This window comes from Priestia filamentosa (assembly GCF_900177535.1).
GTDB lineage: Bacteria > Bacillota > Bacilli > Bacillales > Bacillaceae_H > Bacillus_I > Bacillus_I filamentosa.
The window spans coordinates 1-54,608 of record NZ_FXAJ01000005.1 but is presented as its reverse complement, the minus strand read 5'-3'; the positions used below and the strand labels follow the sequence as shown (position 1 = coordinate 54,608).

The window sequence follows — 54,608 nt, the reverse complement described above, 5'->3', positions numbered from 1 at the left end:
CTTGCACATTACTAAAGAAAAAACTAACTATAAATAAACCAATAAATAAGGTTCGCAACGAAAAGTCCTCCTTTCTTCAAACTGCTATTCATTAGTGTGTGAAAAAGTTTTTTTTTCATAAACTTAAAATTATGGAAAAGCCTTTTCAGGGGGCACAGAACTCATGGAAGAATAAGCAAGCAAGCTTGTCTATTTAATGGTAAATATGATAAAGTGGCATAGGATTGACTTATTATTTACTTAAAAATTTTTAAAAAATAAAAACTTTTATATGATGGAGATGATGGGATATGGCAACGAAAGAAGATCATATTCGTAAACCAGATTGGTTAAAAATTAAGCTAAACACAAATGAGAACTATACAGGCTTAAAGAAGATGATGAGAGAAAACAATCTTCATACAGTTTGTGAGGAAGCAAAATGTCCGAATATTCATGAATGCTGGGCAGTACGTCGTACAGCTACGTTCATGATTCTAGGTGCTGTATGTACACGTGCCTGTCGTTTCTGTGCGGTAAAAACAGGTTTACCGACAGAGCTAGATTTACAAGAGCCGGAACGCGTAGCAGATTCCGTTCAACTTATGAACCTAAAACACGCAGTTATCACAGCTGTAGCTCGTGATGATTTAAAAGACGGCGGCGCCCAAGTATTTGCGGAAACAGTTCGCGCTGTACGTAGAAAAAACCCATTTACAACAATTGAAGTTCTTCCTTCAGATATGGGTGGAGTGGAAGAAAACTTAAAAATGTTAATGGACGCTCGTCCCGACATCTTAAATCACAACATTGAAACTGTTCGAAATCTTACTAAGAGAGTCCGTGCTCGTGCTACATATGACCGCTCATTAGAGTTTTTACGCCGTGCAAAAGAGATGCAGCCTGATATTCCAACGAAATCAAGTCTTATGGTTGGGCTTGGAGAAACGAAAGAAGAGATTATTGAAACAATGGATGATTTACGTGCAAACAACGTAGATATCATGACAATTGGTCAATATCTGCAACCATCTAAAAAACATCTTAAAGTACAGAAATATTATCATCCAGATGAGTTTGAAGAGTTAAAAAATATTGCTTTAACAAAAGGCTTCAGCCACGTTGAAGCAGGTCCTCTTGTTCGTTCTTCTTATCATGCTGATGAACAAGTAAATGCAGCTTCAAAAGCACGTCAAGAAAAAGCATAAACAAAAACAACACGCGTTAATAAAACGCGTGTTGTTTTTTATTCGCCATTTGCGTTTTCATTATTGTTAACTTCTTTACCTTGTGGTGAAGTTTTCATCTTTTCTATCGTCTTATTTAACGCGTCTCGAAACTCATCTGATGCTGTAGCAGAGTTTCCGTTGCTTAAACGTTCAATAAGGTCTAGATGTTCCTCATTATCAGAAACGTATACGTGGTAGTAACGAGGCACAACAGATAAAGCTGTTCGTTTAACGCTATCTGCTGTAGCAGAGCGATTTTGTGCACTGGTCTTGTATGAAATGAGCACTTCTTTATCTGTAACAAGCGTTGCCGTATCTTCTACATTTGGAAGCGATGAGGCCATTCGGCTAATAGAGTCAGCTAACGCTTCTCGGTCTAAGTATGGAACACCTTCTTGGCGTTTTTCTTGATTTTCTCCATCATTTCTTTGACGTCTAACATAGCCATAGTTAGAGTTTGTATCATTTTCAGTATCTCGATCTGAAACGGTAATGGGGGTTGTTCCTTCATCTGTTAAAGAATCATTTTCAGCAGCGTTTTGCTGGCATGCTGCTGTGAAGAAAAGCAAACAAGAAAAAGGGAAAATAAGACGTTTCATTTGAGCACCTCCTTTCCTATTAGAATGCGACAAATACGAGCGTTTTTTTCTGTCAAATGATGGTTTCATGGGTGTTGTTATGGTATGTTAAAATGAGAGAAATGAGGTGAAGTTTTTGGTACAAGTTCAAAATAATACGTATGAATTAATTGAAGATGTTAAAGAGGGATTTCAAGAGGAGGCTTTCAAAGCACGCTACAGTGAAATTTTAAATAAATATGATTATATTGTAGGTGACTGGGGTTATAATCAGCTTCGCCTAAAAGGATTTTTCGAAGATCAAAACAATCGTTCAACGTATGACACGAAAATTAGTACGCTGCAGGAGTATTTGTTTGAATACTGTAACTTTGGATGCGCTTATTTTGTGCTTCATAAGATAAAAAAATAAAAGCCAAGGCACTTTATTAAAGGCTTTGGCTTTTATTTTTTTGATGAAGTTTTACTGAGCTTTCTCCTAGGTTATTTAGTATAAGAGCTTGCCCTTGTATGGTAAACTATATAGGGAAAATACTAAAACAAAAATTAGCTTATGCAACATAAGGGGATGAGTAAGCATGTATTTTGTTGATCGAGGTCGTATTGAAAAGATATTGGTTCATTTTGAGGAGCAGTATTCGCTTTTTTTACATCATGAAAAATGGGAAAGCGAACTGGAGCTACGAGCTCTTGAGCGGATTGGTCACCTCCTCATCGAAGGCATTCTAGATGTTGGGAACGATATGATTGACGGCTTTATTATGAGAGATCCGGGAAGCTATGATGATATTGTGGATATTTTACATGATGAGAAAGTTATTACAAGCAAAGACGAAGGGTTACTAAAAGACTTTATTCGCTATCGTAAAGAGCTTGTACAGCAGTATATAGATATTAACCATGAAGAACTTATTGAGGCTTTAAAAAGAAATGCACCGGTGCTTGAAGCATTCCCAACACGAATCCGTACATATTTGGAAAATGAACTTGGTCCTGTTTCAGCATTTAAAAACTAACAACAACGAGTGACATAAGGAGGATTTAAGGTTTGAAAAAGTATAAAGGCTATTTATTTGATTTAGATGGAACAATGTATAAAGGAACAGAGCTTATCGCAGAAGCAAGAGACTTTGTTGTAAAGCTTAAAGAAAAGAATCTCCCGTATCTTTTTGTAACGAACAATTCTTCAAGAACACCTGAGCAAGTAGCTGCAAAATTAAGAGATTTTGGTATCCCAGCAGAGGGACCACAAGTTTTTACAACAAGCCAAGCGACAGCAAACTTTTTAGCGGAAAAAAAAGAGAATGCAACAGCCTATGTTATTGGTGAAGAAGGAATTCAACAAGCATTGATTGAAAAAGGATTTACGCTTCAAGACGAGAATCCAGACTTTGTTGTGGTTGGGATTGACAGAAGCATAAGTTATGAGAAACTTACGAAGGCTTGTTTAGGAGTAAGAAATGGAGCAACGTTCGTATCCACTAATGGTGACATTGCGATTCCAACCGAGAGAGGACTTTTACCTGGAAATGGTTCTCTTACATCTGTTGTTACAGTGTCAACAGAAACACAGCCGATTTTTATAGGAAAACCAGAAAAAATTATTATGGAACAAGCGCTTGAAGTAATTGGGACACCAAGGTCTGAAACGCTTATGATTGGCGATAATTATCACACGGATATTATGGCTGGGATGAATGCAGGAATTGACACACTTCTTGTTCATACAGGAGTTACAACTCCAGAACATTTAACAACATTTGAACAGCAGCCTACCCATGTTGCACACTCACTTTTAGAATGGATGGAATCTATTTAAGGAAGAGAGGAACTTTTGTTCCTCTCTTTTTTTGTCGGATAAAAGACTTTTCTTTAATAAAAACTAACAGTTCACTTATATTACAAAGATATAATTTGACAATTATATGAACACTGATATGCTTCTTCTACATATACTATTTATACACACTAAAAAAAGGGGATTGAACAGATGGAAAAACAAACATTGATTTTTGATTTAGATGACACACTTATTCATTGTAATAAATACTTTCGAGCAACAATTAATACTTTTGTATCAACAATGCAACAATGGTTTTCTACTCTTACTGCTGATGAAATTAAAGAAAAGCAGCTCCAGATTGATTTAGAAAGCATTGAACAACATGGACTTCATTCCTCAAGGTTCCCTGAATCTCTTGTTTCAACTTATAAATTTTTTTGTGAGAAGCAAAAGAAAGAGATAAAAGAAACAGAGATAGAAGAAATAAGAAAAATTGGTGTGAGTGTTTTTGAAATTGAAGTACAGCCTTTTCCATATATGTATGAAGTGTTGTCAACACTTCAAAATGAAGGACACGAGCTTTATCTTTTTACAGGTGGTGATGAAGAGAACCAGAGCAGGAAAGTCGTGCAGCTTGAGCTTGAAACATATTTTGGGAATCGTGTTTTTATTTTTGAACACAAGAATACAGAGGCTCTTCAAACGGTTTTACAAACTATCCGCTCTAACCCTAAACAAACGTGGATGATAGGTAATTCCTTAAAAACAGATATTAAGCCAGCTGTTGAGCTTGGAATTCACGCTATTCATATTCCTTCTGAACTTGAATGGAGTTATAACCAAATTAAGCTTGATATTGATCCAACAGGTGAGCTTATTACTTTAAACTCACTTACTCAAGTGCCAACTCTTATTAAACAATATGCTAAGGAAGATAAAGCGCTCTAAAGTTTACGGTATAATCATCATACTGTTAACATGTAGCGTCTGTTCTGTTATGTAGCATGAAGGATCAGATGCCAAATGAACGTATGTTACAGCAGGCTCCAAAGGCTGTGCTGACCGTTTAATTGGTGTATCTGAATTATGCATACTTACAGAATTAGATGAGAAACTAGCTGGAATGAGTGATGATTACACAGGGATAGGAGTGACAGTATTTACTCTTATTCCACTATCAATCATGCTATTTGTTAAAGCTCTCGTTGTATAGAAAGGAAAATAGATGTTTATTTTGAAGGTATCATCAAACTGTTTATCTGTGATATCTAACAAGCTTAGTTGTTGAGCCTGTACGCCTACGTGGTTGCGAGTGTTTTCAAGATGTCCGAATGTGTCTAGTGTAGCCTCTACTATGCCTTGAAAATGATGTTTGTCACGCAAGTCAATAAGAAGAAGTAAGCAGCGTCTTCTAAGTTCCTCAATGCATGTTTTCGTTCATTTGGCGTCTTCATGTTTGTCTTTATGTTTGGCAATGTAGGAGAGAGTAACGACCGCTCCAGTCCCGCTATCGTCATCAGTAATTAAGGCTCCCCTTCCAGTTAGTTTTCCACTTCCCACTTCTCAATAATTGGTCTTAGGTTCATAAGCTTTTCAAGACCCGGGTGTCTTGTTTCTCATTGAGATGGAAAGCTACTTGGGACACCCTCATATTTTGTGACCTTTTCATAGTAGGACATTAATGGATACCTTGGTTTCATTTTTCTTTCCTAAAAACGATCAAATTCTTTATACACTATGCAAATTAGTCTAGTGTAATGTCTGTAGAGTAAGCTACTTGATGAAATGCTGTATAAGAAGGTACTTATTTGAAGTAAGATAGAAAACAAAAAAGCATTGAGGGGGAATGTTATGCATTAAAACCTTAAATTACCTTTCTCTTCTCAGCATCCCTCTATATAGAAATAGAGCTAACTAAAAAGAATGAGATAACCCGTATCCTTTTAAAAACACAAAATACGGGCCAAGATTGCCATACTATTGTCATGCAAGTTATATGGAGTACTATACAATCATCAAAAAAGAGTAGCTAACAGCTGCTCTTTTTTGATGATAAGAAAAATAACCATTTTACAGGAATCTCTTCATATAATCATAAAGAGAAATGAATAGATAAGGAGCGATAGCATTGCAACAAGCAATTTATGAAATGTATGGAATTCAACCTACTTCTTTCTCGGATACATTTGGATATGACGGTTTTTCGCAAGGACATCTTTTATATACAATTATTCCTGCTTCCTCATTTAGTGAAGAAGAAGCAAGGGAACTTTTTGAAATGGGTCAGCATTTAATTGCTAAAGGAGACAAAGAAGCAGGCTTATTTCTTCAAAATAAAGAAGGAAAGCTTATTTCTGAATGGCAAGATGAAAAATTTATGCTTTGCCGTCATATGGCTCATTCAAACAAATCCTTTTCCACTTTAGGAGAAGAACTTGCTTTGTTTCATGAGCGAGGAAAGATGATGTATGGTGGTCAAGAAAAAATTCATCGCAGCAGGTTTGGAAATTGGAAAGAGCTCTGGGCAACAAGACACGATCAAATGGAGAAATTTTGGATTTTAAAGGTGCGCGATCATCCAAATGATGAAATGGATAAAAGATTAATTGAATCTTTTCCTTATTATTCAGGTCTTACTGAAAATGCAATTCAATATTTAGTAGATACAGAAATTGATGATCTTCCCCGAGCATTTGATACAGCAACTGTTTGTCATCATCGTTTTACAAAAGAGATATGGAGCGCAGAGAGATTTGTGAAATTCCCAATGGACTGGGTTTATGACCATCCAAGTAGAGATCTCAGTGAATACATTCGCACTATTCATTTTCAAGAACAAGAAACGTTCCAAGCCAGCATGTACGCCTTTTTAGAAAAGTATGAGCGTAAAACGCCTCTCTCGTCCTTTGCTTGGCGTCTTCTTTACGCAAGACTTCTATGTCCACTGCATTATTTTGAGGTAGTTGAAGGCTTTTATAGCACGAATAACGAAGATTTAAAAGAACAGTACAGAAAAGAACTGGAAGATATGCTCCATACATCAGGAAACTATGAATCTTTTTTAGGAGAATTTTATCGCTTACTAGGAATTTCTACAAAGCGCTATTATATCCCCGAAATTCCTTGGCTATCTTCTTAATATATAGAAGTAGGATATGATATAATAAAAGGAGTCGCAATATTCTTTAAAATAAAAGAACGTTGCGACTTTTTCTTTTTAATCATGAAAAGCTATTGTGAAAGCTCATTCTTTCCTTTAAAATAATTAGAAAATTTATATTTGTTAGCAAAATGGGTTGTAAAATCCTTAAAAAGGTTTATAATGTCTTTTATACGAATACATATGTATTTTCTAGATAAACATTCGAAGGAGCGTGGCACAGCTATGACAAAAAAAATATCGGTCGGTTTATTAGGACTTGGAACAGTTGGATCAGGTGTTGTGAAAATTGTTGAAGAACATCAGGATAAGCTGCAGCATCAAATTGGATGTCCCGTTGAGATAAAAAAGGCATTAGTACGTGACCTTGATAAAAGCCGTGATACGAATTTAACGAAGGAAAAATTCACAGAGAACGTAAGTGATATTTTACATGACCCAGAAATCGATGTTGTAATTGAAGTAATGGGCGGAGTCGAGGAAACGCGTGATTACCTACTAACAGCACTTCAAAATAAAAAGCATGTTGTAACAGCAAATAAAGATTTAATGGCTTTATACGGTTCAGAATTGCTGACAGTAGCAGCTGATAACAAATGTGATTTATTTTACGAAGCAAGTGTTGCAGGAGGAATCCCAATTTTAAGAGGATTAGTTGATGGTCTTTCTTCAGATAGAATAACGAAGATGATGGGAATTGTGAACGGTACAACAAACTTCATTCTAACGAAAATGAGCAATGAAGGAAAAGCATATGATGACGTTCTAGCTGAAGCTCAAAAGCTTGGCTATGCAGAAGCAGACCCAACTGCAGATGTAGAAGGACTAGATGCAGCCCGTAAAATGACTATTTTAGCAACGCTTGGTTTTTCTATGAAAGTCGATCTTGATGATGTAAAGGTAGAAGGAATTACTAGAGTTACAGAGGAAGATTTACAGTATAGTAAACAACTAGGTTATACAATGAAGCTCATTGGTTATGCTCATCGAGACGAAGAAGAAATTGAAGTTAGTGTTCAACCAACATTGATTGCGAACAATCATCCATTAGCAGGAGTAAATGATGAGTATAACGCTGTCTATGTGTATGGGGAAGCTGTCGGGGAAACAATGTTTTATGGACCTGGAGCAGGTAGTTTACCAACAGCAACAGCAGTTGTATCAGATCTTGTTGGAGTAATGAAGAACATGAGACTTGGTGTGAACGGAAGCAGTGCAGTTGCTCCACAATTCCCGAAACAGCTTAAAGCAGACGAAAAAGTGCTTTCGAAATATTTCCTTCGTCTTCATGTCCATGATCAAGTTGGAGCATTCTCAGAGCTGACAAACTTGTTTTCAGATCAAGGAGTAAGTCTTGAAAGAATTATTCAGCTTCCTGTTAAAGACAGTGATCTAGCTGAAATTGTTCTTGTTACGCATGAAGCATCACTAGGAAAATATGAAAAAGTATTACATGCTATTGAAGCACTACCAATTGTTCAAGAAATAAAAAGCAGCTATAGAGTTGAAGGAGATGGATCGCTATGACATGGAAAGGTTTGTTAAGTGAGTATAGAGAATTTCTACCCGTAAATGAGAATACGCCATTATTAACACTTCATGAAGGAAATACGCCACTTATTCATCTAGCTTCTCTTTCAGAAGAACTTGGCATTAATTTACATGTGAAATTTGACGGAGCTAATCCAACAGGTTCTTTTAAAGATCGTGGAATGGTTATGGCTGTTGCGAAGGCGAAAGAAGAAGGAAGTAAAACAGTTGTATGTGCTTCAACAGGGAACACATCAGCAGCTGCAGCTGCATATGCAGCACGCGCTGGACTTCGTTGTATTGTTGTTATTCCAAATGGCAAGATTGCTATGGGGAAACTTGCGCAAGCTGTAATGTATGGAGCTGAGATTATCGCAATTGATGGAAACTTTGACGAAGCGCTTAAAATGGTACGTAAACTTAGCGAAACAACTCCATTAACGCTCGTAAACTCTGTAAATCCATATCGTATTGAAGGACAAAAAACAGCTGCTTTTGAGGTTTGTGATGCTTTAGGAGTAGCGCCTGATGTATTAGCTATCCCAGTTGGGAATGCAGGCAATATTACAGCATATTGGAAAGGTTTCAATGAATATAACGATAAGAAAAATACAGGGTTACCTCGTATGCACGGTTTTGAAGCAGAGGGAGCAGCAGCTATTGTTCAGAATAAAGTAATTGAACAACCAGAAACAGTTGCAACAGCTATTCGAATTGGAAATCCAGCAAGCTGGAATTTTGCAGTGGAAGCGGCAGAAAACTCAAATGGAAAAATTGATTATGTAACAGATGAAGAGATTTTAGAAGCTTACCATCTTATTGCTAAAAGAGAAGGTGTGTTTGCAGAGCCAGCTTCAGCAGCTTCTGTAGCAGGGGTTATTAAAGATTTAAAAGCAGGTAAAATTAAAAAAGGTGAGACAGTTGTTGCAGTGCTGACAGGTAACGGTTTGAAAGATCCTAACGTTGCCATTGAGTCTAACAATTTTATACCAACTGTTCTTCCAAATGATGAAGAAGAGGTATTTCAATATATCCAAGGAGTTGTCGCTTCATGCTAGCAATGGAACGGTTTCATATTACCGTTCCAGCAAGCACGGCAAACCTTGGTCCAGGGTTTGATTCAGTTGGAATGGCCCTTGGAAAATATCTTGAGCTAACAGTTGAACCTGCTGAAAGATGGTCATTTGTCCCTCTTACTCAAGAGGTAGCGCTTATTCCTCAAGGAACAGATAACATGATGTATGAAGTAGCTAAGCATGTAGCAGACAAATTTGATGTCTCTCTTCCGAGTGCACGTGTTGAGGTGAAAAGTAATATCCCCCTTGCACGAGGCCTTGGGAGTAGTGCTTCCGCTATTATTGCAGGGATTGAACTTGCTAATCAGCTGTGCGAGCTGACTTTATCCAATGAAGAGAAAATCCGAATTGCAAGCCTTTTGGAAGGACATCCTGACAATGTGGCGCCAACTGTTAACGGAGGAATTGTCGTAGGCTGCCACACGGAAGCTAAGACATATACTGTTTCAATTGTGCCAAAAGATGTGGATGTTGTCGTTGTGATCCCGAATTATGAGCTTAAAACAGATGATGCTAGAAATGCGCTTCCTTCTCAATTTTCATTTAAGGGAGCTGTCGAAGCAAGTGCTGTAAGTAATGTATTAACAGGCGCATTACTTATTGAAGACTGGAAAACAGTTGGAGAGATGATGGAGCAAGATTCTTTTCATGAGCCATATCGAGAACAGTTTGTTCCCGAGCTCTCTTTTGTTCGTCGTAAAGCAAAAGACTTTGGAGCCTTTGGTACAGCTTTAAGTGGTGCAGGGCCAACAGTGCTTTGTTTAGTTGAAAAAGGTCGTGGAGAAGAGCTTGCGGCTGCTTTAGCTCCATCGCTCACTCACTGTCTTGTAGAATCAATTCAAATTGATGTAAACGGTGTTTCTGTAGAAACTGCCACAAATGAACATGCGTAAAAAAACAGCCCTTCTGCCTGAGGCAAAAGGGCTGTTATCATTAAAATACTTGTTCAACTTCTACAACGCCAGGTACTTCCTCAAGAAGTGCACGCTCGATACCAGCTTTTAAAGTGATTGTCGAACTTGGGCAGCTTCCACAAGCTCCAAGAAGACGAAGTTTTACAATACCATCTTCTACATCAACAAGCTCACAGTCTCCACCGTCACGTAGTAAAAACGGACGAAGTTTATCAAGAACCTCTTGTACTTGGCCTTTCATTTCTACAGTTTCCATTCCTGAAAACCCCTTTCTGTTTCAATATTAAAAAGAGTATATAGTCTTGTCTAAAAAAGACTTTGGAACTCATGAATACTTATAATTTTATATGTGAAGCTTAACAGTTTTGCTAACCTAACTACATTATAAAGGTTATAAAGAAAAAAATCTATCTGAGGAAAAGAACTTAAGAAAGGAAAATTTGTTTTTAGCTTCCAGAAGTGCCTAGTATCAAGTTTTTTTATTAGGAATAAAAAAGAAATAAAATCTTCAAACGAAGAGAATATATAAAGTAAAAGAGAAAAAGAGAGGGGAATTGAGAAATGTCTCAAAAAGCGGTCGTTAATATTTGTGTGTATGGAGCAGAAGTGATTTGTGCAAGTTGTGTAAATGCTCCCTCTTCAAAAGATACATTTGAATGGCTAAAAGCAGCTCTATCGCGTAAATATGGTCAGCATTGTTTTGATTTTATATATGTTGACATAAATGAGCAACAATCAGATAGAGAGCAAACGGATATGTGTAAGAGAATTCTAGAAGAAGAGTTTTTTTATCCGCTTGTTACAATAAACGGAGAAATTGCTGGAGAAGGACATATTCAGCTCTCGCATTTGCACCAAAAGCTTCAACAGTTAGTATAAGAGGCGGCTAGTATAAGCTAACCGCCTTTTTTTTATCCATTATGGTGTTTGTACATCCAAAGAAGACCAGACTTTAAGAGACGAGCAACACGACCTGTAATAGGACGCTCTGCAAGTAAGCCAAAGCCGTGTTTCTTTCCAAGAGAGCCAAGCACTCCTTTAAGCTTAATTGTTGAGAGTTCAGGAGGCTGTTCACCTTTCCAGCGAGAAAGAAGAACTTGAACAATCTGTTCGGCTTGGCCTTCCGCAAGCTGTGCACTTGGGGCATGCGGAAGGCTTGCACAGTCACCTAGTACATATACATGTTCATTGTTTGGAATATTATGATGAGGAGTGAGGATAACACGACCTTGAGGGTCTTTTTCTACATCCAAGTTACGAACAACTTTACTTGGCTGAATTCCTGCAGTCCAGACGATTGCATCACTATAAATCTCTTCATCATGATTGTAAAGTTTGTTTTCTTCTACTTTTGTAATATTTGCCTTACTTACAATTTCGACTCCGTTTTCTACAAACCATTTTTGTACATAGTTACTTAAACGCTCAGGAAATGCGGATAAAATAAGGGCACCACGGTCGAAAAGTTTAATTGTTAAATCTGGTCTGCTTTCACTTAGCTCACTTGCAAGCTCAACTCCGCTTAAACCAGCACCAACAATCGATACAACGCCATGTGGAGGAAGGTTGTTTAGTGTTTGATATGTTGCTCGAGATTGATCAATGGATTGGATACTATATGTATGTTCCGGTGCTCCAGGGACGTTATGATACTTGTCTTCACAGCCTAAGCCAATTACAAGATCATCATAAGAAAGGGTACTTTCATCTTCAAAATGGACGAGGTTGTTCTGAAGATCAATGTTTACAATTGTTCCATATTTAATGTTTAAACGAGGTTCATCAGGAAAGGAAACGCGAACATGCTGGTCTGAAATTGTCCCTGCTGCAAGCGCGTAAAACTCAGTTTTTAGAGAATGATAAGGCGCTCGATCAACAAGCGTAATTTCAACATCATTTGGCAATGCGTTTGGAAGAAGGCGCTGAAGCATGCGCATACCACCGTAACCGCCACCGAGAATAACAAACTTTTTCATAGAAATTTCCCCTTTAAAGTTTTATGTATATTAGAAATGGAGTAACATAATTCGGTGTAAAAAGGTTTCTTGATAACATTTTAAATCAAAAACACACTAAAAGTATAGCCAAATTGAAAAAAAATCACAAGCTTTGTTAATAGATTTGTATATTGATATGATTTAGTAGATAATATTTGACGTAAAAGAAAGAACAAACTAAAATGAGTGAACAATTAACACCTATTTAAAGAAGTGTTAGGATTTTAGGGTATAGATGAAATTTTGTTTTTTTACTATAGTATGAATGAGAAGTGGGTATAATGAGAAGAGGTGAAAAAATGATTAAACCAATTGTAGAATTTTGCATTAGTAATTTAGCAAACGGTTCTCAAAAGGCATTAGAGGAACTTGAAAAAGATCCAGACTTCGATGTTATTGAATATGGTTGTTTAGGGTACTGTGGACAATGTGCACATTCTTTATATGCGATGGTGAATGGAGAAGTAGTTGAAGCTGAATCTCCAGAAGAACTTGTGAAAAATGTGTATACGTTTATAGAAGAAAATCCAATGTTTTAAGGCAAAAGGCTTTTTAGGTCTTTTGCTTTTTTTCATAAAAAAAACTCCCTGATCAAATCCAAGGAGCTAAAAACGGGGGATATCCTTATTGTGCTCCGAACTGGTTTTTTTTATACTAGAAAAAACGAAAAACTTGGAGGAAATGATGAAAAAGTTTAACTTCACAAAAATGCATGCACTAGGAAATAACTATATTTATATTGATATGTTCAAAGAACAAATCGAAGAAGAGAGATTAGCATCACTTGCAGTAAGCGTATCTGATATTCATAAAGGCATTGGATCTGATGGAATGATTTTAATTTGTCCTTCAGAGGTAGCTCCTGTAAAAATGCGTATTTTTAATAACGATGGTTCAGAAGGAAGAAACTGTGGGAACGGTCTGCGCTGTGTTGCTAAATATGCCTATGAAAATGGAATTGTAGAGTCTGAACAATTTGCAATAGAGACGTTATCAGGAATTGTTCAAGCATATGTGCACATTGATAGAGGGATAGTTGAAGAAGTAACGATAAATATGGGAAAACCACGTTTATCAAGAGAACAAATCCCGATGAAAGGTGAAAGCGCAGAGAGCATTGTGAACGAAAAGGCTACCTTTGCCGGGCAAGAGTACAATATTACGGCTGTTTCAATGGGCAACCCTCACGTTATTTTCTATATCGATCATATTGAAAAAGCACCTCTTACAACACTTGGTCCTATCGTTGAAAAAGATGAACGTTTTCCAGAGGGAGTAAATGTAGAATTTGTAGAAGTTGTGAACGAGAAGGAAGTTCATTTCCGCGTATGGGAAAGAGGCTCAGGTATTACCCAAGCGTGTGGTACTGGAGCATGTGCCGCTGTTGTGTCATCTGTTTTAAATGATAAAGTAGAGCGGGATGCCCCTGTTGTTGTGCATCTAGCTGGGGGCGATTTAACAATTGAGTGGAAAAGTGATGGAGACGTGTTTATGAAAGGTGAAGCGAAAACCGTTTGCAAAGGTGAGTACTATTATTAAGAGATATCGTTTGTTCCACTATCGAAGGAATAGTATACTATAAAGAGAACACCTTTTATGTGTGAAAAGGAGGGCTAGAAATGAAAGACGTTGTAATCATTACCGAAGCAGCAAGTCATCAAATTAAAGATATGATGAAAGAGCATGGTGAAGAAGGCTCTTACTTGCGCGTTGGTGTAAAAGGCGGAGGTTGTAGCGGTTTGTCTTATGGAATGGGGTTTGAAGAAGCTCCAACAGAAGCAGATGAACAGCTAGAGCAACATGGAATTAAAGTGATTGTCGCAAAAGAAGATGCAGCTATCTTAAACGGCACAATAATAGATTTTAAAGAGTCCATGCTTGGTGGAGGATTTACGATTGAAAATCCAAATGCTATTGCTTCATGTGGCTGTGGTTCTTCATTCCGTACGGCAACAAATACGGGAACGCCTGAAGAATGCTAAAAAAGACGCTCATCTGAGCGTCTTTTTTATTGAGCGAAAAGGTACGTGCGCTTTTGGATCCATGTAAGCTTTAGCATTGTTTACAGCTGTTGGAGCTTCACCAAAACCTGAAGCAATAAGCTTAACTTTTCCTTCATATTTACAAACCTCTCTGCTGCATAAATGCCTTCAATATTTGTTTCTTGTTTTGTATTTACAACAATAGAGTTCTTTTCAATTTCTAATCTCCAGTCTTTAATTGGGCTAATAACCGTAATATCAAAGACTTGTTAATCTTCTTTCAAGATGAGTTTTCCTTTACTAAAAGTAAAAATATGTAGATACACATGCGAAAAAACGTGTATTAAATTTATAAAATTAGTTAAACCTTTCCTCACTGTAGCATAGGTTAGAAAGAAGTTTAGCAATCATAATAGAAATGATAATAATTGTCATACTATACAAGGATTTTTAAAAAAACATAAATTTTTTAAAGCTAGGTAAATTGAAAATGCTTACAGAATGAAAGCCTTATGCAACGGTAGTTCTATCCTAAGGTGGATAGCAAGAGAACAAGCATAGAGCAGTCTAAAATGCTCTGTCCATACTAAAATGTCCTTGAAAAAGTTTAAGAAACATCATATCATGTTTTACAAACATTATTATCTAATTTTTGAAAATATTTAATGGTAGCTCATTCTTTTATAGTTAGGTTCGTGAATAAATTCACAACAATTATTTACCTTAACGTTTTGACAGGGATAGGAATATATTCAAATGCTTACAATAAGGGAAAATACATGTGTGAAGCATAAATACATGAATAAAATTCTAACAAAAAGGTGGATGTGATTAAAATGAAGAAGCCTAAAGTTGTTGTTCTAGGTGCTGGATATGGCGGCATTATGACGACGATTCACTTACAAAAACAGCTAGGCGTCAATGAAGCTGAAATCACTTTAATTAATAAAAATGACTATCATTATGAAACAACATGGCTACATGAAGTTTCAGCTGGGACGCTTCATCACGATCGTGCTCGTGTTAGCGTGACAGACTTAATTAATAAAAACAAAGTAACATTTATGAAAAATACGGTTACAGATATTAATATCGAACAAAAGAAGGTTATACTCAAAAACAATCAAGAAATAGAGTATGACTATCTTGTAATCGCACTTGGATATGAGTCTGAAACATTTGGTATTAAAGGGTTAAAAGAACATGCCTTTTCTATTTCTAATATTAATACTGCTCGTCAAATCCGTGAACATCTTGACTATACTTTTGCAACATACAATAATTTGGAAGAAAGACCAGAAGGTATGATGACTATCATTGTAGGAGGAGCAGGATTCACAGGCATTGAGTTTGTAGCAGAGATAGCAAATAGAGTGCCGAAGCTCTGTAAGGAGTTTGACATTCCTCGTGATACAGTTCGTATTATCTGCGTAGAAGCAGCTCCAACGGCTCTTCCAGGTTTTGATCCACAGCTTATCGAATATGCTGTAACACAGCTTGAGCGTAAAGGTGTCGAGTTTAAGATTGGAACGATGATTAAAGAATGTACACCAGAGGGAATCATTGTTTCTAAAGATGATCAAACAGAAGAAATCAAATCGCAAACAGTTGTATGGGCAGCTGGGGTGCGTGGTAGCCATATTATTGAAAAAACAGGCATTGAAAATAATCGATGTCGTGTGAAAGTTGGTCCAGATTTACGTGCTCCAGGAGCTGAGGGTGTATTTATTGTTGGAGATTGCTCACTTGTTATTAATGATGAAACAGACAAACCTTACCCACCAACAGCACAAGTTGCTATGCAGCAAGGACCTGTTGCTGCGAAAAATATTACGACTCTTATCAAAGGGGGTACAGACCTTCAAACTTTTAAGCCAGACTTAAAAGGTACAGTATGCTCTTTAGGTCACGATGATGCTATTGGAGTTGTGTTTGGGCGTAAGTTATTTGGAACAAGTGCTTCAGCAATGAAAAAAGTCGTTGATAATAGAGCGCTATTCCTTGAAGGAGGACCAGGACTCTTGCTTAAAAAAGGAAAATTTAACTTCTTTTAAGAGTCATGAGAAAGGCAGAGGAAAATCCCTTTGCTTTTCTCTAATATAATAATTAGTTTGAATTTTCGGAAAGGTGGTTTGTAGATGATTTGCGATCATTGTAAAGGCCATGGTTTCTTAACTCTCCTTGTGGGCGGAACAGAACAATGTTTGTTTTGTGAAGGAGAAGGAATTGTAGAATTAATAGAGAAAAAGAAAAGTGAAGAAGAATAAAGAGATTGCACTAAAAGGCAAGGGGGGATATGGAAATGGAAATGAGTGTTCCAATTTTAATAATTTCCATACTTTTATTTTTTGTACTTTTTTTTGGAATTGGCTTCTTGCTTAATATGATTTTAAGAATGTCATGGGTTATGGCTTTCATCTATCCCATTATTTTTCTTCTTATTGTTGATAACCTTGAAATGACTCAATATATCTTTCAGCCACTTCATTCATTAACACATGTAGGAAATCAAGTGCTTGCGCTTAGGCTAGCAGATATCGTTATCTTATCTTCTGGTTTTATAGGAGCCCTTTGTTCAGGAATTGCTATTCGAACACTTCGATCAAAAGGATATCGAATGTTTTAAAAACGTCAAAAACCTCTCTCGGTTTTTGACGTTTTTTTATCTTGATTGCTGCGAATAATTCTCCTACAACATGGTAAAAACTATGTTGGTGGGAGGAATGATGAAAAAGATGGTAAAAAAAATATATATTAAGCGATTCATCATGGGGCTACTTCTATGTGGAGCTCTCTTAACAACGTTCGAAAGTATAACAGGAAGGCAGGTCTCCTCTTTATTTTCAAGTGAACAAGTAAGTGCTAATTCTAAAGAAGAGAAAAAGAATCATGTAAGAGAAAGCAGGGTTGTGAATCAACTTAATCAACAAATTCCAACTGACGTTGATGAACAAACACTTGAAGGAAGCTTTGATGGGTCTAAATATAGAAAAGTCAAGGTTACAGCAACAGGATACACAGCAGGCTATGAATCAACAGGAAAAGAGCCAACACATCCGTCGTATGGAATTACATATTCAGGTGTTAAAGTACAAAGAGATATGTTTTCTACAATTGCAGCAGATTTGACTGTATTTCCAATTGGTACCATATTATTTATTCCAGGATATGGTTATGGGGTTGTGGCAGACAAGGGTGGAGCTATAAAAGGAAAAAAACTTGATTTATATTATGAAACAGTCGAAGACGTATATGCTTCATGGGGAAAGAAATTACTTGATGTTTATGTTGTAAAAGAAGGAAAGGGAACATTAACAGAAAAACAGCTGAAAGTATGGAATGAAGATCAAACAATGAAAGTATTCAGGCAGCAATATATTGATGAAAAGTCGTAGCGTGAAGAAAGTTCTTCACGCTTTTTAATATCTTTATAAATTATAAATACCGTACATAATGATAGCGATAATAATTCCTGTTAAAGCCCCAAAGAAAACTTCAATTGGTTGATGACCTAACAATTCTTTTAGCTTTTGTTGTTTTTCTTGCTGTTCTTTTTTAGGCCATTTCTTAGCTTCAGACATAAATGTGTTCCAATCTTCCACAAGTCGGTTAATAGCAATAGCTTGCTCTCCTGCATGTCTGCGGACTCCTGTTGCATCAAACATAACGATTACAGCCAGTACAAAAGAGATAGCAAAAAAGGGAGAAGAAAAACCTTCGCTAATGCCAACAGCTGTTGCAAGGGATGTAACAGCTGCTGAATGTGAACTAGGCATGCCACCCGTACTAAAAGCAAGGCGTACATCAAATTTCCTTGTTGCAAGAAACTCTAATGGAACTTTAACGGCTTGAGCGAAGAAGATGGCAATAAGGGCACTAATGAGCGGATAATTCAATAATAAATCCATAAGAGGCATTGCTCCTTTATTAAGAAGGTAGGTGTATATGTCGTCTTATTTTATGATATTTACTCGTATCTTAGTTATAAAATGTAGAGATTTCGTTCACTTCCTTATATATCCGTCCTTTTTTATTTTTAAACATACGTTTGTTTAAAGAAGTTCTTATTTTTCGTCATGATTACAATAGTGATATGATAAAAATAAAGTAAAAAAGGAGATGGTAAGATATGTTTCACATTCAAAAGAGCACAAATCTAACAGAAGCAACAGAAGCCCTTGTTGTTGGCGTCTTTAAACAAACAAAACCATTCACTGGTATTTTGGCTGACCTTGATGAACAGTTGGATATTCGTACTCTTATTAAAAGCGGAGATATTGAAGTAAGAAATAAGGCTATTACAAAAATTCCAACGTTAGGGAAAGTGAATCCAAAACGAATTTTCTTCGTTGGATTAGGAAGACCAAAAGAGATGACAGCTTCTTCTCTAAAAGAAGGATTTGGTGAACTTTTTCAACACATTCAAAAAAGTGGCATAGCAGAAGTATCAATTGCATTGCCTTCTTTTGAAACTGATGCTGTAAATGAATATATGTGTGCTTATGCATTGAGCGAAGCATTCCCGCTTTCAACGTATAAATTTAATGATTATAAACGTCGGTCGAATGAGCCTGCCAAACGTATTAAAAAAGTCACTCTTTTGACAGATGAAGATAACCAAGAGATAGAGAATATGGTTCGGACAGGATACATATATGGTAAGGCTACAAACTCAGCGCGCACGCTTGTGAATCTTCCTGGAAATATGCTTACTGCTACAGACCTTGCTCAATACGCAAGAGAACTTGGCGAAAAGTATGAATTTGAAGTGGAGATTCTGGAAAAAGAGGATATGGAAAAGCTCGGTATGGGGGCACTCCTTGCTGTTAACAAAGGATCTGTTGAGCCACCAAAAATGATTGTTTTAAAATACCAAGGAAAAAAAGAGTGGAAAGACGTTATTGGTCTTGTAGGGAAAGGCATTACGTATGATACAGGAGGCTATTCTCTCAAGCCTCGCCAAAGCATGGTTGGCATGAAGACAGATATGGGGGGCGCAGCGTCTGTACTTGGAGCAATGGAAATTATCGGTGAGATCCGTCCAAATCAAAACGTAGTTGCTGTTATTCCTTCCACTGATAATATGGTGAGTGCAAGTGCGTTTAAGCCTGATGATGTAATTACAGCGATGAGTGGTAAAACCATTGAAGTATTGAATACAGATGCAGAAGGGCGCCTTGCTTTAGCAGACGGTATTACATATGCTAAGCATCATGGAGCAGAATATTTAATTGATGTTGCTACCCTTACTGGGGGAGTCATTGTTGCACTTGGAGAGGAAACAACAGGAGCGATGACAAACAATCAAAGGTGGTATGAAAAAGTAGCTGAAGCAAGTGTAGAAGCACAGGAAGATATGTGGCAGCTACCTATTTTTGAACGTGATAAGAAAAGAGTAAGAAATAGCGCGATAGCAGACTTGAATAACTCCCCTGGCCGTGAAGGTCATGCTATTATGGCAGGCGCCTTCATTGGAGAATTTGCTGAAGAAACACCTTGGGTTCATTTAGATATAGCAGGTACTTCTGTTACGAAGAAATCCGGGTCACTTGGTCCGAGTGGTGCAACAGGAGTTATGGTGCGCACGCTTGCTGCTGCTGTAGAACGATTTGATGTTGAAACAAAATAAAGAGATTTGAAGAGCCTTTTTACTTAAGGCTCTTTTTTTAAAAGTAAGCCCTGTAGAATAATGGAATATATTAAATTTGTAGCATCCCATTGACAACTTTATCTTTCGTATTATAATTAAGGATGTCTTTAGTGTTTTAGTAGTTTATCACGATAAAGGATTTTTGGAGGGTTTAACTATGAATGCAGTTGTTGCTGCAGTCCTCATCATGCTTATTTTAAGTGCATTACGAGTTAATGTAACAATTGCTCTTATTGTTGGTGCATTTGCAGGAGGCATCATTGGTGGATTGGGTGTAGAAGAAACGATAAATGTATTTTCATCAGGATTAGGTGACAACGCAACAGTTGCGTTGAGTTATGCAACACTTGGAGGATTTGCTCTCGCTTTAACAAAAACAGGTTTACCTGATGCAGTTGTAGATGGAACATTGAGAATTATCGGTAACTCGAATGATACTAAGAAGAAAGCATTCTCTAAAGTGCTAGTTGTCTTATTAATTCTAGTTATTTCTTGTTTTTCTCAAAATGTTATTCCTGTTCATATTGCTTTTATTCCAATTTTAATTCCAGCTCTTTTGAAAGTTTTCAATGAGCTTCAGCTTGATCGTCGTCTTATTGCTTGTGTTATGACTTTTGGATTAATCACTCCTTATATGTTTATACCAGCAGGTTTTGGTAAGATTTACCATGACATTCTTGCCAAAACAGTTACAGCTGGCGGACTAAAGGTAAATGTAGAAGACATTCCGGCTGCAATGGCGATTCCGGCTCTTGGTATGATTGTTGGTTTGCTGATTGCTATCTTCGTTAGCTATCGAAAACCAAGAGAATATGACACTATTGAATACGTAGAAACAAATGAAAAAGCTCAATATTCAAAACGTAGTTTAATTACGGCTGTTGTAGCTGTGTTAGCTGCACTTACTGTTCAGCTTTTAACACTAGATACAGAAGGTGCCATGATTTTTGGAGCTATTACGGGAATCATTATTTTACTTATAAGTGGAGCAATGAATTTTAAAGAAGCAGATGAGCTTCTTACAAATGGAATGCGCATGATGGCTTTTATTGGATTCGTTATCATTTCAGCAGCAGGTTTTGCCGCTGTAATGACAAAAACAGGAGATGTTGAATCTTTAGTTGCATATGCAGCAGATTTGATTGGCAATAACCAATCTCTTGGTGCACTCCTGATGCTAATTGTTGGTTTGTTAGTTACAATGGGAATTGGTTCTTCCTTTTCAACTCTTCCAATTATTGCAGCTATTTTTGTTCCTCTCTGTGTTCAGCTTGGTTTTAGTCCTCTTGCCACTCTTGCTATTATTGGCACAGCTGGTGCTCTTGGTGATGCTGGTTCTCCAGCGTCAGATAGTACACTTGGACCAACATCAGGTCTAAACGTGGATGGACAGCATAATCACATTTGGGAAACTGTTATCCCAACATTTATTCATTATAATATTCCTCTAATTATATTTGGTTGGATTGCCGCAATGGTTTTATAAATGAAAAGTACGGTTAGAATAAGTATATAATAAAAAGCGACATCTCGATGTCGCTTTTTATTATGGAATTAACTATGGAAGGAGAGAAGATACATGTATTTTGGTAAGCCTAAAAACACACACAACGCAAACATCCCTCCAGGTCAGCATGAAACAACCCGCTTTCCTGTTCTTCATCATGGCAATGTTCCCTACTATCGTGATTTAGAAGAGTGGACTTTAACGATTGATGGACTTGTCGATGAAAAGATAACGTATACATATCAACAGCTTCTTGATATGCCTCAAACGCGTTTGCAAAACGATATACACTGTGTGACTGGCTGGTCTAAGTTAAACAATATGTGGGAAGGTATTACACCAAAGGAATTGTTGTCTACTGTTAAAGTCAATGATTCTGCAAAATTTGTAATTTTACATGCTGAGGAAGAGTTCTCAACAAATTTGCCAATTCAAGACTTTCTACATGAGAAAACCCTTCTAGCTCATTCTTATGAAGGAAAACCTCTTACACCTGAACATGGTTTTCCACTCCGAGCGGTTGTTTCACATCTTTATTTCTGGAAGAGCGCAAAATGGCTGCGGAGAATTGAATTTGTAGCAGAAGAGCAACTAGGTTTTTGGGAGAAAAATGGCTATCATCACTATGGAGATCCATGGAAAGAAGAGCGATATAGCTGGTCATAGTTCTGCCCATAAAAAAGAAAGTTGAAGCTGACAGCATTTTCTAGATAAGTCTACTAGCAGGACAATTAGTCCATCAGGAGTAAAACGAAGGTCGAAATTAGAGTTTCTAATGTATGCTTGTAGCAGTCTTCTAACTCGCACTTTGTCTGACTTTTGAGCAGCTTGCATGATAGAGGAAGCTAGCTCATTTGAAGAGTGGATAGCTTCTGTCATCCTATCAGCATCTTTTAGCAATCTTTTCATTGTTTGAGCAGAATTTTTAAATTGATTAGGACGTACAGTAGGCAAGCTCTGAAATCGATAAAGGGGGGCATATGGGTCAGGCTGATATGTGTAAGGATAATAGTACACTAAAATTCCTCCTTTTAAATGAAACTGTTCTATAAACTACAATGTTCTAAGCAGAAATTGTCACAAAAAAATGAACTCTTGTTAGTGTATGAAGGAAAAAAGTAATTTAGGCAAGAACATCATAAAAAGAGGAGAGTCTACAAATAATAAAAAAGCTCCCTATCGTATAGATAGAGAGCTTGTCTAACTTAGTAAGCTAAGCTGAAAAGACCTTTAATGTGAGTTAAGTAACGAACGTTACTTGCTTCTTTCATTAGAGAAGCAGGAAGCCCTTTAAGTGGAGTTGAGTTTGCTCCAATAGTTGCTACTGCATCCTTGCGGCCTAAGCTTGCAAGTGTACCAGAGTTAACCGGAGAGAATGTTTCAAGATCTTTGTTTTCTAAGAAAGCATAAAGGTTGTAACCGATAAGCTCTCCCATTTGCCAAGCAATTTGAGCTGTTGGTGGGTATGGACGACCTTCTGGGCCGAATACAACCGCACTGTCTCCAGCAACAAATACATCTTTGTGTGATGTTGATTGAAGGAAGTCGTTCACTGTTGCACGACCACGGTTTACTTCAAGACCGCTTTCGCCAACAAGTGGGTTACCTTGAACTCCGCCTGTCCAAACAAAAGTGTTAGCAACAACTTTTTGACCATCTTTAAGGTCAATAGTGTTACCTTCAACGTTTGTTACAGGAAGACCTGTTAAGAACTCAACGCCGCGAGCTTCTAAACTAGAAGTTGCGCGTTCGATTAAGTGGTCTGGTAAAACAGGAAGGATTTTTGGACCTGCTTCAACAAGTTTAAGTTTTACTGCTTTAGGGTCAACGCCGTATTTACGAGTAAGTTTAGGCATAATGTCAGCTAATTCACCAACAAGTTCAACACCTGTTAAACCGCCACCGCCGATAAGGATTGTTGCGTCAGCTTCATTTTTAGTTTTTGCATATTCTGCAATACGCTCTTCAACATGCTTGTAGATTTTATTAGCATCTGCAGCAGATTTTAGTACCATGCTGTTTTCTTCAAGTCCAGGGATACCAAAGTATGCTGTAACACTTCCTAAACCAACAACAAGAGCATCGTAAGTTAGAGTAGAACCGTCGCCTAGTTTGATCTCTTTGTTGTCTACAGAGAAAGACTCAACTTCAGCGATTTTAAGATCGATATCAAGACCTTTAAAAAGCTTTGTTAGAGGCATAGCAACAGCTTGCTCAGATACGTTACCTGCTGCAAGTCTGTGTAACTCTGTAATAATTTGGTGTGTAGGATATTTATTAATAACTGTTACTTCTGCTTCTGATTTACTAAAGTGTTTGCGAACATTTAAAGCTGCTAAAACTCCGCCATAACCAGCGCCTAGAATGACAATTTTTTTTGACATGTTAGTTCCTCCGTTTTTACTAATTGAGTATAAAAAATACTATTTGTTTTCGCGTTCAGCTGAAACTTGTAGATAAGCATTTACAAAACGGAATAGTTTTTGTGCTTGAGGGTCTTTCAGCATTTTCATTAAGCCAAAGATACCAATTACTTCTTTGCTTTCGTCTGCGCGATCTTTTGCCTCAATAGCAGTTGCTGCAAGGTTTTTAGCTGTGTGCACTACAGGCTCAGCAAGCTCTTGGATTGCTCCAACTGTGTCACTTTTTAGGACATCATCAGTTGCAACTGATTGTGCAAAGTCATAAGACTTAGATAAGATGCTAACAAGCTCAGTTAACTTTGGAAGCTCCTCAACTAGTGTTGTTAGAGATTCTTGAACCTCAGGTTTTAATAGCTGATCGAGTACATCAAGTTGTTCTTGGCTAGCAGAAAATTTTGATCGTTCTTGATCAGTTTTTGCTTGAGTGATTGTTTCTGACATATCCAATTCTCCTTTACTTTTAAGCATTATGCTTGAGTTTTAGACACCTATAAAAAAGTTTGTAAAATAGTGCACAAACTTTTTCACAAGCATCTAGAGGTAGAAAGTGTAAAAAAAATACAGATTCAAACCTATCAAAAATTTTGAGATACATATAATAATGAACTTAAAACAAAAATAAAACAATTAATAGTGCTTCTAAACTTTTTAAATAAACTAGCCAAGAAATTCATGCAAGAAATACAGACCTTCACATTCCTGAGAAGGTCTAATACGTATAGTATACATTATATAGTATAACTTATATATTATAAAGTATTATTATGGAATAAACTTTTACCAAAGGTGGGAATCCCCTTGTAAGAGGATAGAACAATCTTTAAAACTTAGTTAGCTTTTCTTTCTCATATTCTAGAATTCTTAAACAAACAAGCCGCTTTTCTCGCAAAGATAGAATTAAGGGCGTTTAACTATTATCATTTTACAAAAGAATGAATAGATTAACTAGTAAGAAAGCTAGAAAAGACCAAATAATAAATTCTGAATATTTAGTTTCGTGTCAAAAAACTGACATATAAAAGCAGTTGAGATGGTATAATAAAAATATATTGTCTAAAGAAGAAAAATATTGAAGGGTGGGAGGAGTTATGGGAAAAGAAAGTCAGCATCTTTTTATTGATTTTGAGTTCACAATGCCTGAACAAAAAGGGCGCCCAAAAGGTTTTTTTCCTGAGATTATTGAAGTTGGCATTGTAGTAGCGAGAAATTACAAAGTTATTGACACATTTTCCTCTTATGTTCGCCCTCAGCATTTCCCCACATTAACTAACCGTTGTAAAACATTTTTAAGCATCGAACAGCAAAGCGTTGATAGTGGTATAACACTTCAAGAGCTTGCAGACCTATTCAAAAATTATTGTAAAAACTATGAGACTACTGTTGTCACATGGGGAAATATGGATATGAAAGTGTTGCGACAAAATTGTCAGAAAGCCCGCATTCCTTTCACATTCAAAGGTGAACAAGTTGATTTATCGATGGAATATAAGAAATTCTTTGGAGATCGTAATCAAACAGGTCTTTGGAAAGCAGTTGAAGCCTATGGAAAGAAAGGAACAGGGACGCATCATCGTGCGTTGGATGATGCGATGACAACCTATAACATTTTCAAGCTTGTTGAAAAAGATAAAAGTTATTTATCAAGCCCTGCTAAAACAACCATTGGAGATCGAATTGACCTTTCGAAAGTATTAAATAAGTTTGCATAAAGGCCAAGTCATTCAAAAAGTGATTTGGCTTTACGTTTGAGGAAAGTAGTCCTTTTCTAGGTTTTTGAGATGAACAAGACATTGTTGAGCAAATGCACTCTCATTACCTTTATATTTCTCAATCTGAGCAGAGAGCGCTTTTCTAAGTGAATCTTTATAATCAGGTACAGCTTCATCAAAGATATGAACCATTTTTTGGGGCACATTCGTTTGTTCACGGTAAGCAAGAGCTCTACGTTCATGAAAGAGCGCAACATCCGTTTGATTTGGATTATGAAGGTCCCCTTGAATAGGATGCTTTAAAACAGCTAAAACTCTTACAAGATAATGAGAAGGACGGATTTCAGTCACTTCTCCTACATACTTTCCTGTTTTATATAGGCCCGTCACAATAGAACCTACTTCAATCTTCTCTTCCATGCTATTTCCTCCTCTTAGATTTTCTTTATTTTTAGTATAAAGGAAAGGCTCACAAATTTCAGGTTAGAAGTAGAAAAACTGAGGAGTGTGAAAAAGATGTTTGGCTTTGGTTTCTTTTTATATTTTCCTGAAGATAAGACAGAGTATATTCCTGCATTCATTACGCTTATCTTATTTTTTTTAGCCGCTATTTGGACAATGAGCTTTATAAAGAAAATTTCTAAAAAGCAAGAAAGACAAGCAAAAGAGCTTGAGGAAAAAATTAAAAATACAACGAAAATGTGAAAAAGCAGGCATCAGCCTGCTTTTCTATTTGCTTAGTGCTATTTTCAAACGTTTCAGGCCTTCGAGTACTGTTTCTTTAGAACAACCAAGATTCATACGAACAAATCCTTCACCTTGTGTACCATATTTAGGCCCAGGCTCAAGTGCTAAATGGCCTTTATGAAGAAGTCTTTCTTTTAATTCTTCATCTGAAAAACCTGTTCTACGGCAGTCAATCCAAGCCAGATATGTACCTTCAGGATAAATTAGCTCAATATCTGGAATTTCTTTTTGAATGAATTCATGTACTGTATTAATGTTTTCTTTCAAATATGGAAGAAGTTCTTCAAGCCATTCCTCTCCATAATTATAGGCTGCTTGTAACGCAATGATTCCAAATGTATTAAGGCCGCCTGCTCCTTGCTTACGCTGTGTTTCCTGATATTTTAAGCGAAGACTTTTGTTTGGAATCACAATTGCTGAAGCTTGTAGTCCAGCCAAATTGAATGTTTTACTAGGAGCTACACAAGTAATAGTGAGGTTTGCTGTTTCTTCTGACAAACTTGCAATAGGAATATGCTTGTTTGGTTTATATACAAGATCTGAATGAATCTCATCAGAAAGCAAAATCACGTTATATTGCACACAAAGGTCTGCAACTTTTTGAAGCTCTTGTTTTGTCCATACACGGCCAGCTGGGTTATGAGGGCTGCAAAGAATCATCATTTTAGCACCTTGTGCAAACTTTTCTTCTAAATCTGCAAAATCCATTTTATATTGACCGTTCTCTAAGATAAGTGGGTTTTCAACAAGTTTACGATTATTTTGTTGAATCATATTAAAGAACGGAGTATAAACAGGGGGTTGGATGACGATTTGCTCTCCTTCATTTGTAAAGGCTTGTACTGCCATGCTGATTGCAAAAACAATGCCAGGACTATAAATAAGAGAAGATGCGTCAACACTAAAACCATGTCGTTTATGTAACCATCTGCACACAGATTTATATGTATCAGTTGTTGGAGATGTATATCCAAAGATACCGTGCTGAATTCGTTCTGATAAGACATCAAGAACTTTTTGAGGCGGTTTAAAATCCATATCCGCTACCCACATTGGTAAGACATCATCTGTTCCATATACGGCTTTATTAAAATCCCATTTTACAGATTGAGTATTTTTGCGATTTAAAACTTGATCAAAAGAATTTGTCATTTAACATCACTCCTTGAACATGATAAAGTAAAAAAAGAGGTGAAAAAGTGTGAACGAAACACAGCAAACAAATGTAAAGTTGTATGAAATTTTATATTACTGGGATCCGCTCGGATACGGTGAAGGATTTTATGAAACAGAAATTAGCGATGTCTTACAAACATTACATGTACACGATAATGCTGAAGAACTTGCTCGTAAAATCCAAAGTATCTATGAATTCTCATCTGAAGAAGTGATCCCACTTCCACAATGTAAACAAAAAGCAAGCGAGCTTCTTCTTGTTAAAGATCAAAGCAGTTGCTCCATTAATTAAGAAGGAGAGACTCTAGTAGATGGAGTCTCTCTTTTTAAATAAATTGTAGCATATGTCTCCAAATTGCTTTAGGGTTTTCTTCGGGAACTAAGTGTCCTGTCTTATTAAGGGAAATAAATGTAGAATTTAAAATGTCTCCATGAAGTCTTTTGCCAACGCTAATCGGTACTACTTTATCTTCCTCTCCCCAAATTAAAAGCGTTGGAATATCGATTTTTTTTAAGGCTTCAGACGATAAATCCCCTTCACGATCTCTAATCATCTTAGCTAGAGCCATAAAGATGTGATCGGTTCGAAATGGTTTCATATATCCATCAACCATTTCTTGATTCACAAGATCTAAGTTGTACACAACATTTTCTAAATTTCCTTGAATTCCTTTTCTCCCTAGCCAACGCTTAATCCAGAGATGAAAATAAGGCAAGTAAGAAGAAGCAACAAGTCCATAATGAGCTCTGCTTAAATAACCTGAGCTGCATAAAAGCACAAGGCTTGAAACATAGTTTGGCTTTTCTTTTGCGATATTTAATGCAATTTGTCCTCCCATTGAATGTCCCATCACAATTGCTTTACTAATTCCCCATAAATCTAAAAGTCCTGTCACAAGATTTGCAAGGTTTTGATATGAATATTTAAAAGAGAGGGATTTCTCGCTTTGACCAAAAGGAGGGAGGTCAACTGCGATAACTGTGAAGTCTTCTTTTAAAATAGGAATTAAACGTCTGAAGCTGAACGTAGAAGACAAAAACCCATGTATTAATAAGACTGTCGGTTTGTTTTTACGATAACCATGTACTTCGTAAAAAACTTTTACCCCATTTATAAAATCAATATAATGTCCAGACGAAAAGGCAACGTTCTGCATTTAGTTCAACTCCAACAATTTTTTTCATAGTTTTCCCGTTTTCTTTGTTCTTAAGCAAAGTTTTTAACTGGAAAAAGAGTGGATATCGCTTTCTCTGTAGAGGGTTGGGAATATGTGTGAAAAAAGAAGTTGAAAAAGAGGTAGGAGAACAAGAGCGGATTTGTTATAATCTTTGCTAGAACAAAAGTGTATAATGGTATACGACTTAATGTAAGTATAAGTACGAGTATCAGTAAAGGGACATGAGGAGGATTTTCCGTGCAATTATCTGAAAAAGAATTGGAAATTTTAGAAATATTAGAACACGATAGCCGATTACCTCTTGATAGTATCGCTAAAATGGTGGACTTATCAGAGAAAGAAACAAAAGAAGTTGTAGAAAAGCTTGAAGGCAAAAAAGTAATTGTTCAATATTCAACAGATATTAACTGGCGTCGTGTAGACGGCCATGAAGGTGTAACAGCTATGATTGATGTGAAAGTGACACCAAAGCGCGGTGTTGGATTTGATGAAATTGCAGAGCGAATTTATCGCTTCGAGGAGGTTAAAGCGGTTTATTTGATGTCAGGTACGTATGACTTATCTGTTACGATCGAAGGAAAATCAATGTCTCAAATTGCAAATTTCGTGTCTGAGAAATTATCAACACTTGATTCAGTAGTTTCCACAACAACCCATTTCATTATGAAGAAATATAAACATGATGGTACAATTTATGAATATGATGACGACGACAAAAGAATTGTGGTGTCACCATAATGAAACGACATTTATCAAAAACCGTAGATGAACTTCAGCCATCAGGCATTCGCCGTTTTTTTGATCTTGCGAATGGGATGGAAGACGTGATTTCACTTGGGGTTGGAGAACCAGATTTTGTTACTTCATGGTCTGTACGTGAGGCATCTATCTTATCTCTAGAGAAAGGGTACACGTCATATACGGCAAATGCAGGGTTATTGGAACTAAGAGAAGAAATTGCAAACTATATGGAGCGTAAATTTGATCTTCAATATGAAGCAAACTCTAATATTATTGTAACAGTAGGAGCGAGTCAAGCGCTTGATATCGCTATGAGATCCATTGTAAATCCTGGTGAAGAAGTTCTCATTATCGAACCGAGCTTTGTTGCTTATGGACCGTTAGTTGAGCTTGTTGGAGGCATTCCTAAGTTTGTTCAAACAAACGGGGAAGAAGACTTTAAACTTCATGCTTCTAAAATAAAAGAACAGCTTACAGATAAAACAAAAGCTATCTTAATCTGTTCGCCAAACAATCCAACGGGAAGCGTTCTTTCAAAAGGAGAGCTTGAAGAAATTGCTGCTATTGCAAAAGAGCAGGATCTTATTGTGTTAGCAGACGAAATTTATGCTGAGTTAACATATGATGAAGAGTATTGTTCAATCGCTTCATTAGAAGGGATGAAAGACCGTACAATCATTATCTCAGGTTTTTCAAAAGGATTTGCGATGACAGGATGGCGCCTTGGATTTTTATGCGCCCACGAAGATTTGGCAGGGGCGATGCTTAAAGTTCATCAATATGCAATGATGTGTGCGCCAACAATGGCTCAATATGGAGCGTTGGAAGCTTTGAAAACAGGAGAAGAAGATGTGCAGACAATGAAAAAAAGCTATCGTCGTCGTCGCAACTTCTTCGTTAAATCGTTAAATGAAATTGGATTATCATGTCACAAGCCAGGCGGAGCTTTTTATGCGTTCCCTTCTGTGAAAGCAACGGGTTTAACATCAAATGAATTCGCAGAAAGGCTGTTGTTAGAACAAAAAGTAGCAGTTGTACCTGGGCATGTGTTTGGAGAAAGCGGAGAAGGATATGTGCGTTGTTCTTATGCGGCTTCTCTTGATTCCTTACAGGAAGCTCTAAGAAGAATGGAACGATTTATGAGTCAGTTTACAAAAGTAAAAGAAAAACAACAGGTATAAAAAAAGGAACGTACAGAAGTACGTTCCTTTTTTTATTATCCTTCTTCAATAAGAAGGTCTTTTTCATAAAATAACGTGTTCATAATTGTTAAAAATTGATCATCGCTATATCCTTTTATCTTTTGTAACAGGCGCTTTGTTCTTTCGACCCCAATCTCATTAACAAGCTGTGTTAGCTCAGCATCTGGAAAAACAAGCTGGCGCACGGTAGGTCTGCTTGTGAGCTCTGCTGCTGGAATATCGAGAGCAGTAGAGATCTTTAAAATAGTTTGAGTATCAGGTAAACTTTGGCCTGATTCATATTTTTGAATTGTTGAAGTTCCTACACGGATTTTCAATGCTAGCTCTTCCTGTGACATTCCTTTTTGCTCACGCTGAAAACGAATATTTTGTCCAATTGTATTCATTTTTTAGCCTCCCTGTTTAAAGTTTTTACACAACCACCTCTTTTGACCTTCACTCTTCCCCCAACAGAAGTTTTTTATCTTTTCTTACATTTTAACACAGTTCAAGAAAATTTGATGATAATATTCTGAAAACTATGTGTCGATTTTGTATCCTTCTTTATTTTTGGAGGGCTATATAGCGAAGAAACACATTCCAGTAACCATTCCAAGGAAGATAGAGAAAAAAGGAGATGGTAATAATTACTCATTATTTTATTTAACCTAAAGAATACAAAAAAGAAGCAACAGTCTAAACTAAGTATAAGGCAGGATTGTTTTGATTATGACAGATAAGTATGCTATAATTTAAAATTGCGTATAATCGAGAAAAAACTAACAAAAACTTAGGAGTGTTTACATGGCTGAAAAGTTTACAGTAGGTAGCGTTATTGATGGAAAAGTTACAGGAATTCAACCATACGGAGCTTTCGTTGCACTAGACGAAGAAACTCAAGGTTTAGTTCATATTTCAGAAGTTACTCACGGTTTCGTTAAAGATATTAATGAGCATCTTAAAGTAGGTCAAGAAGTACCTGTAAAAGTTATTTCTGTTGACGAAAAGTCTGGAAAGCTTGGTCTTTCTATTCGTGCTACTCAACCAGAACCAGAAGTAAAAGAAGAACCAAAGAAAAAGCGTCCTCAAGCAGCACCAGCGCAACCTGTAGAGAACGCAGCACCACAAGGTTTCAACACACTACGCGAAAAGCTTGAAGAGTGGGTTGAGCAATCTAACCGTCAAGATCTAATTAAGAAGTAAAGACGGTGAAAAGCAGCTGATAAGTCAGCTGCTTTTTTTATTGCTTTTTATACGTTAGAAGGAAGAAAAGAACGGGTAATGTTCCCCTTAGAAGAGGAACTAATGAAAAATGAGTTTCTTTTATTTACTTTTAGATACGGTTGCTTCAGTATAATTAATAGTAAGAATGTTTAGAAATTTTGAGGGGGGATGAAAAATGAAGACAACAAGTGAAAAGGTGATTAACCAAACCGAAAAATTTGGTGCCAACAATTATCATCCATTACCAATTGTTATTTCAAAGGCAGAAGGGGTATGGGTAGAAGATCCAGAGGGAAATCGATATATGGATATGCTTAGTGCATACTCAGCCGTTAACCAAGGGCATCGACATCCTAAAATTATTGAAGCATTAAAAAAACAGGCAGACCGTGTCACCCTTACATCAAGAGCTTTTCACAATGACCAACTTGGTCCATGGTATGAGAGAATGTGTGAGGTTACAAATAAAGAGATGATTTTACCTATGAACACAGGAGCAGAAGCAGTGGAAACAGCAGTAAAGGCTGTAAGACGCTGGGGCTACGAGAAAAAAGGAATTGAGGAAAATAAAGCTGAAATTATTGCATGCTACGATAACTTTCATGGACGTACAATGACAGCAGTTTCGCTTTCTTCGGAAGAAGAATATAAGCGTGGCTTTGGTCCGATGCTTCCTGGCATAAAGCTTGTTCCATACGGAGACTTAAAAGCGCTGAAAGAAGCGATTACGCCGAATACTGTTGCATTCCTAATGGAACCTATCCAAGGTGAAGCAGGAATTAACGTTCCTCCACAAGGCTTCTTGAAAGAAGCTGCTGCTCTTTGTAAGGAACAAAACGTTCTATTTGTGGCAGATGAGATTCAAGTAGGACTCGGAAGAACAGGAAAGATGTTTGCTTGTGATTGGGAAGACGTAGAACCAGACGTACTAATCTTAGGGAAAGCCCTAGGAGGAGGTGTTTTTCCTATTTCATGCGTTGCGGCAAATAAAGAAATTCTAGGTGTATTTAACCCAGGTTCACATGGATCAACGTTTGGGGGAAATCCCTTAGCATGCGCTGTTTCTCTAGCTTCTCTTGACGTTATTCAAGATGAAAATCTTGTGGGAAGATCATTCAATTTAGGGAACTATTTCAAAGAACAGTTAGAAAACGTTCAGTCATCAATTGTTAAAGAAGTGCGGGGAAAGGGTCTATTTATTGGAGTAGAACTTCATGAAAAAGCGCGGCCATACTGTGAAAAGCTAAAAGGGGAAGGATTGCTATGTAAGGAAACGCACGATACTGTAATTCGTTTTGCTCCACCGCTTATTATTGAACAAGAAGACTTAGATTGGGCTATTGACAAAATTAAAAAAATTCTTCAATGATAAGAAGAAGCAGGGGCTATAGTAGGCCCCTGCTTTTTTATTGTTCATTCATTTTTGGCTCTGTACGCTCTACTTCTGTAGAAGGCTTAAACAGAAGTCCCAAGTTAATTAAGCCAGCAATGCCGACCAATCCATAAATAATACGAGAAAGAGCAGAAGCTTGGCCTCCAAAAATAGCCGCTACTAGATCAAACTGAAAGAACCCGATAAGTCCCCAGTTGATTGCTCCGATAATAGTAAGAACAAGTGCAGTTCGTTGAATACCACTCATAGTTGACAACCTCCTTTTGTAATCTTTCCTTATTAGCTTGGTGTTTTAGGGTGAAAATATTCTGCGGTTTCTGTGGTAATGTTTGTGGGTAATGCCTATTTTATAGAACATGTTTTTTTAGAGTTTGTGACACTTTAAAGAAGGAGCACATTTCTTTACAAAGTAAAATGGATTTCTGCATAATAAGGAAGAAATTGAGGAGGGAATTTATTTTGGATAATTTTACATTTTATAACCCAACTAAATTAATTTTTGGTAAAGGGCAAGTTGAGCAATTGCGTGAACTCGTTCCACAGTATGGAAAGAAAGTTCTTTTAGTCTATGGTGGCGGAAGCATTAAGCGTAACGGACTATATGATGATGTAATGAACATTTTGAACGAAGTTGGAGCAACAGTTCATGAGCTAGCGGGCGTTGAGCCAAACCCTCGTTTGACAACGGTAAGAAAAGGTGTAGAAATTTGTAAACAAGAAGGTATTGAGTTTGCACTAGCAGTTGGTGGTGGAAGCGTTATTGATTGTACAAAAGCTGTTGTAGCAGGTGCTAAGTATGATGGTGATGCTTGGGATTTAGTAACGAAAAAAGCATTTGCAACAGAAGCGCTTCCATTTGGTACAGTCCTAACGTTAGCTGCAACAGGTTCTGAAATGAACGCTGGATCTGTTATTACGAATTGGGAAACAAATGAGAAATATGGGTGGGGTAGCCCAGCAACATTCCCGCAATTCTCAATTCTAGATCCTGTTAACACATTTACAGTTCCAAAAGATCAAACTGTGTATGGCATGATTGATATGATGAGTCATGTATTTGAACAATATTTCCACCATGTTTCGAATACAAAGCTTCAAGATGGTATGTGTGAAGCAACGTTAAGAACAGTTATTGATACAGCACCAAAACTTCTTGAAAACTTAGAAAGCTATGAGCACCGCGAAACAATCTTATATTCAGGTACGATTGCCTTAAACGGCATGCTTCAAATGGGATACAGTGGTGACTGGGCAACACATAATATCGAACATGCTGTTTCAGCTGTATATGATATTCCTCATGCAGGAGGTCTTGCTATTTTGTTCCCGAACTGGATGAAGCATACGCTTGATCAAAATGTGGATCGCTTTAAACAGATTGCTACTCGCGTATTCCAAGTTGAAGAAGAGGGGAAATCTGATCGAGAAGTGGCTCTTGAAGGAATTGAGAAGCTACGTGAATTCTGGACAAGCCTTGGAGCACCAACTCGCTTGACTGATTATGACATTGATGATTCTAAACTAGAGCTTATGGCAGATAGAGCGATGGCAAACGGAGAATTTGGTAAATTTAAAGTACTAAACAAAGAAGATGTATTAGCTATTTTACGTGCTTCTTTATAATAAAAAAAACGATCCACACATGTGTGGATCGTTTTTTTATTGTTCTTGCTTCTGTTTTTTATATTTTTCTTTAAGGTCATCCCTAACGCTCCCTTTCCAAAGAGCAACACCTTTATTGTAAGAGGCTCTCGTAATCAAATGGGAAGCTACAGGAGTTGTCATTAGTACAAAGACAATACCAAGGATAATTTTTGCGCTTATATATCCTTTTGTAAACCAGAAGTATGCTGCAGTTCCAATGAGTGTGAGCATAATACCAAGTGTAGCACTTTTAGAAGCTGCATGAGCTCTCGTATAAGTATCAGGAAAGCGCAGCATTCCAATTGTTGTAATAAGGGAAAGAAGGCTTCCTAATAAGACTAAAATACCTACTATAAGTTTAGCTGTCTCGGTCATGATCAATAATGGCTCCTCTCTCAAGAAACTTAGCAAAAGCAACTGTTCCAATAAAGGCTAGTATCCCTATCAGGAGAATAATATCTAAAAATGCATCTGTATCAACTATAATACATGTAATTCCTGTAATAGCCATAAGGTTAATACCAATTGCATCAAGAGCCATAACACGGTCTGAGATACCGGGTCCTTTCACAACCCTATAGAGAAGTCCTATCGTTGCTAGTGATAAAATGATTAAAGCTATTGTAGTGAGAATATTAAGGGTCATCGACTCACCTCCATAATAGCTTTTTCAAATGAATTCTTAATATCATCAATTGCATCATGTACATCGTCAATATGCATTGCATGGATATATAAAACTGAATTATCATCTGAAATATCAACAACAAGTGTTCCAGGAGTAAGGGTGATCATATTAGCAAGAAGCATAATTTCCCAATCTTTTTCTACTTCAAGTGGAAGAGCAAAGATTCCTGGTTGAATCTTTAAGGTTGGGCGAATGACTTCTTTTAACACACTATAGTTTGCTTTGAGTAATTCAACTAAGAATAATAAAAGCAAATAAACGATAGAAACAAGTCTTTGAATATAAAAACGGGTAGGGAAAAAACGTCTTAAACAGAATAAGATAATGATCCCAACGAGATAGCCTTTGGAAAATGCAAGACCGTTCCAAGCATTTTGAAAGAACATCCATAATAAAGCAATTATTACGTTTAAAAGGATTTGAAACGACATATTTCACCTACTCCTTTAAAACCGCGTCAATATAAATAGACGGGTCCATTAGCGTTTTTGCAGCCTCAAAAATGTAAGGAGAAACAAATTCAGCTCCTACACCTAACCCAACAGAAAGAGCTAGTAGAATGACAATAGGTAGTAACATTCCCTTTGTTGTTCCTTTCTCTTCTTTCTCTGTTAACTTTGGCTCACGCCAGAAAGCATGAATGAAGATTTTGATGACAGAATATAGAACAACTAAACTTGAGATTAAAAGGATACCCATAAACAGATAGCTATGTGACTGTGCAGCACCTTCTACTAATAAGAACTTTCCAATGAAGCCACTCAAAGGAGGGATTCCAGCAAGAGAAATTACAGCTACAAAGAACATCCATCCGAGGAAAGGGTGACGTTTAATTAGACCACCCATTTTTTTGGCTGAAGCTGTTCCTGTAATAGTAATCATTGCTCCTGCTAATAGAAATAGCGCTGCTTTAATAATCATGTCATGAATTAAATAGTAAAGTGCTCCGGCAATCCCAGTTTCTGTTGTTAAGGTAACTCCATATACAATAACACCGACTGCAATGATAATGTTATAAATAATAATTTTTTCAATATCCCAATAGGCAATAGCTCCAATGCATCCTGCTACAATTGTTAGAAGCGATACATAACCAATAATAGTATGTGTAAATGCTTGATCATGATAGAAAATAAGTGTAAACACTCGGAATATAGCATAAACACCAACTTTAGTTAACAGTGCACCAAATAAAGCTGTTACAACAGGTGGAGGTGCTTTGTATGAACCAGGAAGCCAAAAATATAGTGGGAATAGTGCTCCTTTTATGGCGAAGACCACAAATAAGAGAAGAGCAATAGCTGTAATGATACCAGGTTGTCCTACTTCGGCAACTTTTACTGATAAATCAGCCATATTTAATGTTCCTGTTACAGAGTATAGGAACCCAACAGCGATAACAAAAAGAGCTGAAGAAACAATATTTACAAGAATATATTTAAGAGACTCTCGAAGTTGGAGTTTTGTGCCTCCTAATGAGATCAAGACATAGGAAGACATTAACATAACTTCGAAGAATACAAATAAGTTAAAGATATCTCCAGTTAAAAATGCTCCTGTGACACCTACAATCATAAATTGAACAAAAGAGTAAAAATAGAATCTTTCTCGTTCAATTCCAATAGAACGAAAAGCAAATAAAATACAGCACAAGCTGACAATACTTGTTGTAAGGACAAGTAATGCTGAAAACATATCAGCTACAAGTACAATTCCAAAAGGAGGTTTCCATCCCCCAAGCTCATGAGTTAAAATTCCATGCGTTTTAACTAAGTGTACAAGAAGTACAGAGAAACCAGTAGCCACAAGAGAAGAAACTATGCTAATTGTACGAGCAACAGTAACATTTCGGCTAAAAAACATAAGAATAATCCCTGTTATCAAAGGAATTAGTAGTGGCCAAATTACATAATTACTCATCGTCCTCACACCCCTTTAAATCATTCATATCGTCTGTCTTTAATTCCTGATATGAGCGGTATGCAAGAACTAAGAAAAGAGCAGTAACCCCAAAAGAAATAACAATAGCGGTTAAAATCAAAGCTTGTGGCAATGGATCTGTGTAAGAAGAAGCATTTTCTCCTAACAGGGGAACTGTTCCTTTTTTTAGTCCGCCCATTGTAAGAATCATTAAATGAGCTCCATGACTCAAAAGGACAGTTCCGATAATAACCCGTAGTAAGCTACGAGACAAAATTAAATACGTTGCACACATGAAGAGTATGCCTGATACAATTGACATTAATATTTCCATTATTCGCTCTCTCCAATCGTTTGAATAATGGTCATGGTAATTCCCACAACAACAAGATAAACCCCCAAGTCAAACAGAGTTGCTGTTGCTAAAGCCGTATGTTCTCCAAAGAATGGAAGGTCAAAATACCCATATGTATGAGTAAGAAAAGGTACATCAAAGAAGAATCCACCGACTCCAGTAGCAACGGCTATTAAAAGCCCTGTAGCAATCACCTTTTTGAAATCAAAAGGGATAATTGACTGAATCGTTTTCAAATCATAAGCAAGTAATAACAATAACAAACCGCCACTTGCCATTAATCCACCGATAAAACCGCCACCAGGAGTGTAGTGACCAGTGAAAAACAGATAAATGGAGAAAGTGATGATAATGAACGACACAACGTTCGTAGCCGTTTTTAAAATTAAATCATTTACCTTCATGTTCACGTTCACTCCTTTTAGTTAGACGTAATTTAACAATCGCAAAGATTCCAAAGGCAGCGATACCAAGTACTGTAATTTCAAACAATGTATCAAATCCACGGAAGTCTACAAGGATAACATTCACAATATTCTTCCCACCTGCTTCTTTATAGCTTTCCTCCACAAAATATTTAGAAATAGAAGGAAATAGTTTCTCGCTATGAGAGGCAATACCAAACATTGTGACAACAAATCCTACTCCGATTGAAACAAGTAAATTTAATAATCGAAATCTGAGACGCTTTTGTTTCTTTGTGATTTCTGGTAAATGGAAAAAACAAAGTAAAAATAAAGCAACAGAGATTGTTTCTACAACAAGCTGTGTAAGCGCTAAATCAGGTGCCCTGAAGATAACGAAGAATAGCGAAATCGTATATCCAACGACACCAGCTGCAATGATGGCAACCATACGTGTTCTAGCAAGAACGGTGATGACAGCACCTCCGACAGCTAGAAGACTTAGGATTATTTCATAAACTCCAATTGGGGCAACATTTGTTACGTCAAGATGAAATGCATTTGTCACAAAGAGAGAGCTTAATGAAATAATAGATAGAAATACAAAAATGTAAACAAGATAATCTCGAATATGGCCAGACATGAAGGATTTCATAATCCACGCTGAACCACGTTCTGTTCCAACCAACCCTTGATCATAAACATAGTTAAGAGCGAGTTTTTGAGGAAAACGTTCATAAATAAAGGACCATTTTCGAACAGTAAGAAAAAGAATCGTTCCTATTACAATGATTCCAATCGTCATAAACAATTCAGGTGTAAATCCATGCCAATGTTTGATTTCTACATCAAATTCTTGGCCACTTTGAGCAATCGTTGGAAGTATCGATTTCATAGCCGGTATAATAAGCGTAGAAGATAAAATGTTTGGAAAAAAACTAAATATAACAGCTAAGGAAGCTAAGATAACTGGTGATATAAGCATTCCAACTGGTGCTTCATGCGGTTTTTTCTCAAGCTTCTCAAGTTGAAGTTTTCCTGTAAATGTTCTAAAGAATAAAATCATGCTGTATACAAAGGTGAACACACTAGCTATCCATGCAATAACTGGAAGAAGAATTCCCCATGTTTCGATATGGTAAATATCCATCTTTAGAACATTAACCATCCCAGTTAGAAACATTTCTTTACTCAAAAATCCGTTAAACGGAGGAATGCCAGCCATTGAGAACGATCCAATTAAAGCAATTGTAAAAGTAACAGGCATAATCCCCATTAAACCACCAAGTTTTCGAATATCGCGTGTTCCTGTCTCATGGTCCACGATTCCTGCAACCATAAACAAGCTTCCTTTGAAAGTAGCATGGTTAATGAGATGGAAAATAGCAGCAGTAACAGCGACGATAAAAATATTGTTTTCTAAGTAGTCGTAATGTAAAGACGCACTTCCAACCCCAAGTAATGACATAATCATTCCAAGTTGACTAACTGTTGAAAAAGCTAAAATTCCTTTTAAGTCCGTTTGTTTTACAGCAGAAAAGGAGCCCCAAAACAAAGTGAAAATTCCAAAGGTAGAAATTAAAATAAACCATGCAGCATGGTCACTGAAGACAGGGCTTAAACGAGCGACAAGATAGATGCCTGCTTTCACCATTGTAGCTGAGTGCAAGTAAGCACTAACAGGAGTGGGAGCTTCCATAGCATCTGGTAACCAAATATGGAACGGAAACTGAGCTGATTTTGTGAATGCTCCTAAGAGAACAAGGATAAGAGCAGGTAAAAGTAAAGCTTCTCCTTTTAGGAGCTCAAGGTTAGCTATAATTTCACGGATACTAAATGTGCCCGTCATCATGTACAAGAGAATAATGCCGCCTAAAAGAGCTAATCCTCCAAAAACAGTAATAAGCATTGATTTTTGTGCTCCATATCGGGACTTCTCTCTTTTATACCAATATCCGATAAGTAAAAAAGAGGAAAGGCTTGTGATCTCCCAGAATGTATAAAGAACAATTAGATTATCAGAAAGCACGACTCCAAGCATGGCTCCCATAAAGAGAAGAAGATATACATAAAAATTATGTAATGCCTCTTTATCTTTTGATAGATAATAAATAGAGTAAAGAGTAACTAAAGACCCGATTCCTGTAATAAGTAAAGCAAATAAAAGACCAAGCCCATCAACATGTAGAGTGAAGTTGATATCTAAGCTTGGAATCCATTCAAATGTACGAACAACTTCTTCGCCACTGCTCGTAAGTTTAATGAACTGGAGAAAATATAGAAATAAGGCAAGAGGTAAAATAAGGACAAACCATCCTGTATGAACCTTTCGCACATATCTATATAGAAAGGGTACAAGTATCGCAAATAGGAAAGGCGATAGTACGAGTAAGTGTAGCAATGACAAATGATAAACCTCCTTCAAATATACTAATTTTAGACGGATACTTTATTCTAGAACCGATTATATAATAATTCGAGATGCCTTGCATCCCAACGACTCTTCTATGTTGCTCAACTATTTCTGTGCTATTAAATAAATAGAAAGTCGGAAAAATGACAGTAAAAAAAATTATATTTTTTTTTATTTTTAAGGTCTTTTTTGGGGTGTAGAATGCTTTTTTAGTCTTCACTTTTTTTCTTAAAGAATTCCATTACATTGAATAGAAATAAAAAAATCATCTCATCCTAACTATGAGGTGACGTTTAGTATGTATAAGAAACAAATCATTGTAAGTTCCACTATTTTTATCACGATGTTCACAAGTGCTTTCTTGTTTAATGCTGCTACAAAGAAAGAATACTTAGATCAGGAAGCAGTAGAAAAATTAGTTGAGCAGTATGGAGAGATAATGAATAAGCACCCGTTACGCCCATTCGATTCAAGGGAATACGTGCGGTTGAATAAAGCAATGGAAGAGTTTGAGTTAAGTATAGAGTGAGTCACTTCTATTAAGTGATTTTCCTCCTTTAGTCCTGCTCAAACCTTTCTATGCAGGATTTATACAATATTTTTGAAAAGAAAGTACTAATATGGAGAAACATTGCTTGAATTCCATGAGCGGTTTCGATAAAGTGAGAGAAAGAGAATAAAATTTATGGAGGAACATATCTATGACACATGTTCGTTTTGATTACTCAAATGCACTTACTTTTTTCAAAGAGCATGAAATTACATACTTAAGTGATGCTGTAAAAGCAGCACATCATGCTATCCATGATAAAACAGGAGCAGGAAGCGATTTTTTAGGATGGGTAAATCTTCCGAAAGAATATGATAAGGAAGAGTTTGCTCGCATTGAGAAAAGTGCTGAAAAAATTAAAAGTGATTCAGATGTTTTATTAGTAATTGGAATTGGTGGTTCATATTTAGGTGCAAGAGCAGCAATTGAAATGCTTCAACACTCTTTCTATAACGTATTACCGAAAGAGAAACGTCAAACGCCACAAGTGATTTTCGTTGGAAATAACATTAGCTCTACATATATGAAAGACTTAATGGATCTTCTTGATGGAAAAGACTTCTCAATCAATGTTATTTCTAAGTCTGGAACAACAACAGAACCTGCGATCGCGTTCCGTATTTTCCGTAAGCTTCTCGAAGAGAAATATGGAAAAGAAGAAGCACGTGGTCGTATTTATGCTACAACAGATAAAGCACGTGGAGCTTTAAAAACGCTTGCTGATGAAGAGAAATACGAAACATTCGTGATTCCGGACGATGTTGGTGGTCGTTATTCTGTTCTAACTGCAGTTGGACTTCTTCCGATTGCTGTAAGTGGGGCGAACATTTCTGACATGATGAAAGGTGCAGAGGCTGCAAGTGAAGACTTTGCAAAGCCTAACCTAGAAGAAAATGCAGCATACCAATACGCAGCAGTTCGTAACCTTCTTTACAACAAAGGTAAGACAATTGAAATGTTAATTAACTATGAGCCAGCTCTTCAATACTTTGCAGAGTGGTGGAAACAACTGTTTGGAGAAAGTGAAGGGAAAGACCAAAAAGGAATTTATCCATCTTCAGCAAACTTCTCAACAGACCTACATTCTTTAGGACAATATGTTCAAGAAGGTCGTCGTGATATTTTTGAAACTGTAATTCGCGTTGAGAATCCTCGTCACGAGTTAACAATTGAAGAAGATGCGGCTGATTTAGATGGCTTAAACTATCTAGCTGGTGAAACAGTGGATTTTGTTAATAACAAAGCGCTTGAAGGAACAATGCTTGCTCATACAGACGGAGGAGTTCCGAACTTACTTGTAACAGCACCAGCTCTTGATGCTTATACATTCGGTTATATTGCTTACTTCTTTGAAAAAGCTTGCGCAGTAAGTGGTTACCTTTTAGGTGTTAACCCATTTGATCAACCAGGTGTAGAAGCATACAAAGTAAATATGTTTGCACTTCTTGGAAAACCGGGATTTGAAGAAAAGAAAGCAGAGCTTGAAAAACGTTTAAAATAATAAATGAAAAAACAGTCATAGCCTAAGGCTATGACTGTTTTTTTTTGTAACGATACAAAAGGATAAAAAGAGTAATATTGGAGACGTTAACATAGAAAAGGGGTGCTTACTATGATTGAATTACATTCAAACCTTGAGGGAAGAGTGTTTAAGCTGCATGATTTAGAAGAAACTTTAGGTTCTTTAGGATATACAATTGGGGGAGGATGGGAGTATGATCAAGGGTCATTTGACTATAAGATAGATGATAAAGTAGGGTATCAGTTTCTTCGTCTTCCATTTCAAGCTGTGGATGGTCAGCTTGATGCCCCTGGAGCAACAGTGCGTTTCAGAACACCTTTTTTGCTTTCTCATAAATATCAAATTGGTTTAGATGATCAAGTTCATGTTGGCAATGTGAAGAGCTCATTTGATCAATTCCAAGAACCGCAAGATCCCGATGCTTCTTTTCCAAAAGAATATATCCCACTAGGTCAGGAGCTCCTAAGAGAAGCGGAACAACGCCTTCTATATTGAATTTGAAAAGGCTTTGTTAGCTCACTTTCTAACAAAGCCTTCTTTTGAAAATAGCTGCTCGTACATATGCTTACTAATCATTTTATTTGTTTCGACTATTTTACCGGCTCCAGCATGTTTAGCACTTTTGACGTGTAGAGAAGAAAGAACTTCTGCTGTGATAGGAATATGACGATCTTGTCCCTTAACAGCTAAGATAGTCAAAATAGCCTGCATATCTGCTTCGTTTTCAGCTTTATGTTGATTAGCTGTAATCATCACTTCCCGAGCTTCAGAAATATTTGCTTTTATAAGTGTATCCTCATGTGTGGGATTTCCTTTTACAAAGTGAACGTATGCAGAAAGCATAGGACGTTCTTCCAGTGTTTCGTCAATTAACACAATATGTTTAGCAAGATGAGATTGGGCAAAAAGCTCTAGAAGTTGTTTTGTACGCTCGTTCCATCCAACAACAACAATATGATCACTTCCTCTATAAGGGAGGCTTCCATCAACATAAGCATTCTCTCTAGAAACTGCCATTCTAGCAAGTGTTACAAAATAATTCGTGATAAACCCTGTGCCAATTAAAATAAGTAACATAGCTAAAATACGCCCAATTACTGTATGAGGAACATAGTCTCCGAACCCAATTGTAGATATCGTGACAATTGACCACCATATTCCGTCAAAAACGGTTGGAAAGGTTTCTTCTTCAAGAAAATGAATAAGTCCACCAAAAATAACGCAAAGCAGTAGAATGATAACAATAAGTCGATATAAAACAGAACGACGGAAGAAGCGGAATAGAAAGCTATCAAACATTTGCAATTTCCTCCTTTAGGACATAGTGTTCCCATTTCTAAAGAAGGTATGAAAAAAGCGCCCCTCTAATTAGAGGGGCGCTTTTCTAAATTATACTGTTTGTTTTTTAGTTTCTTTTGGTCTTTCTTCCCAACCTTCAAGCTCGCCAATATGGGAAAGAGAGTCTTTGTAAAAGACGGGATCTTTTCCTTGTTTACGTTGATCTGTATAATCTTTAAGAGCTCTAAATGCTGTTTTTGCTAGGAATGCAATAGCAATTAAGTTTGTAAACGCCATAAGACCCATGAATAGATCAGCTAAGTTCCAAACTAAATCTACTTTTGCAACAGCTCCAAACAGGATCATTGCGAGAACAAGAATACGGTAAATGAAAATAATAACTTTATTTGTTTTAACGAATTCTACGTTTGTTTCACCGTAGTAATAGTTTCCAATAAGAGTACTAAAAGCGAAAAGGAAAATCATAATAGCAAGAAGAGATGAAGCCCATCCTCCAATATGTTCTCCTAGTGCTACTTGTGTAATTTGAACACCATCTAAGCCAGGTGTCTTATAGGCATCTGTTAAAAGTACGATGAAAGCTGTACTTGAACAAATAACCAATGTGTCAATTAGAACAGCTAAAGCTTGAATAAGGCCTTGTTTAGCAGGGTGGGTAACATCTGCTGTAGCCGCTGCGTTTGGCGCACTACCCATACCAGCTTCATTAGAGAATAAACCACGTTTAACACCTTGAAGGAGAACAGCTCCAAGCGTTCCTCCTGCAAATTGTTCAAATCCAAATGCATGCTTCACAATAGAAGAAATGACAGATGGCATTTCGTTGATGTTGATTAAAACAATTACAAGTGCAATGAGGATATAAAGACCTGCCATGAAGACTACAATGTATTCTGACATTTTTGCTATACGTTGAATACCACCAAAAATAATGATACCAAAAGCGATTAGAACGATAATTCCAACTACAAGTCGATTAGCATTAAACGACTGTTCAAAAGCGAGTGTAATTGTATTGGCTTGTACAGCAACAAATACAAAAGCAAATGAAATAGTAATCAGAATAGCGAATAAAACACCAAGCCAACGTTTCTTTAATCCTTTTTCCATATAATAAGCAGGTCCACCGCGGAAAGCGCCTTTATTTGGAACTTTGTAAATTTGAGCTAATGTGCTTTCAACAAAACCTGAGGCAGAACCAACAAGTGCTACAATCCACATCCAAAAAATAGCACCAGGTCCACCGATTGAAAGAGCAAGAGCAATTCCGGCAATGTTTCCTGTTCCAACACGAGCAGCCATACTAATACAAAAAGCTTGGAATGCTGAAATGCTACCTTTTTCTTTTGAAGCAGGCTTCTCTGTCAGCAACCTAAACATTTCTTTTAGTAAACGAAACTGCAGAAATCTTGAGCGAAGTGTAAAATATAGTCCTAGTATAAGTAACAAAGCGATAAGAACGTATGTCCAAAGGGCATCATTTATCGTAAGAACTACATCATTTAATAAATCCATTAATAATTCCCCCTTATGAAAAAATAATGATTTACAACTCTAGATGTATGTGAACTTTTCTAACATAAATAATATTATATAGGGGAAGGGAAACAGAAAGCAATACTATTCTTTGCTGTATTGAATAGTAGTAAAATTTAAAACATTTAAAATCTTATTACGTCTTACTTCTTTTGAATTTATAGCAGATCTGTTTCTTCTTTATATGAAAGAAAATGAGATAAATTATTCTTGTGGATGTTAACATATCACCAATCTATTATTCAAAAAAGTTGTTAGCAAAGATAACAAAATCAGAAAATAATGTTAGAAGATATGACAAAATTATCCCCTTAAACATGAAGTATATAATATTTTTTAATGAAAGAAAGAGATGACACAAAAAAATATAATAAATAATGAAAAAATTATAACAATTTAAAATGTAATGTGTTATAATTTCAGATAAATGACTTAGTCGATAAAAATAGTCGGAATTGAAGGTTGACAAACTAGCTAATTGTGCTAAAATTTCTTCAACATCCTCATTTTTTAGCATAATATAAAGGTGTATTTATGAAATATGCTCTTCTTTTTTGTAAAGAGAGTAGAGTTTTTATTGAAATTAATCTGACTTAAACCATCGGAAATATAGTTTTTAATTATTAGGAAGAAAAGAGGAGGAGTCAATATGGGGGATAGTTCTAATCATAAAGAAGCTTTGCGAAAAACAGAAGAACTTCTTCAATCAATACAATATGGCTCTGTTACTCTTATTATCCAAGATGGAAAAGTTATTGGTATTGATAAAGTCGAAAAAATTCGTTTGAAATAATAGAACGCTTAGAACGTTCTATCTTCTTTTAAGTTTAAAACCGTGTTTATCTATCGGATTAAATGTTTATATGGAAGGTGAGAATATGGCAAAGCTAACATACGAAACGTGGACAGATGAGGTTCCTACATTTGCACATGATGATGAAACAAAAGGAGCTCTTGCGACTCTAAAATGGGCTTATGATTATTACGGAGATTCAATTGTGTATGCCTGTAGTTTCGGGATCGAAGGGATAGTGCTCATCGATCTCATCGCAAAGGTAAATCCAAAAGCACGCATTGTATTTTTAGATACAGGCGTACATTTTCAAGAGACTTACGATGTGATTGATAAAATCCAAGAGCGTTTTCCAGATCTTAATATTGAGATGAAAAAACCATCTCTTAATCTTGAACAACAAGCAGAGCAGTATGGAGACAAACTTTGGGAACGTGAGCCAAATCAATGCTGCTATATTCGAAAAATTTTACCACTTGAACAAACATTGAGTGAAGTTGATGCCTGGATTTCAGGATTAAGAAGAGATCAATCTGAAACAAGAAAAAATACAAATTTCATTAATAAAGATAACCGTTTTAATAAAATTAAAGTATGCCCGCTTATTCACTGGACTTGGAAAGAGATTTGGCGCTATGTATACAAACATGATCTTCCATACAATGAGCTTCATGATAAAGGATATCCAAGTATTGGGTGTGCACCATGTACAGCTCCAGCATATAACATGGAGGATTTACGATCTGGTCGCTGGTCAGGAAATCAAAAAGTAGAATGTGGGCTGCACGAGTCTTAATAAAAGGTAGTTGATTGACCATGTTTACAACGATAGCCATTATTATCGCACTCTTTTTTGCCATGAATATTGGGGCAAGTGGTGCTGCTGCAACAATGGGGGTTGCATATGGTTCTGGAGCTATAAAATCAAAAAGAAAAGCTCTTCTTATATGTAGCCTCTTTATTTTACTTGGTTCATATTTTGGAACAGAAGTTGTAAAAACAATAGGTAATGGCATTATTCCAGAAGATATTGCGAGTGTTAAAATCGCAGTCATTATTTTATTAGCAGCAACAAGTACTCTGTTCTTTGCAAACTTGATGGGTATCCCACTTTCAACAAGTGAAGTGACTGTTGGAGCAGTAGTAGGGGTAGGAGTTGCTTATCAAGCTTTGTATATAAGCTCTATTTTGGAAATTGTCTTCTTTTGGGTTTTTGTTCCAGTTTTCTCTTTCTTTATTACGTACATTATTCGTAAGTGGGTTATGACTCAAAAAAGAAGAGAAAAATTCAAGAAAAAGCAGGGGAGAGAGAAATATTTAGTTTTCTTTCTTCTTATTGCAGGGTGCTTTGAAGCTTTTTCAGCTGGAATGAACAATGTTGCAAACGCCGTGGGGCCGCTTGTTGGTGCCGGTGTTATCAGCGCTTCTTTCGGTGTAATTGTTGGGGGCGCTTTTATCGCCCTTGGAGCTCTTTTATTAGGTGGAAGAGTGCTTGAAACAAACGGTAAGAAAATAACGGCTCTTTCTAAGGGAGAAGGAATTATGATTTCTCTAACAGGAGGAGGTCTTGTTTTTGTAGCCTCTCTATTTGGATTGCCTATCCCTCTCACACAAGTGACAACCTCTTCTATCATTGGAGTAGGAACTGCAAAACAGGGAGCAGGAATCTGGCAAAAAAGTATCGTGTTTCAAATGGTTAAAGTTTGGGTCGTGTCACCTATCTTTTCCTTAATGATTTCTTATGGGCTAGTCAAGCTAACAATTCAAGATGATTGGTACTCATTTTTTGTTATCATCATCTGCTGCTTAGCTACGCTTGGCACTGTAAGTCTTGCGCAAAATTCAAGCAAAAAAAAACTAAAAGTAACGTCAGCGGAACGAACAACTCTTTAAATTAAGAGATTGAATATACAATAATACTTGGGAGGTTTTTGTGATGACAGCAAGTCAGCCACATGGAGGTACACTAATTAATCGTTTTAATCCAGATTATAAATATGACGGGATTTCTAAAAGTATTGAGCTAGATCCGATGGCTCTAAGTGATTTAGAGTTAATTGCAATCGGAGGATACAGTCCTTTACAAGGCTTCTTAGGAAAAGAAGATTATGAGAGTGTTGTCCACACTATGAAATTAGCTGATGGCACAGTATGGAGTATTCCAGTTACATTACCTGTTGAAGAAAAGGTAGCCGAAACACTTCAAGCTGGTGAAGATGTTAAGTTGACTAAAAATGGTGTTGTCTATGGAGTACTTCATTTTGAAGAAGCTTATAAGCCAAATAAAGAAGTGGAAGCTGAAAAAGTTTATCGTACGACTGAAGCAGCTCACCCAGGTGTGAAAAAAATGCTAGAACGTCCGGATGTGTATGTAGCAGGGAAAATTACCCTTGTACGCCGTGAAGAGAAGAAATTTGCTGGCTATCATTTAGATCCAAAAGATACACGCGCTAAGTTTGAAGAGCTTGGATGGGAAAAGGTAGTTGGGTTCCAAACGCGTAACCCTGTGCACCGCGCTCATGAATATATTCAAAAAACAGCTCTAGAAATTGTTGATGGTCTCTTTTTAAATCCATTAGTTGGAGAGACTAAATCAGACGATATTCCAGCAGACATCCGTATGGAAAGCTATGAAGTTCTGCTGAAAAACTATTATCCAAAAGATCGTGTATTCTTAGCTGTGTTCCCAGCGGCAATGCGTTATGCTGGTCCTCGTGAAGCGATTTTCCATGCGATGGTTCGTAAAAACTATGGCTGCACGCACTTTATTGTCGGACGTGATCATGCGGGAGTCGGTGATTATTATGGAACATATGATGCACAATTAATTTTCCGTAATTTCACAAGTGAAGAGTTAGGCATCACCCCCCTATTCTTTGAACATAGCTTCTATTGCAAAAAGTGTGAAGGAATGGCTTCGACAAAAACGTGTCCACATGGTAAAGAAGATCGTATGATTTTATCAGGTACAAAAGTACGTGAAATGCTTCGTAATGGAGAAGTGCCACCAAGCACATTTAGCCGTCGTGAAGTTGTTGAAGTACTTATTAAAGGAATGAAACAGCAGACTGTTCAATCATAAGGGGGAAAAGCAATGGGTGAGTCAACAAATATTACATGGCATGAAAGTGGCGTAACGAAACAAGATCGCCGTAAAAAAAGCGGACATCATAGCTTTATTCTATGGTTCACTGGGCTGTCGGGTTCTGGGAAATCAACAATTGCAAATGCTGTTGCGCATCGCCTGTTTCAAGAGGGCATCAATGAGTATGTGCTAGACGGAGATAACATTCGTTTTGGATTAAATAAAAACCTCGGTTTCTCTGCGGAAGATCGTACGGAAAATATCCGTCGTATTGGAGAAGTTTCAAAGCTTTTCGTAGATAGTGGTCAAGTTGTGCTAACAGCTTTTATTTCTCCTTTTATTGAGGACCGAAAACAAGTAAGAGAAATTGTAGAGGAAAATGAATTTGTTGAAGTTTATATTGACTGTAATCTAGAAGAATGTGAGCGTCGTGATCCAAAAGGACTTTATCAAAAAGCTCGTGCTGGAGAAATTAAAGATTTTACAGGAATTAGTTCTCCATATGAAGCTCCAGAGAACCCTGAAATCACAGTTCATTCTGATCAGTATAGTGTAGAAGAATGTGTAGACCAAATTGTCGCATATTTAAAAAATGAAAACTTCATCTAGGAGTTTTCTATAAAAGGGAGTCACGTAAGGCTCTTAGTCTAAGGCTCATAGTGAATGCTATGAGCCTTATTCTTAAAGATAGCTTATCCAAAGCATCTCCAACTGATGGTTCAAATTTTAGAGATATGTTGGTACATTAATAATATAAAGTTAAGAATAGAGTGTATAAACTGACAACTTGGAGAGGAAGATGTACGTGAACATTGGAAAGGTTTATTTAGTTGGAGCAGGACCAGGAGACCCGGAACTTATAACTTTAAAAGGAATCCGCTGTATTGGAGGGGCTGACGTCATTTTATATGATCGTCTTGTTAATAAACATCTATTAACATATGCCAAAAAAGGTGCTGACCTTATCTACTGTGGCAAATCTCCAAATGCTCATATCCTTCAACAAGAGGCAATCAATAATGCCCTTGTAAAACATGCTAAAGAAGGAAAAACGGTTGTTCGATTAAAAGGTGGAGATCCATTTGTGTTCGGTCGTGGTGGCGAGGAAGCTGAAATTCTTGTTCAAAACGGTATCTCTTTTGAAATTGTTCCAGGCATCACCTCAGGGATTGCAGCAGCTGCTTATGCTGGTATCCCTGTTACACATCGTGAATACAGCGGAAGCTTTGCTTTTGTGACAGGTCATCGCAAACAGGAAGATGAACATGTGAAATGGGAAGCTCTAGCTAAAGGAATTGACACATTAGCCATTTATATGGGCATTAAAAATCTATCATATATTTGCGAACAGCTTATTCAACACGGCAAGAGTCCTGACACACCCGTTGCATTGATTCACTGGGGAACTTATACTGAGCAAAAAACTGTAGTAGGTACACTTGATACGATTATTGATATAGCTCATAGAGAAAAAGTGAAGAATCCAAGTATGGTCATTGTTGGAGAGGTTGTTGTGCTAAAAGACAAATTAAGTTGGTTTGAAGAAAATACGCAGCAATATGTTGAACAAGTTTTCTAAAGTGAGGGATCAAAGTGGAAGCTGTATTGTATATTTGTCACGGGACGCGGATTAGAGATGGACAGATCGGAGCACGGCAATTTATTGAACGTTGCAAAGAGAAAGTAAACGTTCCTATTCAAGAAGCATGTTTTTTGGAACTTGCTGAACCAACTATTGAAGAAGCTTTTGCTCGATGTATAAGGCAGGGGGCAACAAAAATTGTAGCTGTCCCGATTCTTCTTTTAACAGCAGGGCATGCAAAAAAAGATATACCAGAAATATTGCTTTCCTTAGCTGAAGCACATCCAGAAATTGAAGTTGTTTATGGAACTCCTTTTGGGGTTCATGACAAACTTGTTGATGTATTAATGGACCGTATACGTGAAGCTAACAGTATGATTGATAAAGATGCGACAGTTTTACTCGTTGGTAGAGGAAGCAGTGATCCAGATGTGAAACGTGATTTAAATGAAATTGCCCTTATGTTAGAAAGACGAGGCGGTTTCTTAAAAGTGGATACATGCTTTCTTGCTGCAGCAGAACCTACTTTTGAACAGGGGCTTCGTGGGCTTGAAGGAAATAAGCAAGTTTACATTGTTCCGTATATTCTTTTCACTGGGTTACTCATGAGACAAATTGCAGCAGATGTAAGTCAGCTGCTTGTTGACTCTTCGAACATTTTTCTATGTTCATTCTTAGGTTATCATACTATTTTAGAAGACATTCTTGCTGAGAGAATTGAAAAGTGGAAAACTCAAAAGGGAAACTTAATGTTTAATGGAGAAGGATTATGTACACTGTCACATTGAATATAAGAAATAAAAAAGCTCTCGTTGTTGGTGGAGGTAATGTTGCGACAAGGAAAATTAGACATCTTTTAAAAGAAGGAGCAAATGTTACAGTTATTTCTCCTGAAGCCACGGATGAAATCAAGAAGTGGGAAGAAAAAGGCGAAGTTTATTGGGAAAAGCGAGAAGCAAATGAGCTTGACGTTCCCTCGGCATTTCTCGTTATATTAGCAACAAATAACACAGAGGATAATGAAAAACTATTAAAAGCTGCTTCACCAAATCAGCTTGTTAACGTAGCGCATAAGGGGGATAAGGGGAGCTATACTGTGCCAGCTCAGTTCACACGTGGAGACTTAACCATTTCAGTCTCAACAGGGGGAGGAAGCCCGCTGTTAGCTAAAAAGATACGTGATGAACTTTCAGCACGTTATGATGAAAGCTATGAACAGTATGTTGACTTCCTGAATGAGGCACGTTCTTTTATACATGAAAATGAAAAACAGGCTGAAGAAAAAAAGAAGCTTCTTCATCGTTCTCTGCAAGAAGAAATGAAAGATGCTTATCATCAGCAGCTTTTTTGGCAGGCTTTATATGATAAATATAAAAAAGATTAAAAAGTGCGAGTAGAGATTGCTGTAGTAACCTCAACTCGTACTTTTTGTTTATTAAGAAAGACTTTGAATATCAATTTGCTTAATCCCTGCAACTTTTTGAATATCATAATAAACATCTGTCGTGAACCGCTTTTCATGGGCCAAGATTTTTAGCTGCATAACGACAAAGTCATCCAGGTCTTTTACACGAACGTGTTTTACCCTTAAATTTAAATTTTTGATTTCAGAGATAAGAGTTGTTAAATGAACATCTCTAGAGACGGTTAGCTCCAGTCGAATCTCTTTCTCTTTAAACTGCTTAGGGCCAATCAGTTTAGTAAGGAAAGGTATAAATTCAACGCTGATCATAAGAAGAATAACGGCAATCACAGCTTCTGTGTAAAAGCCAGCTCCAACCGTAATGCCAATTCCAGCAGCTCCCCATATGAGTGCAGCTGTCGTTAAGCCTGAAATACTATCATTTTCTCTTCTCAGAATCACCCCTGCTCCAAGGAATCCTATACCAGATACAATTTGAGCGGCAAGTCGCAAAGGATCCATTGTAATGTTACTTGCTTTTTCAAATAAATAAGCAGATTCGATAGAGACGATAGTTAAAATACAGCTTACAATGGACATTACAAGTGAAGTCTTTAATCCAACAGGTTTTCGCTTTAGTTCTCTTTCAAGACCAATAATTAACCCTAGCACAGCCGATATTCCAAGCTTTAATATCGTTTCGTAATACATGTTCTTACCTCGCTTTCGTTATAAGGTGAAAAGAAGGAAGATCACTGGCTAGAACTTAACACTTTATGTCTATAAGATATATGCGCTATAAGAGGGAGGTAGTACAAAGAGGACAAGAAGAAAAGAAAGACAAAAAAGCCTTCCGCTTGGCGAGAGGCTTTAAAGCATGTCCTGAAAGTGAAAGAAAAATAAACAAAAAATGAGGCCAAATACAGAACTTAATATAAAGTGGCTGCCTTCTACTTTTCCTCTCCTATCTCCTATTTTGATTCCTTCAAAGTAAGCAAAACAAATAAGGGAGATGGCCATTAGGAAAGATAGCCACATTCCTAACTGAATTAACATGAGTGTAAACTCCTCTCTAGCATCTTTACTATGAAAGTATGTAGAGATTTACTAGTTTATGCTCATTAGATAAACAGTCTTTTAGAAGAAATTAAAATCAGGCATGTTACAATCGTGCTTAACACAAAAGCTGGTATCATATATGTGCTGTTATAAACAATCGTATACCACAAAAGAGGAACATCTTTTGGAGCATAAACAGCAAAAAAGAAATAACCTGATACGCAGTGCGCAAGATAACGCAAAAAACTGCCTACAAAAGATCCTAAAACAACGTACAAAATAACTTTTCCGGTGTGATTGTTTGTTAGAGAAGAAATAATTCCTTTTCGAGTTAATCCTGCAAATCCGATAACTGTAAAGGCAATGAGATAATCAATAAGACCTTGTACAGGGGTGTAAATTTGACTTGGTCCTACTATAACTTGTAGAAGACCTAATAAAAAACCAGAAGCAAGGCCTTCCTTTATACCATGACGAAAAGCAACGATCAGAACAGGGACCATTGAAATGGAAATTGCACCTCCCTGAGGAAGAGAGAAAAATTGAGCAACAATGTCTAATAGGAAGGCAAGGGCAGTCATGATACTTATTTCTGCTAAAACTAAAGTGCGGCCACGCTGCATGTAAACACCTCTTTCATTCAATAATTTTCTTGGCTACAATATACTTTTCTTCTATAGAAAGGCAAGTATGTGAAGTAGTGAATAGGTACGTTGTAGATTATAGCACCTTTTTATAATTGAAATAAAAACTATTAATAAACATTTTCATTTCTTCTAAATAATGATAGGATATGTTAAGCAGAAAGAAGTTAAAACTCCATATGTACTAAGGTTCTTAAGTTTTTTTGAAAAAATTTAAAAAAACTATTGCAAAACAATTTAATACGTGATAAATTATTACTTGTCGCTGCTACGGTAGCACAAAACAGAAAAAAGCTAAAAAACATTTTAAAAAAAGTTGTTGACACACTTCTAAAGAAGTGATAAGATATAAAAGTCGCTGTTAACGACGAATGAAGTGATTGACCTTTGAAAACTGAACAAAATACGTCAACGTTAATTCTATTTTATTTTTAAAACAACGTTTCTTATTAGAAACAAAAAGCTATGGACATCGAAAGATGAAACCAAACTTTCTATGGAGAGTTTGATCCTGGCTCAGGACGAACGCTGGCGGCGTGCCTAATACATGCAAGT

At 36.8% G+C, this 54,608-nt stretch carries 65 protein-coding genes, 1 rRNA gene and 1 pseudogene (1 of these 67 running past the window's edge); 40 read left to right on the top strand and 27 right to left on the bottom strand.

Annotated features, from left to right (window positions below):
* Window positions 1-58, bottom strand: partial view of a M23 family metallopeptidase gene (locus B9N79_RS18015; protein WP_040060171.1) — the 5' end (the start) only. The gene continues 944 nt to the left of window position 1, outside the view; the window shows 58 of its 1,002 coding nt (coding positions 1-58); its start codon is at window positions 56-58; its stop codon lies off the left edge, out of view.
* Window positions 59-290: 232 nt separating this feature from the next.
* On the opposite strand from B9N79_RS18015, the gene lipA reads away from it, so the two are divergent.
* A complete protein-coding gene (gene lipA, locus B9N79_RS18010; protein WP_019395029.1) occupies window positions 291-1,187 on the top strand; it encodes a lipoyl synthase in 897 nt (298 codons plus the stop codon).
* 38 nt (window positions 1,188-1,225) lie between these two features.
* On the opposite strand, the gene B9N79_RS18005 is transcribed toward lipA, so the two are convergent.
* Window positions 1,226-1,807 carry a YhcN/YlaJ family sporulation lipoprotein gene (locus B9N79_RS18005; protein WP_052264465.1) on the bottom strand — a complete coding sequence of 194 codons (582 nt, stop codon included), beginning with the start codon at window positions 1,805-1,807 and terminating at the stop codon, window positions 1,226-1,228.
* 115 nt (window positions 1,808-1,922) lie between these two features.
* Here B9N79_RS18005 and B9N79_RS18000 point away from each other — a divergent pair, with 115 nt between their 5' ends.
* From B9N79_RS18000 to B9N79_RS17985, 4 genes are all read left to right on the top strand, one after another.
* Window positions 1,923-2,198 (top strand): YutD family protein, encoded by a 276-nt coding sequence (locus B9N79_RS18000; protein WP_046218007.1) that lies wholly within the window; start codon window positions 1,923-1,925, stop codon window positions 2,196-2,198.
* 166 nt (window positions 2,199-2,364) lie between these two features.
* Window positions 2,365-2,802, top strand: a complete 438-nt coding sequence (locus B9N79_RS17995; protein WP_019395032.1) for a DUF86 domain-containing protein — start codon at window positions 2,365-2,367, stop codon at window positions 2,800-2,802.
* A gap of 32 nt (window positions 2,803-2,834) precedes the next feature.
* Entirely contained in the window at window positions 2,835-3,605 is a 771-nt protein-coding gene (locus B9N79_RS17990) for a TIGR01457 family HAD-type hydrolase (protein ID WP_019395033.1), read from the top strand.
* A 171-nt stretch (window positions 3,606-3,776) separates the two neighbouring features.
* Complete coding sequence (locus tag B9N79_RS17985; RefSeq protein WP_019395034.1) at window positions 3,777-4,517, top strand: HAD family hydrolase; 741 nt, start codon at window positions 3,777-3,779, stop codon at window positions 4,515-4,517.
* A 186-nt stretch (window positions 4,518-4,703) separates the two neighbouring features.
* Here the strand turns inward: B9N79_RS17985 and B9N79_RS26905 are convergent, their stop codons facing one another.
* A complete protein-coding gene (locus B9N79_RS26905) occupies window positions 4,704-4,952 on the bottom strand; it encodes a Rossmann-fold NAD(P)-binding domain-containing protein (protein WP_338090232.1) in 249 nt (82 codons plus the stop codon).
* A gap of 745 nt (window positions 4,953-5,697) precedes the next feature.
* Between B9N79_RS26905 and yutH the strand changes: the two genes are divergently transcribed.
* The 4 genes from yutH (at window position 5,698) to thrB (ending at window position 10,228) form a co-directional block, all read left to right on the top strand.
* On the top strand, window positions 5,698-6,708 hold the full coding sequence (yutH, locus tag B9N79_RS17975; protein WP_040060169.1) for a spore coat putative kinase YutH: 1,011 nt from the start codon (window positions 5,698-5,700) through the stop codon (window positions 6,706-6,708).
* A gap of 246 nt (window positions 6,709-6,954) precedes the next feature.
* Window positions 6,955-8,256, top strand: coding sequence for a homoserine dehydrogenase (locus B9N79_RS17970; RefSeq protein ID WP_019395036.1), 1,302 nt, complete (start codon window positions 6,955-6,957; stop codon window positions 8,254-8,256).
* Window positions 8,253-9,317 carry a threonine synthase gene (gene thrC, locus B9N79_RS17965; RefSeq protein ID WP_019395037.1) on the top strand — a complete coding sequence of 355 codons (1,065 nt, stop codon included), beginning with the start codon at window positions 8,253-8,255 and terminating at the stop codon, window positions 9,315-9,317. The genes B9N79_RS17970 and thrC overlap by 4 nt, the downstream gene beginning before the upstream one ends.
* Window positions 9,311-10,228 (top strand): homoserine kinase, encoded by a 918-nt coding sequence (thrB, locus tag B9N79_RS17960; RefSeq protein WP_040060165.1) that lies wholly within the window; start codon window positions 9,311-9,313, stop codon window positions 10,226-10,228. Before thrC ends, thrB begins: the two co-directional genes overlap by 7 nt.
* A 40-nt stretch (window positions 10,229-10,268) precedes the next feature.
* Here thrB and B9N79_RS17955 read toward each other — a convergent pair whose 3' ends face one another.
* Window positions 10,269-10,505: a NifU family protein gene (locus B9N79_RS17955; protein ID WP_019395039.1), complete on the bottom strand. Its 237-nt coding sequence runs from the start codon at window positions 10,503-10,505 to the stop codon at window positions 10,269-10,271.
* Window positions 10,506-10,810: 305 nt separating this feature from the next.
* On the opposite strand from B9N79_RS17955, the gene B9N79_RS17950 reads away from it, so the two are divergent.
* Window positions 10,811-11,128, top strand: coding sequence for a YuzD family protein (locus tag B9N79_RS17950; RefSeq protein ID WP_040060164.1), 318 nt, complete (start codon window positions 10,811-10,813; stop codon window positions 11,126-11,128).
* Window positions 11,129-11,160: 32 nt separating this feature from the next.
* Here the strand turns inward: B9N79_RS17950 and B9N79_RS17945 are convergent, their stop codons facing one another.
* Complete coding sequence (locus tag B9N79_RS17945) at window positions 11,161-12,225, bottom strand: NAD(P)/FAD-dependent oxidoreductase (RefSeq protein WP_040060163.1); 1,065 nt, start codon at window positions 12,223-12,225, stop codon at window positions 11,161-11,163.
* Between the two features lie 320 nt (window positions 12,226-12,545).
* Here B9N79_RS17945 and B9N79_RS17940 point away from each other — a divergent pair, with 320 nt between their 5' ends.
* From B9N79_RS17940 to B9N79_RS17930, 3 genes are all read left to right on the top strand, one after another.
* On the top strand, window positions 12,546-12,785 hold the full coding sequence (locus tag B9N79_RS17940; RefSeq protein ID WP_019395042.1) for a YuzB family protein: 240 nt from the start codon (window positions 12,546-12,548) through the stop codon (window positions 12,783-12,785).
* 145 nt (window positions 12,786-12,930) lie between these two features.
* The gene (dapF, locus tag B9N79_RS17935) at window positions 12,931-13,785 is read left to right on the top strand and encodes a diaminopimelate epimerase (protein ID WP_040060161.1); all 855 of its coding nucleotides are present in this window, start codon (window positions 12,931-12,933) and stop codon (window positions 13,783-13,785) included.
* 80 nt (window positions 13,786-13,865) lie between these two features.
* Window positions 13,866-14,228 carry a HesB/IscA family protein gene (locus tag B9N79_RS17930; protein ID WP_019395044.1) on the top strand — a complete coding sequence of 121 codons (363 nt, stop codon included), beginning with the start codon at window positions 13,866-13,868 and terminating at the stop codon, window positions 14,226-14,228.
* 9 nt (window positions 14,229-14,237) lie between these two features.
* Here B9N79_RS17930 and B9N79_RS17925 read toward each other — a convergent pair.
* Window positions 14,238-14,473 (bottom strand): annotated as a pseudogene (locus B9N79_RS17925) (hypothetical protein); the annotation flags it as partial.
* 591 nt (window positions 14,474-15,064) lie between these two features.
* Between B9N79_RS17925 and B9N79_RS17920 the strand changes: the two are divergent.
* From B9N79_RS17920 to B9N79_RS17910, 4 genes are all read left to right on the top strand, one after another.
* Complete coding sequence (locus tag B9N79_RS17920) at window positions 15,065-16,282, top strand: NAD(P)/FAD-dependent oxidoreductase (RefSeq protein ID WP_019395045.1); 1,218 nt, start codon at window positions 15,065-15,067, stop codon at window positions 16,280-16,282.
* Between the two features lie 84 nt (window positions 16,283-16,366).
* A complete protein-coding gene (locus B9N79_RS26230; protein WP_019395046.1) occupies window positions 16,367-16,495 on the top strand; it encodes a YuiA family protein in 129 nt (42 codons plus the stop codon).
* A 35-nt stretch (window positions 16,496-16,530) separates the two neighbouring features.
* Window positions 16,531-16,854, top strand: a complete 324-nt coding sequence (locus B9N79_RS17915; protein WP_019395047.1) for a YuiB family protein — start codon at window positions 16,531-16,533, stop codon at window positions 16,852-16,854.
* A 109-nt stretch (window positions 16,855-16,963) separates the two neighbouring features.
* Window positions 16,964-17,623 carry a 3D domain-containing protein gene (locus B9N79_RS17910; RefSeq protein WP_420874885.1) on the top strand — a complete coding sequence of 220 codons (660 nt, stop codon included), beginning with the start codon at window positions 16,964-16,966 and terminating at the stop codon, window positions 17,621-17,623.
* A 33-nt stretch (window positions 17,624-17,656) separates the two neighbouring features.
* On the opposite strand, the gene B9N79_RS17905 is transcribed toward B9N79_RS17910, so the two are convergent.
* Window positions 17,657-18,136, bottom strand: coding sequence for a divergent PAP2 family protein (locus B9N79_RS17905; protein WP_046218069.1), 480 nt, complete (start codon window positions 18,134-18,136; stop codon window positions 17,657-17,659).
* 221 nt (window positions 18,137-18,357) lie between these two features.
* Here B9N79_RS17905 and B9N79_RS17900 point away from each other — a divergent pair, with 221 nt between their 5' ends.
* The 3 genes from B9N79_RS17900 (at window position 18,358) to B9N79_RS17890 (ending at window position 22,051) form a co-directional block, all read left to right on the top strand.
* Window positions 18,358-19,857: a leucyl aminopeptidase gene (locus B9N79_RS17900; protein ID WP_085118764.1), complete on the top strand. Its 1,500-nt coding sequence runs from the start codon at window positions 18,358-18,360 to the stop codon at window positions 19,855-19,857.
* 178 nt (window positions 19,858-20,035) lie between these two features.
* Window positions 20,036-21,364, top strand: a complete 1,329-nt coding sequence (locus B9N79_RS17895) for a Na+/H+ antiporter family protein (protein WP_040060157.1) — start codon at window positions 20,036-20,038, stop codon at window positions 21,362-21,364.
* Window positions 21,365-21,457: 93 nt separating this feature from the next.
* Window positions 21,458-22,051, top strand: a complete 594-nt coding sequence (locus tag B9N79_RS17890) for a sulfite oxidase-like oxidoreductase (RefSeq protein WP_019395052.1) — start codon at window positions 21,458-21,460, stop codon at window positions 22,049-22,051.
* On the opposite strand, the gene B9N79_RS17885 is transcribed toward B9N79_RS17890, so the two are convergent.
* The 3 genes from B9N79_RS17885 to B9N79_RS17875 form a co-directional block, all read right to left on the bottom strand.
* Window positions 22,046-22,402 carry a YuzC family spore coat inner layer protein gene (locus B9N79_RS17885; RefSeq protein WP_040060154.1) on the bottom strand — a complete coding sequence of 119 codons (357 nt, stop codon included), beginning with the start codon at window positions 22,400-22,402 and terminating at the stop codon, window positions 22,046-22,048. The two genes, B9N79_RS17890 and B9N79_RS17885, sit on opposite strands and share 6 nt — an antisense overlap.
* A gap of 188 nt (window positions 22,403-22,590) precedes the next feature.
* Entirely contained in the window at window positions 22,591-23,769 is a 1,179-nt protein-coding gene (locus tag B9N79_RS17880; RefSeq protein WP_019395054.1) for an NAD(P)/FAD-dependent oxidoreductase, read from the bottom strand.
* Window positions 23,770-23,808: 39 nt separating this feature from the next.
* Window positions 23,809-24,249, bottom strand: coding sequence for a helical membrane plugin domain-containing protein (locus B9N79_RS17875; protein ID WP_019395055.1), 441 nt, complete (start codon window positions 24,247-24,249; stop codon window positions 23,809-23,811).
* Between the two features lie 647 nt (window positions 24,250-24,896).
* Between B9N79_RS17875 and kapD the strand changes: the two genes are divergently transcribed.
* Complete coding sequence (kapD, locus tag B9N79_RS17870; protein ID WP_019395056.1) at window positions 24,897-25,517, top strand: 3'-5' exonuclease KapD; 621 nt, start codon at window positions 24,897-24,899, stop codon at window positions 25,515-25,517.
* A gap of 30 nt (window positions 25,518-25,547) precedes the next feature.
* Here the strand turns inward: kapD and kapB are convergent, their stop codons facing one another.
* Window positions 25,548-25,937, bottom strand: a complete 390-nt coding sequence (gene kapB, locus B9N79_RS17865; protein ID WP_046218005.1) for a kinase-associated lipoprotein KapB — start codon at window positions 25,935-25,937, stop codon at window positions 25,548-25,550.
* 96 nt (window positions 25,938-26,033) lie between these two features.
* Here kapB and B9N79_RS17860 point away from each other — a divergent pair, with 96 nt between their 5' ends.
* Window positions 26,034-26,222, top strand: a complete 189-nt coding sequence (locus B9N79_RS17860) for a hypothetical protein (RefSeq protein ID WP_019395058.1) — start codon at window positions 26,034-26,036, stop codon at window positions 26,220-26,222.
* A 24-nt stretch (window positions 26,223-26,246) separates the two neighbouring features.
* Here the strand turns inward: B9N79_RS17860 and B9N79_RS17855 are convergent, their stop codons facing one another.
* Window positions 26,247-27,416: a MalY/PatB family protein gene (locus B9N79_RS17855; protein WP_019395059.1), complete on the bottom strand. Its 1,170-nt coding sequence runs from the start codon at window positions 27,414-27,416 to the stop codon at window positions 26,247-26,249.
* 49 nt (window positions 27,417-27,465) lie between these two features.
* Here B9N79_RS17855 and B9N79_RS17850 point away from each other — a divergent pair, with 49 nt between their 5' ends.
* Complete coding sequence (locus B9N79_RS17850) at window positions 27,466-27,732, top strand: DUF1871 family protein (protein ID WP_040060151.1); 267 nt, start codon at window positions 27,466-27,468, stop codon at window positions 27,730-27,732.
* 34 nt (window positions 27,733-27,766) lie between these two features.
* On the opposite strand, the gene B9N79_RS17845 is transcribed toward B9N79_RS17850, so the two are convergent.
* Entirely contained in the window at window positions 27,767-28,597 is an 831-nt protein-coding gene (locus tag B9N79_RS17845; protein WP_019395061.1) for an alpha/beta fold hydrolase, read from the bottom strand.
* A 258-nt stretch (window positions 28,598-28,855) separates the two neighbouring features.
* On the opposite strand from B9N79_RS17845, the gene B9N79_RS17840 reads away from it, so the two are divergent.
* Both B9N79_RS17840 and B9N79_RS17835 read left to right on the top strand, forming a co-directional pair.
* Window positions 28,856-29,356: an Lrp/AsnC family transcriptional regulator gene (locus tag B9N79_RS17840; protein WP_019395062.1), complete on the top strand. Its 501-nt coding sequence runs from the start codon at window positions 28,856-28,858 to the stop codon at window positions 29,354-29,356.
* Window positions 29,356-30,540 carry an aminotransferase gene (locus B9N79_RS17835; protein WP_040060150.1) on the top strand — a complete coding sequence of 395 codons (1,185 nt, stop codon included), beginning with the start codon at window positions 29,356-29,358 and terminating at the stop codon, window positions 30,538-30,540. The genes B9N79_RS17840 and B9N79_RS17835 overlap by 1 nt, the downstream gene beginning before the upstream one ends.
* Before the next feature lie 35 nt (window positions 30,541-30,575).
* Here the strand turns inward: B9N79_RS17835 and B9N79_RS17830 are convergent, their stop codons facing one another.
* A complete protein-coding gene (locus B9N79_RS17830) occupies window positions 30,576-30,947 on the bottom strand; it encodes a helix-turn-helix domain-containing protein (protein ID WP_019395064.1) in 372 nt (123 codons plus the stop codon).
* A 397-nt stretch (window positions 30,948-31,344) separates the two neighbouring features.
* Here B9N79_RS17830 and yugI point away from each other — a divergent pair, with 397 nt between their 5' ends.
* On the top strand, window positions 31,345-31,743 hold the full coding sequence (gene yugI / locus B9N79_RS17825) for a S1 domain-containing post-transcriptional regulator GSP13 (RefSeq protein WP_040060148.1): 399 nt from the start codon (window positions 31,345-31,347) through the stop codon (window positions 31,741-31,743).
* A 196-nt stretch (window positions 31,744-31,939) separates the two neighbouring features.
* Entirely contained in the window at window positions 31,940-33,133 is a 1,194-nt protein-coding gene (locus B9N79_RS17820) for an ornithine--oxo-acid transaminase (RefSeq protein ID WP_019395066.1), read from the top strand.
* Between the two features lie 37 nt (window positions 33,134-33,170).
* On the opposite strand, the gene B9N79_RS17815 is transcribed toward B9N79_RS17820, so the two are convergent.
* Window positions 33,171-33,404 carry a DUF378 domain-containing protein gene (locus B9N79_RS17815; protein ID WP_040060145.1) on the bottom strand — a complete coding sequence of 78 codons (234 nt, stop codon included), beginning with the start codon at window positions 33,402-33,404 and terminating at the stop codon, window positions 33,171-33,173.
* Window positions 33,405-33,616: 212 nt separating this feature from the next.
* Here B9N79_RS17815 and B9N79_RS17810 point away from each other — a divergent pair, with 212 nt between their 5' ends.
* Window positions 33,617-34,780 carry an iron-containing alcohol dehydrogenase gene (locus B9N79_RS17810; RefSeq protein WP_019395068.1) on the top strand — a complete coding sequence of 388 codons (1,164 nt, stop codon included), beginning with the start codon at window positions 33,617-33,619 and terminating at the stop codon, window positions 34,778-34,780.
* A 36-nt stretch (window positions 34,781-34,816) separates the two neighbouring features.
* Here the strand turns inward: B9N79_RS17810 and mnhG are convergent, their stop codons facing one another.
* Genes mnhG through B9N79_RS17775 form a run of 7 tightly spaced genes read right to left on the bottom strand, consistent with a single transcriptional unit; the run spans window position 34,817 to window position 40,575 of the window.
* Window positions 34,817-35,176 carry a monovalent cation/H(+) antiporter subunit G gene (mnhG, locus tag B9N79_RS17805; RefSeq protein WP_019395069.1) on the bottom strand — a complete coding sequence of 120 codons (360 nt, stop codon included), beginning with the start codon at window positions 35,174-35,176 and terminating at the stop codon, window positions 34,817-34,819.
* The gene (locus B9N79_RS17800) at window positions 35,160-35,447 is read right to left on the bottom strand and encodes a Na(+)/H(+) antiporter subunit F1 (RefSeq protein WP_019395070.1); all 288 of its coding nucleotides are present in this window, start codon (window positions 35,445-35,447) and stop codon (window positions 35,160-35,162) included. The genes mnhG and B9N79_RS17800 overlap by 17 nt, the downstream gene beginning before the upstream one ends.
* Complete coding sequence (locus tag B9N79_RS17795; RefSeq protein ID WP_019395071.1) at window positions 35,444-35,920, bottom strand: Na+/H+ antiporter subunit E; 477 nt, start codon at window positions 35,918-35,920, stop codon at window positions 35,444-35,446. The genes B9N79_RS17800 and B9N79_RS17795 overlap by 4 nt, the downstream gene beginning before the upstream one ends.
* Window positions 35,921-35,927: 7 nt before the next feature.
* A complete protein-coding gene (locus B9N79_RS17790; protein ID WP_040060144.1) occupies window positions 35,928-37,409 on the bottom strand; it encodes a Na+/H+ antiporter subunit D in 1,482 nt (493 codons plus the stop codon).
* On the bottom strand, window positions 37,402-37,743 hold the full coding sequence (locus B9N79_RS17785) for a Na(+)/H(+) antiporter subunit C (RefSeq protein ID WP_019395073.1): 342 nt from the start codon (window positions 37,741-37,743) through the stop codon (window positions 37,402-37,404). Before B9N79_RS17785 ends, B9N79_RS17790 begins: the two co-directional genes overlap by 8 nt.
* Complete coding sequence (locus B9N79_RS17780) at window positions 37,743-38,168, bottom strand: Na(+)/H(+) antiporter subunit B (protein ID WP_019395074.1); 426 nt, start codon at window positions 38,166-38,168, stop codon at window positions 37,743-37,745. Before B9N79_RS17780 ends, B9N79_RS17785 begins: the two co-directional genes overlap by 1 nt.
* Window positions 38,155-40,575: a Na+/H+ antiporter subunit A gene (locus B9N79_RS17775; RefSeq protein ID WP_040060143.1), complete on the bottom strand. Its 2,421-nt coding sequence runs from the start codon at window positions 40,573-40,575 to the stop codon at window positions 38,155-38,157. Before B9N79_RS17775 ends, B9N79_RS17780 begins: the two co-directional genes overlap by 14 nt.
* A 304-nt stretch (window positions 40,576-40,879) precedes the next feature.
* Here B9N79_RS17775 and B9N79_RS17770 point away from each other — a divergent pair, with 304 nt between their 5' ends.
* The 3 genes from B9N79_RS17770 (at window position 40,880) to B9N79_RS17760 (ending at window position 43,148) form a co-directional block, all read left to right on the top strand.
* Window positions 40,880-41,110, top strand: a complete 231-nt coding sequence (locus B9N79_RS17770) for a hypothetical protein (RefSeq protein ID WP_019395076.1) — start codon at window positions 40,880-40,882, stop codon at window positions 41,108-41,110.
* Window positions 41,111-41,282: 172 nt separating this feature from the next.
* Window positions 41,283-42,632 carry a glucose-6-phosphate isomerase gene (locus tag B9N79_RS17765; RefSeq protein ID WP_019395077.1) on the top strand — a complete coding sequence of 450 codons (1,350 nt, stop codon included), beginning with the start codon at window positions 41,283-41,285 and terminating at the stop codon, window positions 42,630-42,632.
* A gap of 111 nt (window positions 42,633-42,743) precedes the next feature.
* On the top strand, window positions 42,744-43,148 hold the full coding sequence (locus tag B9N79_RS17760; RefSeq protein ID WP_046218003.1) for a YugN-like family protein: 405 nt from the start codon (window positions 42,744-42,746) through the stop codon (window positions 43,146-43,148).
* A 21-nt stretch (window positions 43,149-43,169) separates the two neighbouring features.
* On the opposite strand, the gene B9N79_RS17755 is transcribed toward B9N79_RS17760, so the two are convergent.
* Together B9N79_RS17755 and B9N79_RS17750 are read right to left on the bottom strand one after the other, a co-directional pair.
* Window positions 43,170-43,952 (bottom strand): potassium channel family protein, encoded by a 783-nt coding sequence (locus tag B9N79_RS17755; protein WP_040060142.1) that lies wholly within the window; start codon window positions 43,950-43,952, stop codon window positions 43,170-43,172.
* A 90-nt stretch (window positions 43,953-44,042) separates the two neighbouring features.
* Complete coding sequence (locus B9N79_RS17750; protein WP_040060141.1) at window positions 44,043-45,467, bottom strand: alanine/glycine:cation symporter family protein; 1,425 nt, start codon at window positions 45,465-45,467, stop codon at window positions 44,043-44,045.
* A 670-nt stretch (window positions 45,468-46,137) separates the two neighbouring features.
* On the opposite strand from B9N79_RS17750, the gene B9N79_RS17745 reads away from it, so the two are divergent.
* The 8 genes from B9N79_RS17745 (at window position 46,138) to B9N79_RS17710 (ending at window position 52,332) form a co-directional block, all read left to right on the top strand.
* Window positions 46,138-46,281 carry a YezD family protein gene (locus tag B9N79_RS17745; protein WP_019395081.1) on the top strand — a complete coding sequence of 48 codons (144 nt, stop codon included), beginning with the start codon at window positions 46,138-46,140 and terminating at the stop codon, window positions 46,279-46,281.
* Window positions 46,282-46,366: 85 nt separating this feature from the next.
* Window positions 46,367-47,077 carry a phosphoadenylyl-sulfate reductase gene (locus B9N79_RS17740; protein WP_046218002.1) on the top strand — a complete coding sequence of 237 codons (711 nt, stop codon included), beginning with the start codon at window positions 46,367-46,369 and terminating at the stop codon, window positions 47,075-47,077.
* A 20-nt stretch (window positions 47,078-47,097) separates the two neighbouring features.
* Window positions 47,098-48,174, top strand: a complete 1,077-nt coding sequence (locus B9N79_RS17735) for a sulfate permease (RefSeq protein WP_019395083.1) — start codon at window positions 47,098-47,100, stop codon at window positions 48,172-48,174.
* A 43-nt stretch (window positions 48,175-48,217) separates the two neighbouring features.
* The gene (gene sat / locus B9N79_RS17730; protein WP_046218001.1) at window positions 48,218-49,363 is read left to right on the top strand and encodes a sulfate adenylyltransferase; all 1,146 of its coding nucleotides are present in this window, start codon (window positions 48,218-48,220) and stop codon (window positions 49,361-49,363) included.
* 12 nt (window positions 49,364-49,375) lie between these two features.
* The gene (gene cysC / locus B9N79_RS17725) at window positions 49,376-49,975 is read left to right on the top strand and encodes an adenylyl-sulfate kinase (RefSeq protein ID WP_019395085.1); all 600 of its coding nucleotides are present in this window, start codon (window positions 49,376-49,378) and stop codon (window positions 49,973-49,975) included.
* 202 nt (window positions 49,976-50,177) lie between these two features.
* Complete coding sequence (gene cobA, locus B9N79_RS17720; RefSeq protein WP_026009760.1) at window positions 50,178-50,945, top strand: uroporphyrinogen-III C-methyltransferase; 768 nt, start codon at window positions 50,178-50,180, stop codon at window positions 50,943-50,945.
* 14 nt (window positions 50,946-50,959) lie between these two features.
* Complete coding sequence (locus tag B9N79_RS17715) at window positions 50,960-51,736, top strand: sirohydrochlorin chelatase (RefSeq protein ID WP_019395087.1); 777 nt, start codon at window positions 50,960-50,962, stop codon at window positions 51,734-51,736.
* On the top strand, window positions 51,718-52,332 hold the full coding sequence (locus tag B9N79_RS17710; RefSeq protein WP_046218000.1) for a precorrin-2 dehydrogenase/sirohydrochlorin ferrochelatase family protein: 615 nt from the start codon (window positions 51,718-51,720) through the stop codon (window positions 52,330-52,332). The genes B9N79_RS17715 and B9N79_RS17710 overlap by 19 nt, the downstream gene beginning before the upstream one ends.
* A gap of 51 nt (window positions 52,333-52,383) precedes the next feature.
* Here B9N79_RS17710 and B9N79_RS17705 read toward each other — a convergent pair whose 3' ends face one another.
* The 3 genes from B9N79_RS17705 to thiT form a co-directional block, all read right to left on the bottom strand.
* A complete protein-coding gene (locus B9N79_RS17705; protein ID WP_019395089.1) occupies window positions 52,384-53,061 on the bottom strand; it encodes an MgtC/SapB family protein in 678 nt (225 codons plus the stop codon).
* 159 nt (window positions 53,062-53,220) lie between these two features.
* Complete coding sequence (locus B9N79_RS17700) at window positions 53,221-53,406, bottom strand: hypothetical protein (protein WP_019395090.1); 186 nt, start codon at window positions 53,404-53,406, stop codon at window positions 53,221-53,223.
* Window positions 53,407-53,471: 65 nt separating this feature from the next.
* Entirely contained in the window at window positions 53,472-54,032 is a 561-nt protein-coding gene (gene thiT, locus B9N79_RS17695; RefSeq protein ID WP_040060135.1) for an energy-coupled thiamine transporter ThiT, read from the bottom strand.
* A 514-nt stretch (window positions 54,033-54,546) separates the two neighbouring features.
* Between thiT and B9N79_RS17690 the strand changes: the two genes are divergently transcribed.
* Window positions 54,547-54,608 (top strand): 16S ribosomal RNA (locus B9N79_RS17690); the annotation flags it as partial.

Excerpts from the sequence above, each read along its gene's own strand:
- lipA (WP_019395029.1), top strand. The coding sequence starts at position 291 with ATGGCAACGAAAGAAGATCATATTCGTAAACCAGATTGGTTAAAAATT.
- B9N79_RS18005 (WP_052264465.1), bottom strand. The coding sequence starts at position 1,807 with ATGAAACGTCTTATTTTCCCTTTTTCTTGTTTGCTTTTCTTCACAGCA.
- B9N79_RS17995 (WP_019395032.1), top strand. The coding sequence starts at position 2,365 with ATGTATTTTGTTGATCGAGGTCGTATTGAAAAGATATTGGTTCATTTT.
- B9N79_RS17985 (WP_019395034.1), top strand. The coding sequence starts at position 3,777 with ATGGAAAAACAAACATTGATTTTTGATTTAGATGACACACTTATTCAT.
- B9N79_RS17970 (WP_019395036.1), top strand. The coding sequence starts at position 6,955 with ATGACAAAAAAAATATCGGTCGGTTTATTAGGACTTGGAACAGTTGGA.
- thrC (WP_019395037.1), top strand. The coding sequence starts at position 8,253 with ATGACATGGAAAGGTTTGTTAAGTGAGTATAGAGAATTTCTACCCGTA.
- thrB (WP_040060165.1), top strand. The coding sequence starts at position 9,311 with ATGCTAGCAATGGAACGGTTTCATATTACCGTTCCAGCAAGCACGGCA.
- B9N79_RS17955 (WP_019395039.1), bottom strand. The coding sequence starts at position 10,505 with ATGGAAACTGTAGAAATGAAAGGCCAAGTACAAGAGGTTCTTGATAAA.
- B9N79_RS17950 (WP_040060164.1), top strand. The coding sequence starts at position 10,811 with ATGTCTCAAAAAGCGGTCGTTAATATTTGTGTGTATGGAGCAGAAGTG.
- B9N79_RS17945 (WP_040060163.1), bottom strand. The coding sequence starts at position 12,225 with ATGAAAAAGTTTGTTATTCTCGGTGGCGGTTACGGTGGTATGCGCATG.
- B9N79_RS17940 (WP_019395042.1), top strand. The coding sequence starts at position 12,546 with ATGATTAAACCAATTGTAGAATTTTGCATTAGTAATTTAGCAAACGGT.
- dapF (WP_040060161.1), top strand. The coding sequence starts at position 12,931 with ATGAAAAAGTTTAACTTCACAAAAATGCATGCACTAGGAAATAACTAT.
- B9N79_RS17930 (WP_019395044.1), top strand. The coding sequence starts at position 13,866 with ATGAAAGACGTTGTAATCATTACCGAAGCAGCAAGTCATCAAATTAAA.
- B9N79_RS17920 (WP_019395045.1), top strand. The coding sequence starts at position 15,065 with ATGAAGAAGCCTAAAGTTGTTGTTCTAGGTGCTGGATATGGCGGCATT.
- B9N79_RS26230 (WP_019395046.1), top strand. The coding sequence starts at position 16,367 with ATGATTTGCGATCATTGTAAAGGCCATGGTTTCTTAACTCTCCTTGTG.
- B9N79_RS17915 (WP_019395047.1), top strand. The coding sequence starts at position 16,531 with ATGGAAATGAGTGTTCCAATTTTAATAATTTCCATACTTTTATTTTTT.
- B9N79_RS17910 (WP_420874885.1), top strand. The coding sequence starts at position 16,964 with ATGGTAAAAAAAATATATATTAAGCGATTCATCATGGGGCTACTTCTA.
- B9N79_RS17905 (WP_046218069.1), bottom strand. The coding sequence starts at position 18,136 with ATGGATTTATTATTGAATTATCCGCTCATTAGTGCCCTTATTGCCATC.
- B9N79_RS17900 (WP_085118764.1), top strand. The coding sequence starts at position 18,358 with ATGTTTCACATTCAAAAGAGCACAAATCTAACAGAAGCAACAGAAGCC.
- B9N79_RS17895 (WP_040060157.1), top strand. The coding sequence starts at position 20,036 with ATGAATGCAGTTGTTGCTGCAGTCCTCATCATGCTTATTTTAAGTGCA.
- B9N79_RS17890 (WP_019395052.1), top strand. The coding sequence starts at position 21,458 with ATGTATTTTGGTAAGCCTAAAAACACACACAACGCAAACATCCCTCCA.
- B9N79_RS17880 (WP_019395054.1), bottom strand. The coding sequence starts at position 23,769 with ATGTCAAAAAAAATTGTCATTCTAGGCGCTGGTTATGGCGGAGTTTTA.
- B9N79_RS17875 (WP_019395055.1), bottom strand. The coding sequence starts at position 24,249 with ATGTCAGAAACAATCACTCAAGCAAAAACTGATCAAGAACGATCAAAA.
- kapD (WP_019395056.1), top strand. The coding sequence starts at position 24,897 with ATGGGAAAAGAAAGTCAGCATCTTTTTATTGATTTTGAGTTCACAATG.
- kapB (WP_046218005.1), bottom strand. The coding sequence starts at position 25,937 with ATGGAAGAGAAGATTGAAGTAGGTTCTATTGTGACGGGCCTATATAAA.
- B9N79_RS17860 (WP_019395058.1), top strand. The coding sequence starts at position 26,034 with ATGTTTGGCTTTGGTTTCTTTTTATATTTTCCTGAAGATAAGACAGAG.
- B9N79_RS17855 (WP_019395059.1), bottom strand. The coding sequence starts at position 27,416 with ATGACAAATTCTTTTGATCAAGTTTTAAATCGCAAAAATACTCAATCT.
- B9N79_RS17845 (WP_019395061.1), bottom strand. The coding sequence starts at position 28,597 with ATGCAGAACGTTGCCTTTTCGTCTGGACATTATATTGATTTTATAAAT.
- B9N79_RS17835 (WP_040060150.1), top strand. The coding sequence starts at position 29,356 with ATGAAACGACATTTATCAAAAACCGTAGATGAACTTCAGCCATCAGGC.
- B9N79_RS17830 (WP_019395064.1), bottom strand. The coding sequence starts at position 30,947 with ATGAATACAATTGGACAAAATATTCGTTTTCAGCGTGAGCAAAAAGGA.
- yugI (WP_040060148.1), top strand. The coding sequence starts at position 31,345 with ATGGCTGAAAAGTTTACAGTAGGTAGCGTTATTGATGGAAAAGTTACA.
- B9N79_RS17820 (WP_019395066.1), top strand. The coding sequence starts at position 31,940 with ATGAAGACAACAAGTGAAAAGGTGATTAACCAAACCGAAAAATTTGGT.
- B9N79_RS17815 (WP_040060145.1), bottom strand. The coding sequence starts at position 33,404 with ATGAGTGGTATTCAACGAACTGCACTTGTTCTTACTATTATCGGAGCA.
- mnhG (WP_019395069.1), bottom strand. The coding sequence starts at position 35,176 with ATGACCGAGACAGCTAAACTTATAGTAGGTATTTTAGTCTTATTAGGA.
- B9N79_RS17800 (WP_019395070.1), bottom strand. The coding sequence starts at position 35,447 with ATGACCCTTAATATTCTCACTACAATAGCTTTAATCATTTTATCACTA.
- B9N79_RS17795 (WP_019395071.1), bottom strand. The coding sequence starts at position 35,920 with ATGTCGTTTCAAATCCTTTTAAACGTAATAATTGCTTTATTATGGATG.
- B9N79_RS17790 (WP_040060144.1), bottom strand. The coding sequence starts at position 37,409 with ATGAGTAATTATGTAATTTGGCCACTACTAATTCCTTTGATAACAGGG.
- B9N79_RS17785 (WP_019395073.1), bottom strand. The coding sequence starts at position 37,743 with ATGGAAATATTAATGTCAATTGTATCAGGCATACTCTTCATGTGTGCA.
- B9N79_RS17780 (WP_019395074.1), bottom strand. The coding sequence starts at position 38,168 with ATGAAGGTAAATGATTTAATTTTAAAAACGGCTACGAACGTTGTGTCG.
- B9N79_RS17770 (WP_019395076.1), top strand. The coding sequence starts at position 40,880 with ATGTATAAGAAACAAATCATTGTAAGTTCCACTATTTTTATCACGATG.
- B9N79_RS17765 (WP_019395077.1), top strand. The coding sequence starts at position 41,283 with ATGACACATGTTCGTTTTGATTACTCAAATGCACTTACTTTTTTCAAA.
- B9N79_RS17760 (WP_046218003.1), top strand. The coding sequence starts at position 42,744 with ATGATTGAATTACATTCAAACCTTGAGGGAAGAGTGTTTAAGCTGCAT.
- B9N79_RS17755 (WP_040060142.1), bottom strand. The coding sequence starts at position 43,952 with ATGTTTGATAGCTTTCTATTCCGCTTCTTCCGTCGTTCTGTTTTATAT.
- B9N79_RS17750 (WP_040060141.1), bottom strand. The coding sequence starts at position 45,467 with ATGGATTTATTAAATGATGTAGTTCTTACGATAAATGATGCCCTTTGG.
- B9N79_RS17745 (WP_019395081.1), top strand. The coding sequence starts at position 46,138 with ATGGGGGATAGTTCTAATCATAAAGAAGCTTTGCGAAAAACAGAAGAA.
- B9N79_RS17740 (WP_046218002.1), top strand. The coding sequence starts at position 46,367 with ATGGCAAAGCTAACATACGAAACGTGGACAGATGAGGTTCCTACATTT.
- B9N79_RS17735 (WP_019395083.1), top strand. The coding sequence starts at position 47,098 with ATGTTTACAACGATAGCCATTATTATCGCACTCTTTTTTGCCATGAAT.
- sat (WP_046218001.1), top strand. The coding sequence starts at position 48,218 with ATGACAGCAAGTCAGCCACATGGAGGTACACTAATTAATCGTTTTAAT.
- cysC (WP_019395085.1), top strand. The coding sequence starts at position 49,376 with ATGGGTGAGTCAACAAATATTACATGGCATGAAAGTGGCGTAACGAAA.
- B9N79_RS17710 (WP_046218000.1), top strand. The coding sequence starts at position 51,718 with ATGTACACTGTCACATTGAATATAAGAAATAAAAAAGCTCTCGTTGTT.
- B9N79_RS17705 (WP_019395089.1), bottom strand. The coding sequence starts at position 53,061 with ATGTATTACGAAACGATATTAAAGCTTGGAATATCGGCTGTGCTAGGG.
- B9N79_RS17700 (WP_019395090.1), bottom strand. The coding sequence starts at position 53,406 with ATGTTAATTCAGTTAGGAATGTGGCTATCTTTCCTAATGGCCATCTCC.
- thiT (WP_040060135.1), bottom strand. The coding sequence starts at position 54,032 with ATGCAGCGTGGCCGCACTTTAGTTTTAGCAGAAATAAGTATCATGACT.